Here is a 55,833-nt window from a genome sequence, read left to right as displayed (position 1 = left end):
ACCGCCGACCCGGCCGAGGAGCCGCCCGGGGTGCGGTCGGGCCGCCAGGGATTGACGGTACGGCCGTGCGCGCCGAGGCCCCAGGTCTGCCAGGACGTACCGGGCCCGGGCACCGCCGTCGCCCCGACGGGCACGCACCCCGCGGCGAGCAGCGGACCCGCAGCGCGCAGCCCGTACCGCCCCTTGACCCCGATCGGCACCCCGGCCAGCGGCAGCCGCTCACCCGCAGCGGTCCGCGCGTCCACCGCCCGCGCCCGCTCGACCGCCTCCGCCGCCCACACCTCGGCGAAGGCGCTCAGGGAGGGATCGAACCGCGCGATCCGCTCCAGCGCCTCCTCCACGACGTCCACGGCCCGCAGCCGCCCGCTCCGTACGGCCGAGGCGGTCTCCACCGCGGAGGGCACCCCGCGCGAGCCGCTCAGCGCCTCACCCCGGTGAGCCGGGCCAGTGCCTCCGTCTCCCGGGGCGGCCGCCCGCCCAGCTCACCGAGGCGCCACTCGGACACCCACGGGACGCGGTGGACGTCGGCGACCGACTCGATGACCCGCATCCGCTGCACCAGGGGCCGCGGCAGCCGCCCCGGCGCGTCCGCGACCAGGACCACGGCCTCCAGGGCCAGCCCCGGCGGCGCCTCCCCGCGCCGGAAGACCTCCAGGGCCCGCAGGGCGGACTCCAGCCCGGCCGCATGCGTATGCGCCACGATGAGGACGGACGGCGGATCACCGGGGGCGGGCCAGTCGCGTCCGCAGTCGTGGCCGCCGAAGACCGCCGCGAGGGTGGAGGCGCCGGCCCCGCCGTGGGTGGCCAGCCAGGAGAAGCGGCGGGGAGCGGCGGCGGACGCGTACGGTCCGGGGACCGCTTCCGGTTCCGGTACGGTGACCGGACCGCGGAGCCAGATCTCCGGGCCCCGCTGCCCCGGCGCCCGCTGTCCTTCCGGCGCCTGTGCCGTCCCCGTCGTCCGCATGGCCGTACTCCCTCCTCCTGATCGCCGTCCCTCCGGAGCGCCACCGGGAGGCCGGGCGTGGGTTCCTGGAACGATGCTGTGACGTCGTGGTGACGCGCCGGCCGGGGGCGAACGGAGAGACTCAACAGTACGTGTACGCGTACGCGCACCTGGACGACCGGAGCGTGACGACGCATCCGAGTGAGGAACCGATGTCTCGACTCAGCCGTGAGAAGAAGCGGGAACAGAACCACGCCGGACGGCCGGCCGCCGTGGTCGCTCCGCTCGACGTCCACGTCCGCGCGGGCGGACCGGCGACGATAGGCGGTGTCCCGGTCACGGCGGCCGACGGCGAGGAGATCCAGCACGCAGTCCTGGGCCACCTCCACCGCATCGCCCTCGCCACCGGACACCCCGTCCTCGCCTCGGTCCACGACGAACGCATCGGCTATGTCGTCCCCCTCCGTATCGACCCCGACGGCTCCAGCCACTTCACGGCCGAACCCCTGCGCACGCCGGCCTCACCGGCGGACCGCCACCCGGAGCGGCCGGCCCCGGCACCCGAGCCTCCGGCACCCGCCCCGGCTGCCTCGGCCCCCACGGTCCTCCTGACCCCGGCGGCTCCGGCCCCGACGGCGGCGCCCTCGATGCCTTCGGCTCCGGCGGCTGCCCCCCTGGAGTCTTCGGCTCCGGCGACCCCGGCGGCCCCCGCACCCGGCGCCTCCGCGCCCATGCCCCCCGACGTCTGCGAGCCCCGGCGGGACAAGGCCACCCATGTCCTGCGCCAGGTGCACGCACCGGAGGCGGAGTACGACCCACCGCAGGACGAGCCCTCCTTCCCGCCCCGGACCCCCGGCCAGGCCCCCGGCACCGTCGCGGCCCCCACCGGAGTCTTCGGCCCGCCCCCGGCGATGGACCATCTCCCGGAAGCCGGACCGACCGCCGCCCCGGACCCCGCGCCGCACCCGTCCCCGCGACCCACGCCCGCCTCCGAGCCGGGTCCCAAGCCGCTCATCACCCCCGACCTCGAGGCGCAGGCGGAGGCCGACCCCGATCCCAAGCCCACCCCCGCCCGCGGTTTCGACGCCGTGGCGGAAGCGGTGCTCGGGGAGGACCCGCGCACCCTTCCCGGCGACGGCGGTGCCCCCGCGCTCCTCGGGGAACCGATGGCGCAGATCAACGAGGCCGTGCGGGCCGGCCGGATCGAGGTGGCCGCGGGACTCGCCGAGCGGACCGTGCTGGAGGCCTCGGGAACGCTGGGGCCGGAACACCCTGAGGTGCTCCGGCTCCGTGAACTCGGTGCGTACATCGCCTACTTGGCGGGTGACCCGCTCCGTGCCTTCCACGTCTCCCTCGATCTGGCCCGGATCCGCCGCCGCGCCCGGGACGGCGAGGCCGCGTACGGCAACGTCCAGAGCGCGGCAGCGGCCTGGCGTGCCGTGCGCGACCCCTTGCAGGGACTGAACCTGGGGACGGAACTCCTCGGCCTGTGGACGGAGCTGACCACCGAGGACGGACCGGCCGCCGACGACGTCGAGCAGTTGGAGTCCGCTCGCGCCCGCATGGTCCGGCTGGCCGAACGGGCCCGCAGGTCGGGCGTGTAGAGGCGGCACCGCCCCGGAAGCGGCCCCGGCGGTGGGTCAGGAGGACAGCGTCCACACCGCGTACGCCGTGGCGTCCGCGTTGCGGTCGAGGGCCGTGTCGTTGATGTTGGCGGTGGTGTCGCAGGAGGAGTGGTAGCAGCGGTCGAAGGCCTGCCCGGCCGTGCCGCCCCACTTGGCCGCCTGCGCCGCCGTCTTGACGTAGTCGGCGCCGCTGAACAGACCGCCCACCGGAACCCCCGCGTTCTTGAAGGGCGCGTGGTCGGAGCGGCCGTCGCCCTCGGTCTCGATCTCGGTCGGGACGCCGAGGCCGGCGAAGTAGTCCTTGAAGGTCTTCTCGATGGCCGGGTCGTCGTCGTAGACGAAGTAGCCCGGGTTCGGCGAGCCGATCATGTCGAAGTTGAGGTAGCCGCTGATGCGGGAGCGGTTCGCCGAGGAGAGGTTGTTGACGTAGTACCGCGATCCCACCATGCCCAGCTCCTCCGCGCCCCACCAGGCGAACCGCAGGTGCTTGGTGGGCTGGTAGCCGGCGCGGGCCACGGCGAGCGCGGTCTCCAGGACGGCCGCCGAACCGCTGCCGTTGTCGTTGATGCCGGCCCCGGCCGTGACGCTGTCGAGGTGGGACCCGGCCATGACGACCCGGTTGGTGTCGCCGCCGGGCCAGTCGGCGACCAGGTTGTAGCCCGTGCGGCCGGAGGAGGTGAACTGCTGGATGACGGTGGTGTATCCGGCGGCGTCCAGCTTGGCCTTCACGTAGTCGAGCGAGGCCTTGTAACCGGTCCGGCCGTGGGCGCGGTTGCCGCCGTTGGCGGTGGCGATGGACTGCAGCTGGGCGAGGTGGGCCTTGACGTTCGCCACCGGGATGTCGGGAGCGGCGGCGAGCGCGGCGGACCCGGGCGCGGGCGCCGCGCCCGCTATGGATCCTCCAGTCAGGAGCATGACAATCGAGGTGGCGCCGGCGGCGGCCGTACGCCGGGAAGCGGAGAGCGAGAGCTTCATGTGGGGGGCTCCGAATTCCGCGGGGAACCACAGGGATTCCACAGTGAATGGGGTCTCAGGATGGTGAAGGCGCAACTGACTCTGCGTCAAGGGCGATATCTGGACACGCGGTTCACATAGCGGACGCCGGGATGCCTCCCCACCCTCCTGCACGGCCCGGACCGCCGCGTGTGATGCTGGCGTCATGACCGATCGACGCGAGCTTGCCGTCGTCCGCTGGCCGGGCCGGAGCCCTGCCGCCGAGAACGGGCCGGCCGCGCTGCTGGCGGCCTACCATCTGCGGACGGAGGCCGAGAAGGGTGAGGCCGTCGCCGGTGTGGACGGGCTGCCGGACCGCTACCGCGCGGAGATCGCGGACCCGCGGGCCGCGTTCGCCGGCGATGTCGTGCTGGTGGCCCTCAGCGGCGACACCGCCGTGGGCTGCCTGGTGGTGACCGCCCCCGCCGACGGGCGGGCGGAGATCAAGAGACTCTGGACGGACCCGGCCTTCCGGGGCCGGGGCATCGCGTCCGGCCTGCTCGACGCCGCACTCGCGCATGCCGCGGAAAGCGGCGTGCACACCGTGCGGCTGTCGGTGTGGGCCTGGCGGACCGGGGCCATCGCCCTGTACGAACGGTTCGGCTTCACCGTCACCGAGTCATGGGACGAGCGGGAGCGACTGGTCTGCATGGAGCGCGCCGTGTGAGCGACCGGGATCCTCCTCGCCGGTTGGCTCCCGATTCCCCCCGGCCCGCTCCCACTCCTCGCTGGCCGGCTCCCGATCCCGCGGGTTGGCTCCCGAGCCCCGCCGTCCTGCTCGCCGCCTGCCGGCTCCTGACCCCGACCTGCCGGCTGCTGATCCCGGCTTGTCGGCTCCCGATCCCGCCGGTTGGCTCCTGATTCCCGCCTGCCCGCTGCCGAGCCCCGCCGTCCCTCTCCCCGCCTGCCGGCTGCTGATCCCGGCTTGTCGGCTCCCGATCCCGCCGGTTGGCTCCTGATTCCCCCGCCCCGCTCCCGAGCCCCGCCGTCCTGCTCCCCGCCGGCCGGCTCCTGGCCCCCGCCCGCCGGCCCGCCCGCTCCCCGCGCCTAGTGCACGCAGAACTCGTTGCCCTCGGGGTCCGTCATCACCGCCCACTCCCCGGACGGCTCCTTCACCTCGCGCAGCAGGCTCGCCCCCAGCGCCCTCAGCCGCTCGACCTCGTCGGCCCGCCGCCCCGCACCGGGATGCAGATCGAGATGGAGCCGGTTCTTCACCGTCTTCGCCTCCGGCACCCGCTGGAACAGCAGCCGCCGCCCCAGCCCCGTCCCGCTGACCGGGTCGAACGGGTCGTCCGGATGCCGTACGGCGATCAGGTCCCGGAAGGCCGGACGGCCGTGGAACTCCACCGTCGCCGCCCCCGGCAGCGCCCCGGCTTCCAGCAGCCGCTCGATGAGCGCGCTGTTGTCCTCCACCTCGTAGTGCAGCGCCGCGGCCCAGAAGTCGGCCTGCGGATGCGGCTCGGCGGCGTCGATGACGAGCTTCCAGTGCAGGGGTGCGGGTGTCTCTGTCATACGGACCACTTAAGCAGCCGGCACTGACATTCCGGCCGAGCCAGGCATCGACCGGCCCGTCCGGCGTCCGGGGGCGAGGCTCCTCGAGACCGAACGGGGGACGGGGGACGGGGGCGGAGCCCCGGGTCAGACGTCCACCGCGGCGGACGGCGCCTCGGGAACCCGCGCCACCTCCACGGCCACCCTCGGCCGTCGCGCCGTACGCCACGCGTCGGCCGTCAGCAGCACCAGCGCCAGCCACACCAGCCCGAAGCCCGCCCAGCGCTCGGGCGGCATCTCCTCGCCGAAGTACACGACGCCGAGCAGGAACTGGAAGACCGGCGCCAGGTACTGCAGCAGGCCCAGCGTGGACAGCGGCACCCGGATCGCCGCCGCGCCGAAGCACACCAGGGGCAGCGCGGTGACGACGCCGGTCGAGGCGAGCAGGGCCGCGTGGCCGGTGCCCTCGGTGGTGAAGGTGGCACCGCCGTGCGCCGACAGCCACAGCAGATAGCCCAGCGCGGGCAGGAACTGGATCGCGGTCTCGGCGGCCAGCGACTCGACCCCGCCGAGGTTGACCTTCTTCTTCACCAGGCCGTAGGTGGCGAAGGAGAAGGCGAGACAGAGGGAGATCCACGGCGGACGGCCGTATCCGACGGTCAGCACGAGCACCGCGGCGAGACCGATGCCGACCGCCGTCCACTGCACCGGCCGCAGCCGCTCCTTCAGGAGCAGCACGCCCATCGCGATGGTCACCAGCGGGTTGATGAAGTACCCGAGCGAGGACTCCACGACGTGCCCGGAGTTCACGGCCCAGATGTAGACGCCCCAGTTCACCGTGATGACGGCCGCCGCGATCACCACCAGGCCGAGCCGGCGCGGCTGCCGCAGCAGCTCCCCGGCCCACGCCCAGCGCCGTACGACGGCCAGGGCGACGGCGACGAAGGCGAGGGACCACACCATGCGGTGGGCGAGGATCTCCACCGACCCGGCGGGCTTGAGCAGGGGCCAGAACAGGGGGACCAGCCCCCACATCCCGTACGCCGCGAAGCCGTTCAGCAGGCCTATCCGGCCCTCACCCCTCGACGCCCCGGCCACCGGCGTACCTCCTTCGCACGTCCTCGCGTGCCTACGCGCACGCGTGGACGAAGGTAACGCCGAGCTCCCCCGCCTGTCATGCCCGTATTGCCATACGGTCATGACGGGCGGGGGAGGGGAGGGTCAGCCCTTGAGCGCGGCCGTGATCGCCTCCGCCAGCGGGGTGGTCGGGCGGCCCGCCAGCCGGGACAGGTCGCCGCTGGAGACGACCAGCTCGCCCTTCTCGATCGACGCGTCCACGCCGGCCAGGATCGCGGCGAGCGGTGCGGGCAGCCCCGCGCCGGTCAGGATGCCGGTGAGCACCTCGGTGGGCACGGAGTTGTACACGATCTCCCTGCCGGTCTGCCGGCTCAGCTCGGCCGCGTACTCCGCGAAGCTCCACGCCTCGTCGCCGCCCAGCTCGTACGTCTTGTTCTCGTGGCCCTCGCCGGTCAGCACGGCGACGGCGGCGGCCGCGTAGTCCGCGCGGGCGGCGGAGGACACCCGGCCCTCACCGGCGGCCGCGACGACGGCATCGTGCTCCAGGACCGGGGCGAGGTTCTCGGTGTAGTTCTCGTGGTACCAGCCGTTGCGCAGCAGCGTGTAGGGCACTCCGGAAGAGGTCAGCGCCTGCTCGGTGGCGCGGTGGTCGTCGGCCAGCGCGGCGGTCAGGGAGCCCGGCGCGCTGGTGTACGCCAGCAGCGCGACCCCGGCGGCCTTGGCGGCGTCGATGACGACCTGGTGCTGGGCCGGGCGGCCCTTGTCGAACTCGTTGCCCGATATGAGCAGCACCTTGTCGCCGGCCGCGAACAGGCCGTCGAAGGTCTCGGGGGTGTTGTAGTCGGCGGTCGCGATCTTCACACCGCGGGCGGCGAAGCCGGAGGCCTTGGCCGCGTCGCGCACGACCGCGGTGATCCGGTCCGCCGGGACCTTCTCCAGCAGCTGCTCCACGACGTGGCGGCCGAGGTGTCCGGTGGCTCCGGTGACGACGATGCTCATGGCTCAGGAACTCCTAGGGGGTAGCGGGTGTGCACTAACCCTAGGAGTGGCGCTAACTCGGCGAAAGTACCCACTTTGAAGTAAGGTACTGGTGTTGAGGTAAGTAACGAGGTGAGGCCCGGAACCTCGCGGTCCCGAGCCTCATGGCTCACCCTCGGGCCGGGGCCGGCCGGCTCAGCCGACGACCGTCCAGGTGTCCCCGCCCGCCAGCAGCGCGGCCAGATCGCCCTTGCCCTGCTGCTCGACCGCCGTGTCGAGCTGTTCGGCCAGCTGGGTGTCGTAGACCGGCCGCCGCACCGAGCGGAACACGCCGATCGGGGTGTTGTGCAGGGTGTCCGCGTCCGCCAGCCGCGACAGCGCGAAGGCGGTGGTCGGGGACGCGGAGTGCGCGTCGTGGACCAGGATCTCTCCCTCGTTCTGCGGGGTCACGGCGACCACCCGCAGATCACCGGTCGCCGCGTCCCGTACGACGCCCTTGGCCAGCCCGGCCCCGAACCGGATCGGCTGCCCGTGCTCCAGCCGGATCACCGCGTCCTCGGCCTGCTGCTTGTCCTTGAGGGCGTCGAAGGCGCCGTCGTTGAAGATGTTGCAGTTCTGGTAGATCTCGACCAGCGCCGTGCCCGGGTGGGCCGCCGCCTGCCGCAGCACCTCCGTCAGATGCTTGCGGTCGGAGTCGATGGTCCGCGCCACGAAGGACGCCTCCGCGCCCAGCGCCAGCGACACCGGGTTGAACGGCGCGTCCAGCGAGCCCATCGGCGTCGACTTGGTGATCTTGCCGACCTCGGAGGTGGGTGAGTACTGGCCCTTGGTCAGTCCGTAGATCCGGTTGTTGAACAGCAGGATCTTCAGATTGACATTCCGCCGCAGGGCGTGGATGAGATGGTTGCCGCCGATCGACAACGCGTCCCCGTCGCCGGTCACCACCCACACGCTCAGGTCCCGCCTGCTGGACGCCAGCCCCGTCGCGATGGCCGGGGCACGCCCGTGGATGGAGTGCATGCCGTACGTGTTCATGTAGTACGGGAACCGCGAGGAGCAGCCGATGCCCGAGACGAAGACGACGTTCTCCCTGGCCAGCCCCAGCTCCGGCATGAAGCCCTGGACGGCCGCCAGGATCGCGTAGTCACCGCAGCCCGGGCACCAGCGCACTTCCTGGTCGGACTTGAAGTCCTTCATGGACTGGCGGGCCTCGGCCTTGGGCACGAGGGAGAGCGCCTCGACCGTGCCGCCCTGGCGTTCCGTTGACGTCTCAGTCATCGATGGCCTCCTTGAGCGCCGCGGCGAGCTGCTCCGCCTTGAACGGCATGCCGTTGACCTGGTTGTACGAATGGGCGTCGACCAGGTACTTCGCCCGGACCAGGGTGGCGAGCTGGCCCAGGTTCATCTCCGGGATGACGACCTTGTCGTACGCCTTCAGCACCGCGCCGAGATTGCGCGGGAACGGGTTCAGATGGCGCAGATGGGCCTGCGCGATCGCCTCGCCGGCCGTCCGCAGCCGCCGTACGGCCGCCGTGATCGGCCCGTAGGTGGACCCCCAGCCCAGGACCAGGGTGCGCGCCTCGTGCGGGTCGTCGACCACCAGGTCCGGGACGTCGATGCCGTCGATCTTGGCCTGGCGGGTGCGGACCATGAAGTCGTGGTTGGCCGGGGCGTAGGAGATGTTCCCGGTCCCGTCCTCCTTCTCGATCCCGCCGATGCGGTGTTCGAGCCCCGGGGTGCCCGGGATCGCCCACGGCCGGGCGAGGGTCCGCGGATCCCGCTTGTACGGCCAGAAGACCTCGGTGCCGTCCTCCAGGGTGTGGTTCGGCCCCTGCGCGAACTGCACCCGCAGATCCGGCAGCTCGTCCAGCTCGGGGATCCGCCACGGCTCCGAACCGTTGGCCAGATAGCCGTCCGAGAGCAGCATCACCGGGGTGCGGTAGGTGAGGGCGATCCGCGCCGCCTCCAGGGCCGCGTCGAAGCAGTCGGCGGGCGTGCACGGGGCGACGACCGGCACCGGCGCCTCGCCGTTGCGCCCGTACATGGCCTGCAGCAGATCCGCCTGCTCGGTCTTGGTCGGCAGCCCGGTCGACGGTCCGCCGCGCTGGATGTCCACCACCAGCAGCGGCAGCTCCAGCGAGACGGCGAGCCCGATCGTCTCCGACTTCAGCGCCACACCCGGGCCGCTCGTCGTGGTGACGGCGAGCGACCCCCCGAAGGCGGCCCCCAGCGCCGCCCCGATGCCGGCGATCTCGTCCTCGGCCTGGAAGGTGCGCACACCGAAGTTCTTGTGCCTGCTGAGCTCGTGCAGGATGTCGGAGGCCGGGGTGATCGGATACGAGCCGAGGAACAGCGGCAGATCGGCCTGCCGCGAGGCGGTGATCAGCCCGTACGCGAGCGCCAGGTTCCCGGAGATGTTCCGGTAGGTCCCCACGGGGAAGGCCTGGGCGGCCGGCGCGACCTCGTAGCTGACGGCGAAGTCCTCGGTCGTCTCCCCGAAGTTCCACCCGGCGCGGAAGGCGGCGATGTTGGCGGCCGCGATGTCGGGCTTCTTGGCGAACTTGGACCGCAGGAACTTCTCGGTGCCCTCGGTGGGCCGGTGGTACATCCACGACAGAAGGCCGAGCGCGAACATGTTCTTGCTGCGCTCGGCCTCCTTGCGGGTGAGGTCGAATTCCTTCAGAGCCTCGACGGTCAGGGTGGTCAGGGGGACCGGGTGGAGCTGGTAACCGTCGAGGGAACCGTCCTCCAGCGGCGAGGCCGCGTACCCCACCTTCTGCATGGCCCGCTTGGTGAACTCGTCCGTGTTGACGATGATCTCCGCACCGCGCGGCACGTCGCCGATGTTGGCCTTCAGGGCCGCCGGGTTCATCGCGACCAGCACATTGGGCGCATCACCCGGAGTGAGGATGTCGTGGTCGGCGAAGTGCAACTGGAACGAGGAGACCCCGGGCAGGGTGCCGGCGGGCGCACGGATCTCGGCGGGGAAGTTCGGCAGAGTCGACAGGTCGTTGCCGAACGACGCCGTCTCCGAGGTGAAGCGGTCACCGGTGAGCTGCATACCGTCACCCGAGTCCCCGGCGAACCTGATGATCACCCGGTCGAGGCGGCGTACGTCCTTCGCCGTCCCGCCCGGTCTGCGCTGCTCTCCCACGACGGTACCGTCGGCCTGTTCGGCCTGCCCCGCCTGTCCCGTTGCGCTGCTGACCCGACTGGTCACTGAACTGGACCTCCCTCGAGGTGGCTGTCCCGGAGGGGCTCCCGAAGGCCCCCCTGGATCAACCCTACGTCTGTAAGGGTGCCCTTCCCTCGGTTAATCGGCAGGACGATCCACAAGACGGCCGATCGCCACGGTCACCGTGACGCTCACCGCCCCGGGAACGCGCCCAAGACGCTCCGAGACCCGGACACCCCGACTTGCCATGATTTCCCGCCCCCCGGCGTCACCCCGGAAGACGCACCGGCCGACCGCACCGGTTCACGAGGGGAACGATCCCTGACGGCGCCCTGAGACCGCACGACGACCGGTCCACGACGGCACCCGGTCCGGTCGACGACTGGCACAGTGCCACTCCGTCACGAATTCAGATAGGTGAGCACCGCAAGAACCCGACGGTGATCCCCGTCACTCGGCGACAACCCGAGCTTCAGGAAGATGTTGCTCACATGCTTCTCGACGGCGCCGTCGCTCACCACCAGCTGCCTGGCGATGGCGGAGTTGGTCCGCCCCTCCGCCATCAGCCCCAGCACCTCCCGCTCACGCGGGGTGAGCCCGGCGAGCACATCCTGCTTCCGGCTGCGCCCGAGGAGCTGCGCGACGACCTCGGGATCGAGCGCGGTCCCCCCGGAGGCCACCCGCACCACGGCGTCCACGAACTCCCGTACCTCGGCGACCCGGTCCTTGAGCAGGTACCCCACCCCGTGACTGGACCCGGCCAGCAGTTCGGTGGCGTACCTCTCCTCCACGTACTGTGACAGCACCAGCACCCCGAGCCCGGGATGCGCCTTGCGGAGCAGTACGGCGGCCCGCACGCCCTCGTCGGTGTGCGTGGGCGGCATCCGCACATCGGCGACGACGACGTCGGGCAGGGCCCCCTCGTCACTCAGCTCGGTGACGGTCTTGACGAGGGCCTCGGCGTCCCCGACGCCCGCGACGACCTCATGCCCCCGGTCGGTGAGCAAGCGGGTCAGCCCCTCCCGCAACAACACCGAATCCTCCGCGATGACCACCCGCACCCTGACCTCCACGCTCCCGTCCCCCCACATCCACCCGCCCGACCGAACACCCCCAGCATCCCAGCAACACCCCCCTGCGCACCGCCCAACGCCCAAGCACCGAAGAAGGGGGCACGACTTCTAGGGGGATTTGGGGCGTGGGCCGGGGCCGGGGACCGGGGACCGGGGGCGGGGTGGGGGTGGGGGTGGGGCGCACTGGGTGACCCGGGAAGGGGGAGAGAGGGTTGCTGACCCGAGGGGGCAGGGGAGCGGCGCCGGGCCGCAGGGGTGCAGCCGGCCCGGGGGGAGGTATGCGGCCCTTCAGCCGCGCCAGGGCAGCTCCGCCGTGACCCTCGTGGGCCCGCCCGCCGGTGAATCCACCACCAGAATCCCGTCCACCGCCTCCAGCCGCTCGGCCAGCCCCGCGAGCCCCGACCCGCCGGAGGCATCCGCACCCCCCGCCCCGTCGTCCACCACCTGCACCATCAACCGGTCCTCCACCCGCCACACATCCACCGAGGCCGACCGGGCCCCACTGTGCTTGCTGACGTTCTGCAGCAGCTCGGACACCGTGAAGTAGGCGATCCCCTCGATCGCGGCCACCGGCCGCGACGACCCGAGATCCACCTCCACCCGCACCGGCACGGCACATCGCGACGCCACCGCCGACAGCGCCGCGTCCAGCCCCCGGTCCGTCAGCACCGCCGGATGGATCCCGCGCGCCAGATCCCGCAGTTCCTGCAGCGCCGTCTTCACCTCACCGTGCGCCTCGTCCACCATCCGCGCCGCCGCCCGCGGATCCTCCCGCAGCTTCTCCTTCGCCAGCCCCAGATCCATCGCCAGCGCCACCAGCCGCGCCTGCGCACCGTCGTGCAGGTCCCGCTCGATCCGCCGCAGATCCGCGGCCGCCGTGTCCACCACGACCCCCCGGTCAGACTCCAGCTCCACCACCCGCGACGCCAGCCGCGACGGCCCGAGCAACCCGTGCACCAGCAGCCGGTCCACCGTCGTCAGCGCCCGCACGATCCACGGCGTGGCCAGCGTGACGAGCAGCCCCACCGACGCCGTGACGGTGATCTCGAACGGGTTGTCCAGATACACCCGGTGCTGATCGTCCCCGTACAGCTGAAGCCCGCCCTGCCCGCCGTACATCGGGAAGATCCAGAACCACAGCGGATACGTCAGCATCGTCCAGCCCACCACCCACACGGTGAGCGTCACGCAGAACGAGAACACCGCCCACGGGAACTGCACCAGCACGAACAGCGCATGCCGCCACGACACCCCGCTCCGCAGCACCGCCCCCATCCACGCCATCACCCCGGCGCGGCCGTCCTTCCCCCGCACCCGCAACGGCTCGGGATCACGCACCTCCAGCCCCAGCAGCCCCCGCGCCCGCGCTCGCTCCACCGCCCCGAAACCCCGGCACGCGGCCAGCCCCGCCGCCAGCACCGGGATGCCGAGGAAGGTCACCAGCAGCCCCGCCCCGACCGACAGCATGGTCACCGTGAAGACGAACAGCGCGACACTCAGCGGGAAACCGAGCAGCACATAGGCGAGCTCACGCCAGTGCCGCCCGCTCAGCGGCTCGACCAGGGCGGCCGGCAGCCGACGCCGCCGCGCCCCGGAGCCGCCGTAGCGCTGCTCGTCGTACTCCCCGTCGTATCGCCCGTACTGCCCGTCGTGTCGCCCGTACTGCCCGGAGTGCCCGTACTGCGTGGCCATCGGCGCCGTCCCGTCCGTTCCGCTCGTCTCCACTCGCCCCGCTCGTCGCGCAGCTGCTGTGTCCTGCCTCCACCCTCCTGCGCGCCGCCCCGCCGGACCATGGAGGCCGTCGGCCTCTCGGAAGGGGGGTTTTCCCTACCCCCGGTCCCGCCAGGGCAGCTCGGCCGTCACCGTCGTGGGACCCCCCGCCGGCGACTCCACGACGAACACCCCGTCGACGGCGTCCAGCCGCTCCGCGAGCCCCCGCATCCCCGTGCCCGCGTCCGGACGGGCCCCGCCCCGGCCGTCGTCCCACACCTGGATGAGCAGCCGGTCGTCCGTCCGCCACACATCCACCGAGGCCGCCCGCGCCCCGCTGTGCTTGCTGATGTTCTGCAGCAGCTCGGAGACGGTGAAGTAGGCGATCCCCTCGATCGCCTGCGCCGGTCTGGACGTCAGATCGGCGGTCACCTTCACCGGCACCGTGCACCGCGACGCCACCGCCGACAGCGCCGCGTCCAGCCCCCGGTCGGTCAGCACCGCGGGATGAATGCCCCGCGCCAGATCCCGCAGCTCCTGCAGCGCGAGCTTCACCTCGCCGTGCGCCTCCTCCACCATCGCCGCGACGGCGTCGTCGGCCTGCCCCTCCTGGAGCTTCTCCTTCGCCAGCCCCAGCCCCATCGCCAGATTGACCAGCCGCGCCTGCGCCCCGTCGTGCAGATCCCGCTCGATCCGCCGCAGATCCGCCGCCGCCGTGTCCACGACCACCCCGCGGTCCGACTCCAGTTCCGCGATCCGCCGCTCCAGCTCGTCGGACGGCGACAGCAGCGCCCGCACCATCGCCCGGTCCGCGTTGGTCAGGCCCCGCGTGAGGTACGGGAGGAAGGGCCACAGCAGGAACAGGGAGGGGAGAACGACGGTGAAGGTGAGGATGCCCCAGGGCAGCCGGATGAAGTCGTAGAGCACCGTGCGCCAGGCCACCGGGTCCTTCAGCGCTAGCCACATCCGCGCGACGGGCCCGCCCGCCCGGCGCAGTGGCAGCGGGCTCGGCTCGTCGATCCGCACCCCGAGCAGCAGTCGCGCCCGCTCCCGCTCGAACCGGCCCACGAGCCGCGCCCCCGCCAGCCCGAGCGCGAGCAGCGGCAGCCCGATCACCGTGAGGGTCAGCGAGGCGCCGATGAACAGCACCGTCATCACATAGACGAAGCCGAACAGCGACATCGGCAGATTCGCCAGGAGATGCGCGATCTCCTTCCACGTCTGCGCGTCGAGAGCGGGCCGGACCGGCGGCAGCCCGCCGCCGGCCGAGCGGTCGTCGTCCGAGCGGTCGCCGGGCCGGACGCCGCCGGGCCGGACGCCGCCGGGCTGGTGGGTAGTGGTCATATGGGTTAGCGTGCCGCCCCGCGCGCCACCGCGCCATGAGGTTCGCCGCCCCCGCCTCCTGGGGAAAACCCCCGCCCCGCGGTCCAAGGTGCGACGGCCTGCTTACCGTCCCTTTATCAGGGCCTAGACTCCGTGCGTACAGATCGTCGAAGAGGCCCGAGTGGCCGAAGAAGCCGAAGAGGCTGAGGTCAGGGAGCGAGGGGACGGACCGTGCGGGAACCGACCGTCGAGATCGCGGCGGACTACTTCCGGTCGTATTCGGTCGTCGGACTGCTCGCCGTCATCGGCGTGCTCTTCGTCGCCGTCGCCTTCGGCGCCGGACGCCTGCTGCGCCCGGTGGTGCCGACCCCTGAGAAACTCCTGACGTACGAGTGCGGCGTCGACCCCGTCGGCGAGGGCTGGGCCCACACCCAGGTCCGCTACTACGTCTACGCCTTCCTCTACGTGATCTTCGCCGTCGACTCGATCTTTCTGTTCCCCTGGGCGACGGTCTTCGCCGCCCCCGGCTACGGCGCCACGACCCTCGTGGAGATGTTCATCTTCCTCGGCTTCCTCGCCGTCGGCCTGCTGTACGCATACAAGAAGGGCGTCCTGACATGGACGTGACCCCCGAAGCGACCGCCTCCGACGAAGTGACCGCTTCCCCACCCGTTCTCCTCCCGGAGCCGAAGCGCCTGGGCGCCCTCGCCCGCCTCGCCCCCGAGCCGATGAAGGTCGTCCTGAACTGGGGCCGCCGCTACTCGCTCTGGGTCTTCAACTTCGGCCTCGCCTGCTGCGCGATCGAGTTCATCGCCGCGTCGATGGCCCGCCACGACTTCATCCGCCTCGGCGTCATCCCCTTCGCCCCCGGGCCCCGCCAGGCCGACCTGATGGTCGTTTCCGGCACGGTCACGGACAAGATGGCCCCCGCCGTGAAGCGCCTCTACGAGCAGATGCCCGAGCCGAAGTACGTCATCTCCTTCGGCGCGTGCAGCAACTGCGGCGGCCCCTACTGGGACTCGTACTCCGTGACCAAGGGCGTCGACCAGATCATCCCCGTCGACGTCTACGTCCCCGGCTGCCCGCCCCGCCCCGAGGCCCTTCTCCAGGGCATCCTCAAGCTCCAGGAGAAGATCGCCCGTGAGTCCCTGCACGAGCGCTACGGCACGCCCCGCCCCTCGGCCGCCGCCCTGCAGAGCCCGCTGGTGAAGCCGCCCACCGCAGAGGGGGACGCGGGATGACCACGACCGGCTGGCTGCCGGCCCCCGTCGAGGACCTCTTCGGCGCGGACGCCACGGCCGAGGAGTCCTACGCCGTCCTGACCGTCGACGTCCCGCCGGCGTCCTGGACCACCGCCCTCCGTGTCGCCCGCGACGAGCTGTCCTGCACCTACTTCGACTGGCTGAGCGCGGTCGACGAACCGGGCACCGGCTTCCGCGTCTCGGCGCACGTCGTGGCCCTCGGCCCGGTCCGCCGTCTGCTCCTGCGTACGACGGTCCCGCACGAGTCCCCGACGCTCGCCTCCGCCGTCGACGTCTACGCGGGCGCGGCCTGGCACGAACGCGAGACCCACGAAATGTTCGGCGTCGGCTTCGAGGGCCATCCCTCCCTGGACCACCTCCTCCTGCCCGAGAACTTCGAGGGCCACCCCCTCCGCAAGGACTTCGTCCTCGCCGCCCGGGTCGCCAAGGCCTGGCCCGGCGCCAAGGAACCGGGGGAGTCCGAGCACGGCGGCCCCAAGCGCCGCCAGATGCTTCCCCCCGGCGTCCCCGACCCGAACGAATGGGGCCCCCTCAAGGGGCAGCTCCCGCCCGCCCCGGCCCGCCCGGCCCGTGGAGCGGCGGCGGGCCGCGCCGCGGGAGAGCGCCCGGCCCGAGCGGCGGCCGGCGAACGCCCGGTCCGTCGCGCCCGCACGGCAGCCGAGGGCTCGGCCGGCCAGACGCCCCCTGCGGCACCTCCGGCCCCGACCCCGAGCACGCCGGCCACGGAAACCGGCGGCCCCTCGGAAACGGCAGCGGCTCCCTCGGCCCCCCAGCCCCCGGCCGACCCGCGCCGCTCGCGCAGCGCCTCCCAGGGCTCGGCCTCCCAGCGCACCCAGCCCCCGGCCCCGACTCCCGAGACCGGCCCCTCCCCGGCTCCCCGCAGCTCCGACGCCCCCTGGCATCACGCCCGCCCGGCCTTCGAAGAGCCGGAACGCCGGCCGATGCCGGAAAGCGAGCCGGAACGCCGGCCGAAGCCGGAAAGCGAGCCGGAACGCCGGCCAACGCCGGAAGCCGAGCCGGACCCCCGGCCGAAGCCGATGCCGGAGGCGGAACCGAAGCCTGAGGCGGAACCGGAGACCGCCGACCAGCCGAAGCCGGAACCGACGACCGGCCAGCCGGAACCGACGACCGGCCAGCCGGAACCGACGACCGGCCGGGAGCCGGAGCCGGAGCGGACCCCCACGCCGCCGGAACCGCGCCCGCAGCCGGAACCGCGCCCGCAGCCGGACGCGAAGCGGGACGCGAACCCGGACCCGAAGCCGGGGCAGGCCCCCGCCCCCGCCCCCGACCGCGACGCCGAACCGCCCACTCCCGAAACCCCGTCAGGAGGCCCGCAGTGAACGACGCACTCGACGTCACCCTGCGCCTTCTGCTCGTGTTCGTCGTCTTCCTCACCTTCCCCCTGATCGTCGGGCAGACCGAGCACAAGGTCATGGCCCATATGCAGGGCCGCCTCGGCCCGATGTACGCCGGCGGCTTCCACGGCTGGGCCCAGCTCATCGCGGACGGCGTGAAGTTCGCGCAGAAGGAGGACGTGGTCCCCGCCGGCGCGGACCGCCGTATCTTCCAGCTCGCCCCCGCCGTCGCCCTCCTCCCGTACCTCCTCGTCCTCCTCGCCATCCCGATCGGCCCCGGCGAGGGCGCGGTCGGTCAGGTCCTGGACGCGGGCGTGTTCTTCGTCCTCGCCGTGATGGGCGTCGGCGTCCTCGGCTCCCTCATGGCCGGCTGGGCCAGCGCCAACAAGTTCTCCCTCCTCGGCGGCCTGCGCACCGCCGCCCAGCTCCTCGCCTACGAGCTCCCGATGCTGCTCACCGCCGCCTCGGTGGCGATGGCGGCCGGCACGGTCTCGCTGCCCGGCATCGTCGAGGCCTTCGAGTGGTGGTGGCTGCCCTGGCAGATCGTCGGCGCGATCGTCTTCTTCGTCGCCGGCCTCGCCGAACTCCAGCGCCCGCCCTTCGACATGCCCGTCGCCGACTCGGAGATCATCTTCGGCGCCTACACCGAGTACACCGGTCTGCGTTTCGCTCTCTTCCTCCTCGCCGAGTACGCCGGAATCGTCGTCCTGTGTGGCCTGACCACCGTCCTCTTCCTGGGCGGCTGGCACGGCCCCTGGGGCGCCGACGGCCTCGGCTGGGTCTGGACCCTGCTGAAGACGGCCGTCCTCGCCTTCGTCGTCATCTGGCTGCGCGTGACCTACCCCCGGCTGCGCGAGGACCAGCTCCAGAAGTTCTCCTGGACCCTCCTCGTCCCCCTCTCCCTCGCCCAGATCGCCCTCACCGGCGTCGTGAAGGTGGTGATCCAGTAACCATGCCCATCCCCGGCTCCGGTCTGGCCAAGGGCCTGGCCGTCACCCTCCGCACGATGACGAGGAAGTCCGTCACCGAGCAGTACCCGGACGCCCAGCCGGAACTCCCGCCCCGCACCCGAGGCGTGATCGGCCTGTTCGAGGAGAACTGCACGGTCTGCATGCTCTGCGCCCGCGAGTGCCCCGACTGGTGCATCTACATCGACTCCCACAAGGAGACGGTCCCGCCCGCAGCCCCGGGCGGCCGCGAGCGCAGCCGCAACGTCCTCGACCGCTTCGCCATCGACTTCTCCCTGTGCATGTACTGCGGTATCTGCATCGAGGTCTGTCCTTTCGACGCCCTGTTCTGGTCACCGGAGTTCGAGTACGCCGAGACCGACATCCGTGACCTCACCCACGAGCGGGACAAGCTCCGCGAGTGGATGTGGACCGTCCCGGCCCCGCCCGCCCTCGACCCCGCGGCCGAGGAACCCAAGGAGATCGCCGCCGCCCGCAAGACGGCGGACAAGCTCGCCGCGGCCCAGGCCGAGCCCGCCGAGCCCCAGGGAGGAGAGTCGTGACCCTCGCCGAAGCGCCGCACGGCTTCCTCTCCCCGACCGGCGTCGAGATCGCCTTCGTCCTCGTCGGCCTGGCCACCTTCGGCGCCGCCCTGGTCACCGTCACCACCCGGCAGCTCGTGCACGCCGCCCTGTGGCTGGTGGTCGCCCTCGGCGGCCTCGCCGTGGAATACCTCCTGCTCACCGCCGAGTTCATCGCCTGGGTGCAGGTCCTCATCTACGTCGGTTCCGTCGTCGTGCTCCTCCTCTTCGGTCTGATGCTCACCAAGGCCCCCATCGGCCGCTCACCGGACGCCGACTCCGGCAACCGCTGGGCCGCCCTCACGGTCGCCGTCGCCGCGGCCGCCGCGCTGGTCTGGGTGGTCGTCGACGCCTTCCGCACCACCTGGATCGACCTGGACGGCCCCGCCGCCGGCTCCACCGAGGTCACCGGAGCGAGCCTCTTCCAGAACTGGGTCCTTCCCTTCGAAGCCCTCTCCGTCCTCCTCCTCGCGGCCCTGGTCGGCGCGATCGTCCTGTCCCGCAAGGCGAAGGCGGAGTCGAGCTCTCCCCCCGTGAACGCCCGAGGTGTCACCAGGAGTTCCCGGAACGTCACAGAGAGTTCCGAGCAGGAAGGTGCCCGCTGATGCACCTCGCCTACCCCGCCGTCCTGGCCGCCCTCCTCTTCAGCACCGGCCTGTACGGCGTCCTCGCCCGCCGCAACGCGATCCTGGTCCTGATGTCGGTCGAGCTGATGCTCAACGCCGTCAACCTCAACCTGGTCGCCTTCGACGTCTGGCTCAGCCGCGCCGCCGAGGAAACCCTGCACTCCGGGCAGGCCCTGACCCTGTTCACCATCGCCATCGCCGCCGCCGAGATCGGCATCGGCCTGGCGATCGTCCTCGCCGTGCACCGCAGCCGCGGCACCTCGGACATCGACAGGCTCCGCGAGACCGCCGAGGGCCACGAGACCGACACCCCCGAGACCGAGCCCGGCGCCGAGAAGGCTGAGGCCACCGCGTGACCACGACCACCCTCGCCGCACTCGTCCCCCTCCTCCCGTTCCTCGGCGCGGCCGCCGGACTTCTCCTCGGCCGCACCGCCCCCGGCTTCGTCCGCCCCCTCGCGGTCCTGCCGACCCTCACCGCCCTCGTCCTGGCCGCCGTCGTCGCCGTGCGCCAGGGCGGCGGCGCGGCCGTCGACGCGGCCACCGAACTCACCCCCACCGGCTCGATCCCGATCGAGCTCTCCCTGCACATCGACGGCTTCGCCGCCCTGGTCGCCGTCCTCGTCGGCACCGTCGCCACCTGCGTGCAGATCTACTCGACCGGCTACCTCCGCGAGGACCCGCGCTACCCCTCGTACGCCGCGCTCGTCTCCCTGTTCACCTCCGCGATGTTCCTGGTCGTCTACTCGGGCGACCTGATCGTGCTGCTGGTCGGCTGGGAAGTCATGGGCATCTGCTCCTACTTCCTCGTCGGCCACTACTGGGAGACCCCGGAAGCCCGCGCCGCCTCCATCAAGGCCTTCCTGGTCACCAAGCTCGGCGACGTCCCCTTCCTGATCGGCCTGTTCGCCCTCGCCACGGACGCCGGATCCTTCGAGATCCCGAAGGTCCTCGACGCCGTCGCCCACGGCGGACTGGACCACCCGACCGTCGTCGCCCTGCTGCTCCTGGCGGGCGTGGCCGGCAAGTCGGCACAGTTCCCGCTGCACACCTGGCTCCCCGACGCGATGGCGGGCCCCACCCCCGTCTCCGCGCTGATCCACGCCGCGACCATGGTCGCCGCCGGTGTCTACTTCATCGCCCGGCTCCTCCCCGTCTTCGAGGCCTCCGCGGCCGCGATGGTGGTCCTCGCCGTGATGGCCGCCGTCACGATGGTCGGCTCCGGCCTCGCGGCGCTCGCGCAGGACGACATCAAACGCGTCCTCGCCTACTCGACGATCGGCCAGCTCGGCTACATGACCGGCGCCCTCGCCGTCGGCGACCCTTCGGCAGCCGTCTTCCACCTCCTCTCGCACGGCGCCTTCAAGGCCCTGCTGTTCCTCGCGGCCGGCGTGATCATCCACGCCGCCGGCACCAACTCGCTCGCCGCCATGTCCCGCATGGGCAACCTGCGCGACCGCATCCCCGACGCCTACTGGACGATGACCGTGGCGCTCCTCGCGCTCGCCGCGATCCCGCCGTTCAGCGGCTTCTTCTCCAAGGAGTCCGTCCTCGGCGCGGCCGAGCACGTCACCACCGGGCACACCGAGCACGCGCCCGGAGCCGCCGGCTGGCTCGTCCTCGTGGCCGGACTCGTCACCGCCCTCCTCACCGCCGCCTACGCGACCCGTCTGTGGCTGCTGGCCTTCCACGGCCGGGGCGCCGAGGCCCCCGACCACGGCCGCCAGCCCCTCACCATGACCGTCGTACTGTGGGTGCTGGCCGTCCCGTCCCTCGCCCTCGGCGCGCTCGCCTACCGCACGCTCCCCGACTGGTTCGACGGCAACGACCTCACCCCCGCCCTCACCACCTCCGTGATCGGCACCGGCGTGGCCCTGACCGGCGCACTCGTGGCCTACGCCGCCTGGCGCCACCTCGCCGCGCTGGCCGCGGTCGCCCCGATGGGCGCGGTCGCCGCCCATCCCGAGGGCGACGCGGCCCAGGTCGAGGCCGAGGCCATCGCCACGCACGCGCCCGCCTACGGAGACCTGTCGTCCGCCCCCGACCCGGCGGACCCCGGGCGGCTGCTGCTCGGCCCGCTGCACCGCCACGCGGCCGTCGGCTTCCACCTCGACGCCGTCTACCGGGCGCTGTTCGTCCGCCCCGTCCAGGGCGCCGCGAGCCTCGTCCGGTTCCTCGACCGCGAGGTCGTCGACACCTACGTACGCGGCGCGGGCGCCCTGCCCCGCTGGCTCGGCGCCGCCGTACGGCGCGCCCAGACCGGCAACGTCCAGACCTATGTGAGCGCGCTGCTCGCCGGCACCGTCGTCCTGGCGGTCGCCGCCCTCCTCGTCGCCTCGGGAGCGTGAGCAGGCGTGATCGATATCAACGAGTCCGTGATGCAGTTCCTTCTCGCGTTCGTCGTCGTCGGCCCGCTCATCGGTGCCGCCGCCGCTCTCCTGCCCGCCCCGCCCGGACTGAAGGGGAAGTCACCCGAACAGGCCGTCCTCCGGCACGGCGTCACGGTCACCGGCGTCATCCTCGTCGCCGCGATCGTCCTCGCGCTCGGCTTCGACCACGACCACCCGTCGAAGATGCAGGCGAGCACGGACATCAGCTGGATCCCCGCACTCGACGTGCGCATCCACCTCGGCATCGACGGCATCTCCCTCCCCCTGCTGGTCCTGACCGCGCTGCTGACCTTCCTCTGCGCGCTCTACTCCTACTTCAAGCTGCCCGCGGGCCCGACCCCGAAGGCCTTCGTCGCGCTGCTGCTCGTCCTCGAGTCCGGCACCCTCGCCACCTTCGCCGTCCTCGACCTGCTGCTGTTCTTCCTCGCCTTCGAGACGGTCCTGATCCCGATGTACTTCCTCATCGCCCGCTGGGGCGGCGCGGGACGGACCCAGGCGGCCTGGAAGTTCATCCTCTTCACCCTGCTCGGATCCGTGGTCATGCTGCTCGGCCTGCTCCTGATCGGAATCAAGGCGGGCACCTTCGACATGGTGGCACTCGCCACTGACAACGGCCGGTCCCTGACCACGTCCGTGCAGGTCGTCGCCGTTCTGGCGATCGGGATCGGGCTCGCGGTCAAGACCCCGATGTGGCCCCTGCACAGCTGGCTGCCCGACGCCCACACCGCCGCCCCGACCGTCGGCTCGGTCCTGCTGGCCGGCGTCCTGCTGAAGATGGGCACGTACGGGTTCGTCCGGATCCTCCTCCCGGTCGCACCTGACGGCTTCCACACCTTCGCGCCCTACCTCGCCGCCTTCGCCGTCGTCGGGATCATCTACGGATCCCTGGCCTGCCTGGCCCTCGCCAAGCAGGGCGCGAAGGGCGACCTCAAGCGCCTCATCGCCTACTCCTCCGTCGGCCACATGGGCTTCGTCCTGCTTGGCATCGCGTCGACGACCCCGACCGGCGTGAACGGCGCCCTGTTCGCCAACATCGCCCACGGCCTCATCACCGGCCTCCTCTTCTTCCTGGTCGGCGCGCTGAAGGACCGCACCGGCACCACCGACCTGGACGCCCTCGCCGAACAGACCGGCGCCGCGCTCTACGGCAAGGCACCCCGCCTCGGCGGACTGCTCGCCTTCGCCGCCGTCGCCTCGCTCGGCCTGCCCGGCCTGGCCGGGTTCTGGGGCGAGATGCTCGCGCTGTTCGGCGCGTTCGACCCGGCCGACGACCTCAGCCGCCCGGCCTTCCTCACCTTCACGGCGATCGCCGCCTTCGGCACCCTGCTCACGGCCGCGTACCTGCTCGTCGTGGTCCGGCGCGTCTGCATGGGCGCCCCGCCCCAGGACGCGCCGAAGCTCGCCGACGTCCAGACCTACGAGTTCGCGGCCTGGACCCCGCTCGTCGCCCTCACCGTCGTCGCCGGCCTGTGGCCGAGAACCCTCCTCGGCCTGACCGACCCGGCCGTGCAGCAGCTCCTCGCAGGAGGCACCCGATGAGCTCCCCGGCCCAGCCCCTCGCCGAGTCACTGGTCCAGTCCGTCGACTGGCTCGCGATCGCCCCGCCCACCCTGGCCGCCGTGGTCGCCCTCGTCGTCCTGGTCGCCGACCTGTTCCTCCCGGACGGCAGGAAGCCCCTCCTCGGGTGGCTGTCCGTCGCCGGACTCGCCGCCTCCACGGCCCTGCTGCTCCCCCTCATCGACGGCGACCGCTCCACCTTCTGCCTGACCGGCGATCCGAGCGCGTGCAGCTACACGGCCGACGCCTTCACCCTCGTCATCCAGTTCCTGGTCCTCGGCGGAGCCCTGCTGGCCGCCCTCCTGTCGGTCACCGCGCTGAAGGACGCGCGCGGAAGACTCCCCGAAGGGGAGTTCTGGTTCCTGCTGCTGTCCTCCGCCGCCGGCGCCGCCCTGCTGCCCGCCTCCCGCGACCTCGCCACCCTCGTCGTCGCCCTGGAGGTCGCCTCCCTGCCCGCCTTCGCCCTCGTCGGCATCCGGCACGGCGACCGCAGGTCCGCCGAGGCGGCCCTGAAGTTCTTCCTGTCGTCCGTCACCGCGACCGCCGTCAGCCTGATGGGCATCAGCTTCGTCTACGCCACGACCGGCACCCTCTACCTCACCCAGGTCGCCGACCGCATCCAGCACGTCGACGGCCGGCTGGACACCCTCGCGCAGACAGGCGTGGTCCTCACCCTGGTCGGCTTCGCCTTCAAGACGGCCGCCGTCCCCTTCCACTTCTGGGTCCCCGACACCTACGTCGGCGCCCCCCTGCCGATCGCCGCCTACCTGTCGGTCGTCGGCAAGGCGGTCGGCTTCTCCGGACTCATCCTCGTCACCGTCATCGCCTTCCCCTCCTACGCCGACGTCTGGGGCCCCGCGCTGGCCGCGCTGGCCGCCCTCACCATGACCGTCGGCAACGTCGGAGCCCTCCGTCAGCAGGCCACGCGCGCGTACAGCGCCGTACGCCTGCTCGCCTGGTCCTCCGTCGGCCAGGCCGGCTACCTCCTCGTCCCGATCGCCGCCGCCGCGTACACCGACGACGCCGAACACGCCATCGGCTCCACCGTCGCCTACGCCCTCATGTACGCGGCCGTGAACCTTGGCGCCTTCGCGGTGGCCGCCCTGGTGGGCCGTACCAGCGCACAGAACCGCCTCACCGACTACCGGGGCCTCTACGCCAGGAACCCCCTCTCGGCGCTCCTCCTGGCCTTCTTCCTGCTCTGCCTCGCCGGACTGCCGCCGGGCATCATCGGCCTCTTCGCGAAAGTCACCGTCTTCTCGGCGGCCGTCGACGCCGGCCTCGGCTGGCTCGCGGTCGTCATGGCCCTCAACGTCGTGATCGCGCTGTACTACTACCTCCAGTGGACGGCGCTGCTGTTCCGGGCCCCCGAGGGCGAACCGGTCAAGCACCGCGTCCCCGCCCCCCTCACGGCCGCGATCGTCCTCACCGCCGCCCTCGGCATCGTCCTCTCCGGAGCACCCCAACTGGTCCTGCGCTTCACCGACACCGGCCTCTTCTAGCGCCCCACGCGCGCGCGTACGCGCCCACCGTCGGGCGTACGCCCCGCCGCCACCCGGACGGCCCACACCCCTGCCCGTACGCACAAGGGAACTAGTGCCTCCCGCCTGGCGTTGACCAGTACGGAAGGTTCCACTGGAAGTGACACCACGGCGCCAGTGGACACCGGAGAGAAGGAACGACCACAGGCAAAGGGTTCCCCCGCTGCACGATTTGGAGGGCGTACCGTGCACCGCCGGCACAACGGGCTCAGGACCGCAGTACTCCTCGGGGGACTGTCCGCACTCATCATCGTCATCGGCAGCTTCTTCGGCCGTGCGGGGCTCGTCGTCGCCGTCGTGATCGCCCTCGGGACGAACGCGTACGCGTACTGGAACAGCGACAAGCTCGCACTGCGCGCGATGCGTGCCCGCCCGGTCAGCGAGTTCGAGGCCCCCGCTCTCTACCGCATGGTGCGCGACCTCTCCACCCAGGCCCGCCAGCCCATGCCCCGCCTCTACATCTCCCCGACCGAGGCCCCCAACGCCTTCGCCACCGGACGCAACCCGCGCAACGCCGCCGTGTGCTGCACGGAGGGCATCCTGCGCCTCCTCGACGAGCGCGAACTGCGCGGAGTCATCGGCCACGAGCTCAGCCACGTCTACAACCGCGACATCCTCATCTCCTCGGTCGCCGGCGCCCTCGCCTCCGTGATCATGTTCCTGGTCAACTTCGCCTGGCTGATCCCGATCGGGCGCTCCGACGACGACGACGGTCCCGGCCTGCTGGGCATGCTCCTGATCATGATTCTGGGCCCGCTCGCCGCCGCCCTCATCCAACTCGCCATCAGCCGCTCCCGGGAGTACGAGGCGGACGCCTCCGGAGCCCAGCTCACCGGCGACCCGCTCGCGCTCGCCGGCGCCCTGCGCAAACTGGAGAGGGGCACCCAACAGCTCCCGCTGCCCCCGGAGCCCCGGATCGAGACCGCGAGCCACATGATGATCGCGAACCCCTTCCGTCCGGGCCAGGGGCTTTCCAAGATGTTCTCGACCCACCCGCCGATGGCGGAGCGGATCGCCCGGCTCGAGAAAATGGCAGGTCGCCCCCAGTGAAGACCATCCTGAACGTCATCTGGCTCGTCCTGAGCGGCTTCTGGCTGTTCCTCGCCTACCTCCTGGCGGGCCTGCTGCTCTGCATCACGGTCATCGGCATTCCATTCGGCGTCGCCGCGTTCCGTATCGGCGTCTACGCCCTCTGGCCCTTCGGCTACACGACGGTCGAGCGGCGGGACGCGGGCGCCCCCTCCTGTGTGGGCAACGTGCTCTGGCTGGTCCTCGCCGGCTGGTGGCTGGCCCTCGGCCACATCGTGACCGGCATCGCCCTGTGCGTGACCATCATCGGTATTCCGTTCGGCATCGCGAACTTCAAGCTGATCCCGGTCTCGCTGTTCCCGCTGGGCCGCGAGATCGTGCCCACGGACCAGCCGTTCGCCGCGCGCTGACGAGGCGTCCGCCCGGACCGCGTGCGCGGGCCCGCGGCTGCTCGCCGGGGTGGGCTTGTTGTCCACAAGCGGCCGGTTGTCCACAGGCCGGCCCGCTTGTCAGTGGCGGCCCGCACCATGGACGCATGACCGAGAACGAGCAGGTGCAGGAAGCCGGGGACCCCGGCCGGACAGGCTCGCGCCCCGGTCAGCGTGAACGCGCCCACCGCCGTACCCCGTACGCGACCGCGCCCACCGCCAGGACGCCCGCACCCGCCACCACGGACGTCACCGGCAGGGCGAACGCCAGGATCACACAGCCCAGAAGACCCACCGCGGGCAGCGCCCTCGCCTCCGGCGAGGCGTCGAGAGTCCAGGCCGATGCGTTGGCCACCGCGTAGTACGCGAGCACACCGAAGGAGGAGAAGCCGATCGCGCCCCGTACGTCCACCGTGGCGGCCAGGACCGCCACCACCGCGCCCACGGCCAGTTCGGCCCGGTGGGGTACCTGGAAGCGCGGATGGACGGCCGCCAGCGCGCCGGGCAGATGGCGGTCGCGAGCCATGGCGAGTGTGGTGCGCGAGACGCCCAGGATCAGCGCGAGCAGCGAACCCAGCGCGGCCACGGCCGCCCCGACCCGTACCACCGGCACCAGCCCCGGCGCGCCGGCCGCCCGCACCGCGTCGGCCAGCGGCGCGCTCGCCCGACCGAGTTCCCCCGCCCCCAGCACGGAAAGGACGGCCACCGCCACGCACACGTAGACGGCCAGCGTGATGCCCAACGCCGTGGGGATCGCGCGGGGGATGGTGCGCGCCGGATCCCGCACCTCCTCGCCGAGGGTCGCGATGCGCGCGTACCCGGCGAACGCGAAGAACAGCAGACCGGCGGCCTGCAGCACGCCGCCCACGCCCCCCGAGGCCCCGACGTCCAGCCGCCCCGCGTCGGACGCCCCGGAGCCCAGACACACCACGACCACGGAAGCGAGGACCGCCAGGACCACCGCCACGATCGCGCGCGTCAGCCAGGCCGACTTCTGGATGCCGCCGTAGTTCACCGCGGTCAGCGCCACCACGGCCGCGACCGCCACCGCGTGCGCCTGCCCCGGCCAGACGTACGCACCGACCGTCAGCGCCATCGCCGCACAGGAGGCCGTCTTGCCGACCACGAACGACCAGCCGGCCAGGTATCCCCAGAACTCCCCGAGACGCTCGCGTCCGTACACGTAGGTGCCGCCCGAGGCCGGATACAGGGCGGCGAGGCGGGCCGACGCCATGGCGTTGCAGTAGGCGACCAGCGCGGCGAGGGCGAGTCCGAGCAGCAGCCCGGAGCCCGCGGCGTGCGCGGCGGGGGCGAGGGCGGCGAAGACACCGGCCCCGATCATCGAGCCGAGCCCGACGATCACGGCGTCGCCGACGCCCAGGGTCCGCCGCAGTTCGGCGGGCGGTCCGGACTGAGTCATGGGCCGCACCCTACTGATCCACGGAACCGGGCGGTGTCGCCGTGACGTCGTCATCATCAACACGACACGAACCCGCGTGCGACGCAGGACGCGGGTGAGGGCGCTTGGGAGACGAGCACAGCCCGTCCGGAGCGAGCGAGATCACAGTGCCCGGACAGCGCGGGCACAGCACGGAAGGGCAGATTCAGGACATGGGCATCATCAGCTGGATCATCCTGGGACTGTTGGCCGGAGTCATCGCCAAGGTCCTGCTGCCGGGCCGTGACCCGGGCGGCTTCATCGGAACGACCGTCATCGGCATCGCGGGTGCGTTCGTCGGCGGCTGGATATCGGCCCGTTGGCTGGACCACCCCATCACCAAGGACTTCTACGACGGGGCCACCTGGGCGGCGGCGATCGGCGGATCGCTCGTGCTCCTGATCGTCTACCGCCTGCTGTTCGGCAACTCACGCGACTGAGCGCGGCCCTGACCGGACGGGAGCGGCGGACACCGTGAGGTGGCCGCCCCTCTCGTCGCCCTGGTCACCGGAAGTGCGCGGGCGGCGGTCGACTACCGGTAGTTCACGAACTGCAGCGCGAAGTCGAAGTCCTGACCCTTCAGCAGGGCGATGACAGCCTGCAGGTCGTCACGGCTCTTGGAGCTGACGCGCAGTTCGTCGCCCTGCACCTGGGCCTTCACGCCCTTGGGGCCCTCGTCGCGGATGAGCTTCGCGACCTTCTTCGCGTTCTCCTGGGAGATGCCCTCCTTGATCTCCGCGAAGAGCTTGTACTCCTTGCCGGAGAGCTGGGGCTCGCCCGCGTCCAGTGCCTTCAGCGAGATCCCGCGCTTGATCAGCTTCGACTGGAAGACGTCGAGGACAGCGTTCACCCGGTCCTCGGAGTTCGCCTCCATGAGGATCTTCTCACCGGACCACGAGATCGAGGCGCCCACGCCCTTGAAGTCGTAGCGCTGCGAGATCTCCTTGGCGGCCTGGTTGAGGGCGTTGTCGACCTCCTGCCGCTCGACCTTCGAGACGATGTCGAAACTGGAGTCGGCCATGTCCTGTGGCTCCTTGTATCGGGGTGCGTGTGAGGTGCGTATCGGCGTACGTGGGGGCGGCCGCCGAGCCCGGTCCGATCCCGGGCCGCATCCGGACAAGCCTAGCCACCCGCGGTCCTCGCGGCGCAGATCAATCGGGTGGCGGAGCACCCCTCCCCATCGGGTATTGTTTACGTCGTTGCCAGGGAGCACCGCCGAAAAGCGGTTCGAACGGCAGCAACCCCGGCGGTGTGCCCGAGCGGCCAAAGGGAGCAGACTGTAAATCTGCCGGCTCAGCCTTCCCAGGTTCGAATCCTGGCGCCGCCACACGGGAACGCAAGGGCCCGTGACCTGCTACTACAGCAGGTCACGGGCCCTTCGTCATGCCCGGTGGAGATGCGGCCTGTGGGGCGGGAGCGCACGGTGGTACGAGAGGTGTCTCTTGTGGAGGTGATGGACATGCGACGCATGCTCACCAGTGGGACCCTGGTCGCCGCTCTTCTCCTCGCGGGAGGGCCGGCCCTTGCGGGGCCTCAGGAGAGTGCCGCCGCGGCGCGGCCCGGGAGGGCCGTGACCCATGGGTCCGTGGACGTCTGCGACTTCACCATCGGGCGGCCGACGCTGAAGGCCGGTTCGTCGGGGCGGGCCGTGCAGCAGGCCCAGTGCTATCTGAACCACTCCCTGTCGGGCCGCGACCTCGCTCTCGACGGCAGGTTCGGGCCCGTCACCCAGCAGGCGACGCTGCGGTTCCAGCGGTGCGCAGGCATCGTCGCGGACGGTGTCGTCGGGGCGCAGACCTGGTCGTTCCTCGTCTTCTGGGCCAACTCGACCGACGTCGTCTGCTGACCACCGGTCAGGCGCCGGGCGACTTCGCCGCCCGTTTCACCTCCGTCTCCACGTCGCTGCGCGGTCTGCCCTCGTCCTTGGCGTACGCCGTCACCGCGGCCTGTACGTCGCGGGCGAGGTCGCGCCAGGCCCGCCAGGCGGTCTCGTAGGTGCCGGTCTGGGTTTCCGACCACGGAGTGGCCGTCGGAGGGCCGTACGCGTCCCGTAGCTGCTCGACCCTTGCGTGGGTCTCGTCGGCCAGGCGCTGCATCGCCACGAGTTCCTCGAAGGTATGTGCCATATGTACGGATGCTAGGGAGATGTCGGCGGTTCCGCGCGGCGAGCGGGGCCGGTGCGCGGCCGGCTGTGCGCGGGACGCACTGGGGCAGACTGGCCCCATGCCCAGCGTCTCCAGCCGTCGCAGAACCTGCCCCGAGTGCCGTCGCGAGATCGCCGTCGTCGCCGGCCGGTACGCCCGGCACGACCCGCCGGGGGCCCGGGAGAGCGGGGAGCTCGTCTCCTGCCCCGGGTCGCGCAGGACCGCCCAACTGGGAGCGGCCCAGCCGTCGTTGGACGGTTACGTCGTCCCCGAGTTCCCGGGGCAGCTCCCGCTGTTCTGAAACCCGTACCCTGCGCGCTCCTGAGGGGTTCTCAGCTGAGCGCCCCTCAGTTCCCCGCCACCGACTTCACCGCCACCGACACCGGCGCCTTGCCGGCGATCAGCTCCAGGGTGAGGCCGGCGGTCGCCGGAGTGTCCAGGAGTTCGGCCAGGACGGCCGCCACGTCGTCGCGCGGGATCGGGCCGCGGCCCGTGTGGGCCTCCAGACGGACCAGCCCGGTGCCGGGGTCGTCCGTGAGCATCCCGGGGCGCAGGATCGTCCAGTCGAGGGAGGACAGGCGCTGCACATGCGCGTCCGCCTCGCCCTTGGCGCGCAGGTAGACGTCGAAGACCTCCCTGCCCTCGTGGCGGGGGTCGGCGCCCATCGAGGACACGACCAGGAAGCGCCGTACGCCCGCCCGGACCGCCGCGTCCGCGAACAGCACCGCCGCACCCTTGTCCACGGTGTCCTTGCGGCCCGCGCCGCTGCCCGGGCCCGCGCCCGCCGCGAACACCGCCGCGTCCGCGCCCCGCAGCCGCTCCGCGACCGCCTCGACCGACGCCGACTCCAGGTCCAGGACGAGCGGTTCGGCGCCGGCCGCCCGCAGATCGTCGGCCTGTCCGGCTGTGCGGATGATCCCCGCGACCTCGTCCCCGCGCGCGGCGAGCAGCCGCTCCAGCCGCAGCGCGATCCGACCATGACCACCAGCGATGACAATGCGCATGCTTCCGACCGTACGCCCGGCCGGCCCCGTCCGCCGCACCGCACGGGGCGGGCCGCGCACCGTGCCGTGCGGGGTACGGGGTTCCGTGAAGGGGTACGGGGCGTTGCCCGGCGTGCTGCCCGGCGTCCCGTGCGTCGTACGTCGTACGTCTCGGGCCGGGCTGCCGCAGCAGGCGGTTGCCCGTACGGCGCCCCCCTCGCGCGCCGAGCGGCTCCGGCCGTCGTGCAGGGCTGCCGCCCGGCATCCGTGCGTGGTGCGGCTCAGCCCAGGCGACCGGTTTCCGTCCGATGCCTTGCGCAGGTGCGGTTCCGGCCGTCTCGCACGGCTGTTGGCGGTGTGTCCCGCACGCCGTACGACCCGGCCGTGCCACCGCCCGCGCCCTATGCCGCGCTGCCGGCCACAGTCCCGCGTCCCGGGCCACCGCCGTGCGTGCCGAGCGCCCCCCGCGTCCCGGGCCACCGCCGTGCGTGCCGAGCGCCCCCCGCGTCCGCGCCACCGCCCCACGTCCCGGGCCACTGCCGTGCGTGCCGCTCGCCCCGTCCCGCGTCCCGGGCCACCGCCGTGCGTGCCGCTCGCCCCGTCCCGCGTCCCGGGCCACCGCCGTGCGTGCCGCTCGCCCCGTCCCGTGTCCCGGGCCACCGCCGTGCGTGCCGAGCGCCCCCCGCGTCCGCGCCACCGCCCCGTGTCCCGTCACGCCCCCGGCACCACCCCGTCCGTCGCCTGCCGGGGTTACGACAGTTGCCCTCGGCCCTGTCGGGGCAGGCCCAGTTCTGTCGTCGCCGTCGAGGTGCAGTACTCCCGTACCGCGCTCGTCCGGGCCACCACGCGGCCGCGGTGGATGACGATGCGGCTGTACGCCAGGGAGAGCGCGCCGGCCAGGTGGTCGGCGCGGACGGCCAGCAGGTCGGCCGGGAAGCCCGCCTCGACCCGCACCTCGGGCAGGCCCAGGGCCGCCCGCGCGGAGGCGCTCACGGTGTCGTAGGCCTCCTCGGGGCGCAGGCCGTGGCGGGAGGCGAGGAGGTAGGCCGCCTCCAGGGGGTCGCCGCGGCCGACCGGGTTGGACACGTCGCGCAACGCCCCGCTGCCCGCCGCCACCCGCACCCCGGCCGCGCGCAACAGCCGTACGGGCGCCGTGTCGTGGCTCTCCGCGGCGCCGCAGCCACCCTGGGGGAGGCACACCACCGTCACGCCCGCGGCCGCCAGCCGGTCGGCGGTGCGGCCGGCCGTCTCGGCGGAGAGCCGGCCCAGGCCGCCGCAGGGGCCGAGGGTGACGCCGGGGCGCAGACCGCCCGCCATCGCGGCGAGGCGGGCCAGCCGGGCCGGGTCGGAGGCGTCGGTGTGCAGGTCGACCGGGCAGCCGTGCTCGGCGGCGACGTCGAGCACGGCCTCCACGTACCCGGTGGGATCGGGGTCCAGGTCAGGGCAGCCGCCCACGACGGAGGCGCCCGCCTTCAGCGCGTCCCGCAGCATCGCGAGCCCGTCCGCTCCGGCCACCCCGGTCAGGACCCGGGGCATCGCGACCGCCGTCAGTTCGGCGAGGCCCCGCAGTGAGCGCCGGGCCCGCAGTACGGCGGTCAGGGAGGCGAGGCCCTGGACGTCGCCCACGCGTACGTGTGCCCGTAGCGCGGTGGTGCCGTGTCCGAGCTGGAGCAGCGCGGCCTCGGTGGCGCGGCGCTGGACCTCTCGGCCGCCGTACGGGACGGGCCCGTCGAGGTCGGCCGTGAGGGCGGTGTCGGCGTGGGCATGGGGCTCGGCGGGGGCCGGGAGCAGGAGGTAGCCGCCGAGGTCGACGCGCGCGGCGCCACGGGCCGGGCCGGGCGCCAGGCTGCCGGCCGTGCCGACCGCCTCGATGCGTCCGTGGCCCAGCCGTACGTCCACGGTCCGGCCGTCCGTCAGCCGTGCCCCGCACAGCAGGAGCGCGGCCGGGTCCGGCGTACCGCCCGAGGAGCCGGACGGCGTCGGCGACGAGGGCGACGAGGACGAGGGCGACGAGGGGGGTGGCTGGGGCCGGCTGTCGGGCATCGCGCTCCAGGGGGCTCGGGGCTGCGCGGCGAGGGCCGGGACCGCGCAGGGGGACACCAGGTCACGCAGAGTGAGTCGAGCCTAGGGCGGAGCGCCGGCGCCGACGGGGAGGAGCGCAATAGTCGTACTTGCGTGGTGGCGGGTGTGCCGGGGGTGCCTCCGGGGGCTCGCGGGACGGCCGGGACCGGGCCGGACGGGCCTTCCGGCGGCTGGGCGGGACCGGTGCCGGCCTTCGCCGGGGGAGCGGTCTCCGTGCGCCGGCAGGCCCGTCCTCGCAGCCCCCACCGGGCCCGCGAAACGGATTTGGGTGAACGGCTGCGGACCGTGTAATGTCTTCATCGCTCGCCCCAATAGCTCAGTCGGCAGAGCGTCTCCATGGTAAGGAGAAGGTCTACGGTTCGATTCCGTATTGGGGCTCTGGTGTGAGAGGTTCCCGCCGCGAGGCGGGGCCCGATCGCATCAAAGCGGTGTAGCTCAGTCGGTAGAGCAAGCGGCTCATAATCGCTGTGTCACCGGTTCAAGTCCGGTCACCGCTACTGACAGTAGCCGATTGCGGGGTCGGTCCTTCGATCGGCTACTCTTTCTTGCGTTGAATCAGTCCCATCCGTTCGTCAAGGAGCACTCACGTGGCTGCCACCGACGTCCGCCCGAAGATCACGCTGGCCTGCGTGGAGTGCAAGGAGCGGAACTACATCACCAAGAAGAACCGGCGTAACAACCCGGACCGTCTTGAGATGAAGAAGCACTGCCCGCGTTGCAACGCGCACACCGCGCACCGCGAAACGCGATAAATCAGGCTCGTATGCGAGGCCGTCCCCGAGTGATCGGGGGCGGCCTCGCGTCGTTGAGCGGCCTGTACCGGTCAGTAGAGCGACGCAGACCAAGAGCAGGAGGTGCCGAGCCGATGGCGCTCGACCAGTCCTTCGTGGGGCGGACCTACCCGCCCACCGATCCCTACGAGGTCGGCAGGGAGAAGATCCGCGAGTTCGCGGAGGCGGTGGGGGACACCAACCCGGTGTACACCGACCCGGAGGCCGCCAAGGCGCTCGGGTACGCCGATGTGATCGCCCCGCCGACCTTCGTGTTCTCGATCACCTTCAAGGCGGCGGGACAGGTCGTCCAGGACCCCCAGCTGGGCCTCGACTACAGCCGTGTGGTGCACGGCGACCAGAAGTTCGCCTACAAGCGGCCGGTGCGCGCCGGTGACCGGCTCACGGTGACCTCGACCATCGAGGCGATCAAGTCCATGGCCGGGAACGACATCCTGGACATCCGTGGGGAAGTTCACGACGAGGCCGGCGAGCACGTGGTGACCGCCTGGACGAAGCTCGTGGCCCGTGCCGCGGACGCGGGGGAGTGAGGAACCGATGACCGCGAAGATCGCTTACGACGACGTCGAGGTCGGCACCGAGCTGCCCGCCCGGTCCTTCCCGGTGAACCGGGCCACCCTCGTGCAGTACGCGGGGGCCTCCGGGGACTTCAACCCCATCCACTGGAACGAGAGGTTCGCCAAGGAGGTGGGCCTGCCGGACGTCATCGCGCACGGGATGTTCACCATGGCCGAGGCGATCCGCGTCGTCACCGACTGGACCGGTGACCCGGGGGCGGTCGTCGAGTACGGGGTCCGTTTCACAAAACCCGTTGTCGTCCCCAACGACGATCAGGGTGTGGTGATCGAGGTCAGTGGCAAGGTGGCGGCCAAGCTCGAGGACAACACCGTGCGGGTTGATCTGACGGTGGTCAGTGGGGGGCAGAAGGTGCTGGGGATGTCGCGGGCGGTTGTGCGGCTGGACTGATCGGTTTCCGGCGGGGTGTGTGTACGGCTCTGTCCTGGACGGGGCCGTGCACGGGCCGGTGCCGGGGCCGTGGCTGGGCGGGGGCGGGGCTGCGCGCGGGTGGGTTCGCCTGCCCGTGCGTGCGGGGTGCCGCTGCGCCCACCCGTGCCGCAGCGGCACGAATGCCCGCAGCTGCGCAGGGGCGCTGACCGCGGATCCGTAGGGGGCCGGGTGCGTCTCGTAGGCTTGGGGCTGTGTTGGAGATCTACGATGCGCCGCTGGCCCCGCTGACCACCTTTCGGCTCGGGGGGTCCGCCGCTCGGCTGGTGACCGCGGCCACCGATGCCGAGGTGATCGACGCCGTGCGTGCCGCCGACGCCGAGGGCACGCCGCTGCTGGTGATCGGGGGCGGATCCAACCTCGTCATCGGCGACAAGGGCTTCGGGGGCACCGCCCTGCGCATCGCCACGCGCGGCTTCGAGCTCACCGGGACACGGCTGGAGCTGGCCGCCGGCGAGGTGTGGACCGACGCCGTCGCCCGCACCGTGGAGGCCGGGCTGGCCGGGGTCGAGTGCCTCGCCGGCATCCCCGGCTCGGCCGGTGCCACCCCGATCCAGAACGTGGGGGCGTACGGGCAGGAGGTCTCCTCCACCGTCACCGAGGTCATCGCCTACGACCGCCGGGCCGGCGAGACGGTCACCCTGACCAACGAGGAGTGCGCCTTCGCCTACCGGCACAGCCGCTTCAAGGCCGACCCGGAGCGGTACGTCGTCCTGCGGGTCCGCTTCGAACTGGAGGACGCGGGCGGACTGTCGGCGCCGCTCAAGTACGCCGAGACCGCGCGGGCGCTCGGAGTGGAGGCCGGGGACCGGGTACCGCTCGCCGAGGCCCGCGAGACCGTGCTGAAGCTGCGCGCCGGCAAGGGCATGGTGCTCGACCCCGAGGACCACGACACCTGGTCGGCCGGGTCGTTCTTCACCAACCCCATCCTCACCGACGCCGACTTCGCGGTGTTCCGCGCGCGCGTGCGGGAGCGGATGGGGGAGGGCGTGGAGCCGCCCGCCTACCCGGCGGGTCCGGGACACACCAAGACCTCAGCGGCCTGGCTGATCGACAAGGCCGGCTTCACCAAGGGCTACGGCAGCGGGCCCGCCCGTATCTCCACCAAGCACACGCTCGCCCTCACCAACCGAGGCGCCGCCACCACGGAGGATCTGCTGACGCTGGCCCGCGAGGTCGTGGCCGGGGTGCGGGAGGCGTTCGGGATCACCCTCGTCAACGAACCGGTGATGGTCGGCGTCGAGTTGTAGCGCGGCGAGTTGTTACCCGACGTGCGGCGCGGCGCGGTGTGCTGCGTCGAGCGGTGGGTCCCGTCGTCTTGTTCCCGTTCGGGAGGGGGCGTCCGCGGGTCCTGGGCCTCCCCCGATCCGTAGCCCGGGCTGCCGCGGGCGGCCCCCTCCTCGATGGTGGCCGCTTCCCGTGCCGCAGCGGGCCCTCGCGTGCGGTTGATTCCCGGTCGGGTCGGCTGAAATACGGCCGAAAGCGCCTCGCGGGCGCCCCGGCGCCGCCAGTATGTGGGGCGACGGGGATCCGGGGAGGCGCGCGTGGCGGTCGGCGGGACGCAGGGAAGTGCCGGAGCGGGAGAGAGGCGGGGGCCGGTCGGTGCGGGTGCCGCCGGGGGCAGCGGGGGCGCCGCCCCGGGACGCGGGGAGCTGTTCGACCGGGCCTCCGCGCTCAGCCGGGAGTGGGCCTTCGCGGACCAGGCCGCCAGGGAACAGGCCGCCGCGGAGCGAGCGGCCGAGGAGCGGAACGGTCCCCGGACGGCGGGGGACGGTTCCGCTCCACCGCAGCCCCCTTCCCACCCGTTACCCGACGAGGCCGTCACCGAGCGGATGCTGCGGGAGCTGGTGGAGACCGAGCGGACCGTGGGGGAGGTGGAGCGGCGGGCTCTGCGGATGGCTCGGGGGGCCCTGCTCGCGGTGCGCCATCTGGCCGGAGGCGGGACGGATCCCGAGCGGGAGCGGGCCGAGGCGATCACGCTGCTCAGGGAGGCGCGGACGGCGGTTCCCGTCACGGAGCGCGAAGTGCGCTCCCATGAGGCCGTGCTGCGGCTGCTGATCCGGCTGCTGGTGCCGAAGCTTCCGGAGCTTGAGGGGCAGGGGGAGCAGGACTTCACCGAGATGATGAAGCTCGGCGCCGCCTACATGACGCCCGGCGGGCCGGGCTCGCTGGAGGACTTCGCCGAAGTGGCCTCGCTGCTGGAGGAACTGGCGGAGACGGCCGATCCGGCCGACCGCCCGGACCTGGACCGCTGGATCAGGGCCATGCGGATGATCGCCGGCATGAGGAACGACCGCGACTCCCTCCTCGACGTGATCGCCCAGGCCGACACCCTGGGGACCATGCCGCCCCACATCGCCCTCTTCATGAACGCGGCCGCGGAACTGCTCAAGGTGATGCCCGACACGCCGGCCGAGTCCGGCCCGGGGGCGCGGGACCCGGACGCGGACGGCCCGCCGACCCCCGAAGAGATGGTGCGCATCGCGCAGGAGTGGCTGCCCGCGATGGAGATGATGTCGCCCGGTCTGCTGAAGCCCGAGGAGTTCGAGCGGGCGGCCGAGGCGTTGCCGCTGGGCACCTGGCAGGAGCAGACGACCGCCGGTCTGGTCCGTATGACCCTGGCCATGCGCGACGGCCGGGCGGAGCGGCTGGTCGAGGCGGGCGAGCCGCTGCTGGAGGCCTTCCGCAGCCAGGACGCCCCCGCCGGGCTGTCGCCCATCCTGCTGGCCGGGCTGCTGTCGAGCGCCGCCATGCAGGGTGGCAACCTCCTCGACGAGGCGACCGCGCACCGGCTGCTCACCGAGCGGTTCGGACGCGGGGACACCGAAGGGGACAGCCTGCCGGGGCCCGCCGGAAAGGAGCTGTCGACCAGCGGCCGGGCCCTGCTGCTGCACCAGCGCATCAGCGCCGCGGCCGACGACGACCTCGACGAGCTGGACGACATCGCCGAGATCCTGCTGGACATGCGCCAGGACCTGGCCGACGACGACAGCGCGGCGTCCCTCGTCCTGTTCAACCTCGGCACGCTGCAACTGCGCCGGGCCATGGCCATCGGGAACGCGGGCGGCACGGTGGGACCGCCGCTGCGGCGGGCGCTGATGTATCTGCGCGAGGCACAGGAACACCCCGCGATGCCGGTGGCCCTGCGCGGGGTCATGGCCTCGATGGGTGCCCTCACCGGAGCGCTGGAACAGTACGTCGACCCGTCCTCCCGCAGTGTTCTCGAGGAGGTCGAGCGGGCCCGCGCCGCGCTCGGCGGCACCCCGGTCGTCGCCGACCAGGACATCCGGGCCCGGCTCGGCATCGCCCTCGCCCTCGACGTCCAGCACGAGCGCCACGGCGACCCGGCCTCCCTCGACGGCGCGCTGCGGGAACTGGAGACGGCACGCGCCGGGATCGACGACCACACCGGGTGCGGGACCGCCCAGGAGGTGTACCGGGAACTCGCCGTGCTGTACCGCCGCCGCGGCGCTCCCGGCGACACCGCGCGGGCGCTGGAGGCGACGGAGCGGCAGCTGGAGAAGGTCGCCGAGGACGTGCTGCTGCAGATCGGCGCCGAGCACGGGCTCGCCGCCGCCCGCGCCGCAGCCGACCGGGGCGTCACCGCGGCCGTCTGGGCGGCGGAGGCGGGCGACGCGGCCACCGCGCTGCGCGTCCTGGAGGCGGGCCGCGCGCTCGTGCTGAGGGCGGTCGCGGCCTCCGCCGGTGTGCCGGAGCAGCTGGAGGCGTACGGCGAGCACGAACTGGCCGCCCAGTGGCGGGACGCCGCCCGCGCGGGCGACGGCGCCGACGGCCCCCGTACACCTGCTGGCCTTCCCGACACCTCCGACACCCTCATCCCCAGCACGCTGCGCCGCCGCGCCCTGGCCGCGCTGCGGGCCCGCGCCACCGGGGTGCCGGGCGGGCACGACGCAGCCACCGGGCCGGGCCGTGACGCCCAGGTCCTTCGGGGCGGCCCCGCCTGGCAGGAGGTGGCCGACGCGGCCCAGCGGGCCGGGGTGGACGCCGTGGTGCACCTGCTGGTGGGGCAGGGGGACGGGCCCGGGTGGGCGCTGGTCGTGCGGCCGGGGGCGGCGCCGTTGCCGTGGGAGCTGCGGGGGCTGGGCCGGGCGGAGCGCGGGCCGCTGGAGCGGTATCTGGACGCGGCCCGCGACCGGTCGGCGTTCACCGAGCCCGGGATGCCGCTCGACGCACCCGGGCGCGCGCAGGCCGACGCGAAGTGGCAGGCGGCGCTGGAGGAGTTGTGCGACTGGGCGGGGCCGGCCGTGATGGGACCGGTGCTGGACGTCGTACGGCCCGGGCGGCCCGCGCGGCCCGAGGACCCGGTGCGGCTGGTGCTGCTGCCCGCCGGGAACCTCGGCTCCGTGCCCTGGCACGCGGCCCGGATCGCCCCGGGCGCGGGGGAGCGGCCGGTGTACGCCGTCGATCTCGCCGTCGTCAGCCATGCCGCGTCCCAGGCCGAGTTCCTGCGGTCCGTCGCCCGGGCCCGGCTGCCCGTGGCCGCCGAGCCCGTACTCGTCGCGGACCCGCGCTTCTCGCTGCCGAACGCGGAGCACGAGGTCGAGGGAGTGCGGGAGTCCTTCTACCCCCACGCCCGCTGCTACGGCTACCTCGCGCGCAACATGTGGAACGTCGACGGCACCCCCGAGGAGCTGCTGCCGCTGTTCCCGGGCGGGACGGCCGAGCGGCCCGCCACGCTGGTGCAGCTCAGTGTGCACGGCCGCGTCGGGGACCGGCCCACCGTGTCGAGGCTGCTGCTGCACCCGTCCCGCCCCGGCACGGGCGACGGGGACGACCCGGGGGCGCTGACGGTACGGCAACTCCTCGGTGCGCCCGCGGCGGCCGGACGGGACGCGGCCGGGCCGCTGGTGGTGCTCAGCGCCTGCGAGACCGACCTCAGCTCCCGTGACCACGACGAGGCGCTCACCCTCACCACCGCGTTCACCGCCCGCGGGGCCGCCGATGTGATCGGCTCCAAGTGGGGTGTGGACGACGCCAGTTCGGCCGTCCTCATGTACGTCGTCCACCACCACCTCGCCCAGGGCGCGGACCCGGCGCAGGCGCTGCGGCTCACCCAGCTGTGGGCGCTCGACCCGGCCCGCACCCTGTTCCCCGGCTTCCACGGGCCGCTGGCCGCCCGGATCCGGGGCAAGGGGGCGCTGCCGGTGGCGGCCTGGGCCCCCTTCATCCACCAAGGCAATCCCGCACCGGCCACCGGTCCGACCCGGAGGGAACACGTTGGACACCAATGAGCTGCTGGCCCTGCTCGTCCGTCACCGGGAGGAGCTCAGACAGTGGCTGGACGACGAGCAGTACCGGCACTTCCTGGCCATGCTGGAACGGCTCCGCGAAGCCGGCGCCGACGCCGATCGGGCCGCCATGGCGGTGATGGCGATCGTCCGCTCGCTGTGGCCCGTCCCGGACGAGGCCGGCGAACTCGCCCGGCTGCTGCACGTCTACGGCCGTGGAGCCGCCGCGACGGCGACCGTGCCCGCCGAGGACACGCTCCTCGCGGCCCTGGAGGCGCTGTACGCGGCGCCGTCGGCTCAGACGGCGGACCGCCCGGCGCCACCACCGCGACCGCGGGCGCCCTCGGTCGCCGACCTCGTCGCCGCCGCCCGGCGCAGGCTGCTGGCCGCGCCCTCACGGGAGGCCGCCGCGGGCGGGAGCCCGGCCGCCGGGGCCGGGCCCGCCGACGTCATCGTGCTGGCCGATCCGCAGGCGGGGCGACGCAGTCCCGACTTCCAGTTCGATCCGGACACCGGCCGTCCGCTGGACATCGTCGTACGGATCAACCGCATCCTGCTCGCCGACCGCGACCCCTGGGGTGCCGCCGACTGGTGGCTGGGCGGCAACTCCTGGCTGGGCGGGGCGCCCGCCGCGCTGCTCGGGCGGGTGCCGGACGACCGGCTGGCCGACGCCGCGCTGGCCCTGGTGGAGGAGGACGGCGGTCGATGACACGGCAGATCCCTCCCTCGGTCACCATGGCGCCCCGGACCACCGTGCTCCCGGCCGGCACCCGGCTGTGGCGCTGCCACCGCAGCAACTACCCCGCGACCGGCTTCAAGGAGGCCGCGGCGCACACCCTGTTCGGCGGCAGCCGCTTCGACTGCACGGCCGAGGACCCGTACCCCTACCTCTACGCCACCCGTGAGCCCGCCACCGCGCTGGCCGAGGTGCTGCTGCGGTCCATGGACTTCGACCCGGTCCTCGGCAGCCGGCTGGTGCCGTGGGCGCAGGCCGCCCGGTACACGCTCGCCGAGCTCGTCACCACGGCCGAGCTGACCCTGGTGTCGCTGCGGGTGGAGGAGGACCTGGCGGCGGTCTGCCAGGACAGCTGGCTGCTGGACTCCGAGCCCGACGACTACCCGCGCACCCGCTTCTGGGCGCAGGAGCTGCGGCGGCAGGCCGGCCAGGCGCAGGGGCTGGTGTGGCAGTCCCGGCGGCACCGGCCGCGGGAGGCCCTGGTGCTGTTCGGGGACCGCTGCGGCGCCACGCCGTTCGCACCCGAACCGCTGGTCAGCCACGACCTGGGCACCCTCGACGGCGCCCACGCGGCGAACCGGCTGCTGGCACCGCTGCGCGCCGCGATCGTGCCGCCGGCGGGGTGAGGTCCGCGGGGGGTCACGCGTCGGGCTCGACCAGCAGCACCTTGAAGGCGCAGTTCCGGCCGAGCCCGATGACGTCCCCGTCGCTCAGTGCGACACGGGCGCCCCGGTCGATCCGCACGTCGTTGACGTAGGTGCCGTTCAGGGTGCCGTCGGCGTACTCGGTCAGCCACATCGCGCCGTCGGGCGCCAGCTGGAGCTCGGCGTGACGGCGCGACACCCCCTTGCCCTTGTCCCCGGCGAGGGCGGCCGCCACGGCGGTCGCCCACACCGGATGCCGGCCCAGCCGCAGCGGCGGGCCCTCGCCGTGCCGCAGGTCGATCGACGACCCGGGGCCGATCAGCCGCAGATGCCGGGTCGACTCCTGGCACTCCGGGCAGGCCGGGGAGCCGGGAGCGACGGCCGCACCGCAGGACCAGCAGGGGTGGGACGGGGGCGGCCCGGGGTACGGCGGAGGGTCCGGCCGGCTGTCGTCGTCGTCGCCCTCGTTGTCGCTGTCGTCGAGGTCGTCGTCGAGGTCGTCCGGGTCGTCGTGGCCCCGGCCGACACAGGGCGGGCCGACGTACGCCGGCCCGCCGTCCCCCGGCCCGCCGTCCCCCGGCCCGCCGTCCCCCGGCCCGTCGTCCCCCGGCCCGTCGTCCCCCGGCCCGTCGTCCCCCGGCCCGTCGTACGCCAGGCCGTCGTAGTACGAGCCGTCGTAGGGCGGGGGAACGGGGTCCTCGTCCATGTCGTCGATGACCGGCAGGTCGTCGAGGTCCGCGAGGCTCTTGTCCACATGGCGGCGCGGCCCCTCCGTCACCAGGGTGCCGCCTTCTGCATCGGCACCGTCCCGCCGCCCGACGCCTCCACCGTCAGGTCGACCCCGCCGTCCGGGAGGGGCGTGACCCGCGAGACGGTGACCACCGAGCCCGGCTCCAGCGTGCCGAGGTCGAACACCTCGCGGGCCAGCGGGTTGATGAGATGGGTCTCCAGTTTCATGCCGATGCCCCGGCCGCCGTTGCGCAGGTCCGCCGTGCACAGCGCGGCCAGCACCTCCTCGGCCTCCGGCAGCACCCGCAGGCGCAGGCCGCTCTGGCGTTCCATGTGGTCGACGATGTTGCCGAGCTGCCCGGTGAAGATGTTCCGTGCGGTCGGCGCGTCGATGTACTGGAAGACGACGATGTTCCCGCCGAGCCGGTTCAGCAGCTCCGGCCGCTTCAGGGTGTGCTCGAAGTGGTGGCGCACGTTGCCCAGGATCCGCTGCTCGAAATCCGCGCGCTCCACGGGTGTCTCGGGGATCTTCTCCTCGCCGGAGAAGGAGGCCAGGGGGCGGCCGTCCTCGCCCGACGGGCCGTGCACGCCCAGGTTGGACGTGAAGATGAGGACGCACTCGCTGAAGTACGTCGTCACGCCCTGGCCGTCCGTCAGCCGGCCGTCCTCCAGCACCTGCAGGAACTTGTCCAGAACCCCCTTGTCCGCCTTGTCGATCTCGTCGAACAGCACCACCCGGAACGGGTCCTCGCGCACCGCGCGGGTCAGCTCGCCGCCCGCCTCGTAGCCGACGTACCCGGGCGGCGCGCCCACCAGGCGGTCGGCCGAGTGGGGCGCCGAGAACTCGCTCATGTCGAAGCGCAGACAGGCGTCCTCCGAACCGAACAGGGTGGTGGCCACCGCCTTCGCCAGCTCCGTCTTCCCGGTGCCGGTCGGACCGGCGAAGAACAGCACACCCCGGGGCCGGTGCACGGCCGGCGAGGACGCCTGCGCGCCGGACAGCCCGAGCGCGGCCCGCTTCAGCACGTCCAGGGTCTGCGTCACCGCCTTCTCCTGGCCCTGCACCCGGCCGCTGATGTAGGCCTGGCCGTCCCGGATGCTGTCGGCCACCGCGCCGCCGGTCCACGGGTTGCGGCTGACGCCGAGCTCGTAGATCCGTACGGCCTGTTCCATCCGGTCGAAGGTGATCTTCGAGGCGCGGGCCAGCCGCATGCTCTCCCGCATGGCGCGCAGGGTGAGCCCGCTGGCCGCGCGGGCGAACCGCTCGACGTCCTCGTCCGTGGGCTCCTCCCGGACGTCACGGTTCACCAGCGGGCCCACGTCCAGCCTGGCGGTGCCGGGGACGCCGGACTGCTGGGCACCGGGGACGCCGGCCTGCTGGGCGAGCAGCGCGGCCATCCGGCGGCGCTGGCCGAGGTCCGGCGTCGGAACGCCGATGCTGCGCACCCGTACACCGCTCGTCAACAGCCAGGCCGGCAGGTCCCGTTCGCCGTCCGCCAGCCAGATGACCGGGTTGAACAGGGCGCGGCCCGACTTGGCGCGGACGAAGGGCTGCGCCTCCTCGGCGATCTTCAGACAGCGCAGGAAGAATGTGCGCTCCTCGTCGCTGAGCTGGTTGACCTGGGTGGGGATCCGGGAGGCGTAGTCGACGATCAGGGCGGCGTGCAGGGGCTGCTGGTAGTCCTCGTAGCGGGGGTCCTTCTGCGGCGGGCCGGGCCGCTCGCCGACCCAGCCCCGCGAGAAGGACTCCAGGACCCGGGCCACCTCGTCGGTGTCGGAGTCGTCCGAACGGCCCGGCAGGCGGCGGGTGTTGCGCGCCAGCAGCGTGTTCATGTCCACCGAGCCGGCGCTGTGTACGACCCGGAAGCCCGCCACCGGGTCGTAGCGCAGCAGGCTCTTGTAGCCGGCCCGCTGCAACGGCTCCCACAGCATGTCCTCCAGGGAGACCGCCCGGTAGACCCGCCGGCCGTCGCTCAGGTCGTCGGCCACCACGTAGTCGTCGCGGATGTTGCCGTGCAGCACGTACTGGGAGTGGACGCTGAGGGTGTGGACGAGTTCGGCGGCGAACGGCGGATGAACCGTCCGGCTCACACGCAACGACTCGACGGGGGTGCTGGTCAAGGGGACTCCACGGGGCGGGTAGGGGGCGGGCGGTGAGCCGACGGCCGCGGTGGTGGGCGGTGGGCGGTGGGCGGTGAGGGTGAGGGGCGGGAGGTGGAGGCGGGCGGTTGTCGGCGGCCCGTGGCCGGGGGTGTCGCGCCGGTGACCCGGCCGCGGCTCGTGCGCGCCGTCGGGCCGGTGGGACCCGGCCGTGCATCAGCCGGGCCGTCGGGCCGGTGGGACCGGTGGCGGGTCAGCGGCGGTCGTCGCGGCGGCGCTCCTGTGGCTGTTGCCGTGGGCGGCGGGTGCGTGCGGGCCGGGCGGCGGATTCGCCGCGGAACGAGTCCGTGAGGCCCGGCGCCGGTTCCCCGGTGAGCACCTGGCTCTCCGTCCAGGTGAACTCGGCGCGCACCCCCTCCTCCTCGCTCAGCAGGCCCAGTTCGTCGACGTACGCGGCGTTCTCGGTACAGCGTTCGGCGTCCAGCGCCTGCCAGCGGGCGACGGTCACCGGGTCGGCGGCCTCCCGCGCGGTGAGCGGTCTGCGCATGGTGAGGACGCGGGCCTGGCCGGTGGCGGTGAGGCGGACCCGCAGCCAGTAGTGGCCGCCCCAGGCCGCCGGGGCGAAGTCCCAGTGCTCGGCGTCGGCCCGGGCGTGCACCGTACCGTCCCCCCACTGCTCGCTCGCCCGGCGCAGCGCCGCCACCAGGTACGCCCGGTGCAGGGCTGCCGAGCGGGCGGCGAGCGCCTGCTGGACGGTCCGCTCGTCCTCCTTCGACGCCGGGACGCCGTCGCGCAGCACACGCTCGAGGATGCCGACCGCGGCGGGTGCCTCCGGCAGCGGATCGACGCCCTCGGGCGCGTCGGCCCGGAGCACCTGCAGCCGCAGCGCGGCGTCACGGCGGGCCGTCTCGGCGCGCTCGGCCCGCTCGGACTCCTTGTGCGCGATGAGCGCGGCCTCGTCGAGATAGCGCCGCACCGCCGTGGGCCGCCGCCCGACCGCCCGCCGGGCCTCCAGCAGACAGTCGTCGACCAGCTCCCGGCTCTCGGAGGTGAACGCCAGCGGCAGCCGGGCGAGCAGCTCGGCGCCCTCGCGCAGGACGTCCTCCTCGGTGAGCGCGGTCTCCTGTTCGCTGCGGGGCGGCCGTGCCGCCGCCGGCGCGGGCAGCTCCCCGCCGGCCGCGTACGTCTTGAGGGCGCGGCGGCGCTGCTCACGCAGCCGGTCGTACCAGTCGGCGCGCTCCGGGTTCTCACGGTGCTGGAAGGGCAGGCGCGCGGTGGCGCGGGCCGCGCGCTGGGCCTCCACCCGGCGCAGGGCCCGCTCGGTCTCGGCCAGTCGCTTCCACAGCAGGTCGAGGGGGACGCCGACGGGCTGCACCGGTGCGGGCAGCGGCGGGTCGCCCGGTCCGGCGGGGTCGAGACCCAGGACGGTGATCCGGGCGTTGAGGCCGGCCGCGGTCTCCGCCGCACGCCGCCAGCACGCGCTGCCGTCCTCCAGGGACATCTGCCGCCGGGCCATGGCCTCCTGCTCGGCGGCGACCTTGTTGTTGAACGCCGCGAGCGCCATGGTGCCGCGCAGCGCCAGCCGGGTGACCAGCAGCGCGCCGCTGAGGTCGGCGAGTCCGATGAGCGCGGGCACGATCATGTCGTGCAGCTGCTGGGCGGCCTCGTCCACCATGTGGTCGACGGCGTGCCCCACGGCGTCGACGTGGCCGGTCGCCGTGTGGGCCAGGTCGGAGACGCCGGTGTCCGGCATCTGCAGGCCGACCACGTCGGGCTGGGCCAGCGTGGGGTCCACCCCGGACGCCGAGACGTCCGGCATCACGGCGAACAGATCGGTGCCGGCGTACGCACTGCTCACGCCACTCCTCCAGTACGGGAACCGGGTAGGGGACCGGACGGTGAAGAACCGGACGGGGAAGAACCGGACGGTGGCCCCGACGGGTGACCGGACGGGGAAAACGAGGGGGAGGCAGGGGTGGGGGCGGGGGACCCGGTGGGCCGGCGCGCTCCCGGCACCCCGCCGCGCGGATCGGCGTGCGGACCGGCGTGCGGACCGCCCGGGGTTCCGCCGCGCGGACCGGCCGGCGGATCGCCCCGCCTGCCGCCCCGGGCGTCGCCCCGTGGCTCGCTCCGCGGATCGGCGGGCGGTGCCGACAGGCTGCCGCTGCGGGCGTCCGCCTGGTAGCGGTGCCAGGCCCGCACCCGCAGCACCGCCGAGACCAGCAGCGCCAGCACGGTCCCCGCCGGCCAGATCCACACCGCGAGGAAGAACGTGCCCGCGACCGTGCCCGCCAGGGCCGCGGCGCCCACGGCCGCCCACAGGTACCGCTTCCACCCGCGCCGCCCGATCCGGCTGGTCAGCGGCAGCGCCCGCCGCGTCATGAGGCCCATCACGGAGAACCGGGGGTGGTACCAGGGGCCGATGTACCAGGCGGTCCAGCACTCGATCACGAGCAGCGCCGCCAGCGAGGGCACGCTCAGCATCCAGGCGATCAGCACGGTGCTCTGCGGCGCCCACCCGTACACGTCGGCCAGGCCGACCAGGAAGGCGTGCGGGAAGAACAGCAGCAATGCGCCGCCCGCGGCCCGGCCGAGCACCACCGGCAGCTCCAGCCGGCGCCGCACCAGCCGGGTGTGCTCGGCCCGCCGGCCGATGGCCGCCAGCTGCCGGCGTTCCTCCTGGGCCCGTCGGGTCTCCCGGGCCTGCGCCTCGGCCAGCGGCCGCAGCCGCAGGGTCAGCAGCAGCGGTACGGGGTCGTCGGCCGCCTCGGCCAGCCGGGTGAACCAGGGCACCCGCGCGGGCAGGGCGCGCAGCACGTCCCGCAGTTCGGCGCGCAGCCGCCGGGTGACCGGGGCGGGATCGGCGGCCAGGCGCAGCAGCTCGGCGGTGAGGGCCGGGCCGGTGGCGGTCGCGGCGCGCAGGTCGTCCCGGTGGTCGCGCAGCTCGGGTATCTGCGACAGCCGGGCGGTGGCCTCCGCCCACTGGCGGTGGTGGGTGTGCCAGCGCCGGGAGACGTACGTCAGTTCCTCGCCGCCGCGGCGCCGGGCCAGCCGGGTCAGCAGGCGCTGCCCGTAGAGCTCGTTCATGACGGACACGCACTGCCGGTCGCCGTCGGCGGCCCGCCCGGCGAAGGCCGGCAGGTCGCCCATGCCCAGCGGGATGCCGCGGTAGCCGGGCTCCTGCTGGGGCGCCATCCAGCCGATCAGGTCGATGAGGGTCGCCGCGTCCGGTCCGCGCCGCGCGCGCCGGAGCCGGTCCAGCAGCTCGTCGAGTTCCCCGGCCCGGTCGGTGTCCGCCGTGGGCCGGAACTCGGCGAGCCAGTCGGCGAGTTGCTCGCGGCCGCGGCCCCGGGACAGCCGGCGGGCCATGGCCGGCCAGTCCGCGTCGAACACCTCGCCCAGTTCCGCCGGGTCGGTGAACCGCCGGCCCGCGTGTTCGAAGTGGGGTGCCTCGGGGTCGGCGGCCGGACGCCCGCCCGGCCGGGGCCGGGGCCCCTCGCGGACCACGTCGGGGGACTCGTGGTCGAGCCACCGCCGGACCTGCCCGGCGCCCCAGCGGTGCTCGTGGTCCCACGTCAGCAGCCCCTCGCAGAGGAGCCGGACCCGCGGATCACGGATGCCGTCCAGGTCGATGTCGCCGCGCTGGACGGCGTCCATGACCGACGCCGTCTCGCGGTGCCGGACGGGATGCCGGCCGAGCGCGGCCTCCGCGACGACGATCCCGAGCGACCACCAGTCGTCCGCCGGCCGCACGATCGACGCCATGAGCTGCGCCTGCGGAGACGCGTACCCGGGGGTGCCGGCCCAACCGCGGCCCACCTGGCGCGGAAAGGGCCCGGTGGCGGAGATGCCGAAGTCGATCAGCACCATGGTCGCGGGGTCGTCGTAGTCGCCGAGGACCAGGTTGGACGGCTTGAGGTCCCGGTGCACCACACCCGCCGCGTGCAGGGCGGTCAGCGCCCCGTGCAGCCGTTCCACGATCCGCTCGACGTCCGGCGTGGGCAACGGGCCGGAGTGGTCGCGCAGATGGGTGGCGAGGTCCGTGTTGCCGTGCGAGGGCAGCACATGGAAGGGCGCCCCCCGGTCGACGCCCGCCTCCAGGACGTACGACAGGCCCGCGTGCAGCTGCCCCCGCGACAGCAGCGCGGTCACCGCCGGGTCGGGCGCGGCGTCCGGGTGGAACCACTTGACGATCCGTTCGGTGCCGTCGGCCGGGCAGCGCACCCGGAACACGGCCGCCCGCAGCTCGGCGGAGCGCCCCTCCTCGGCGGCCCGGTGCACGGTCTGCTCGCCGCGCCGGGGCAGCCGCTCACGCGGCTGGAAGCGGCCGGTCAGCGAGGGCGGCAGCTCGACCGGTTCGCCCCGCGGGTCGGGCGCGGCCATGCCACCGGTGCCGCCCGGCGGTTCGTACAGCGTCGGCGGGACCAGGCCGTCGTCGTCGCCATGGGGATCGGGACCGACTGGAAACGTCATGGAATTCACCTGCGCGCGGAAAGGGCCCGGCGGGCGCCGGAGAGGGCGTACGGAAGGGAGTGGGAGGGACCGGTGTGAAGAGGTGGGGAACCGCGTGCGGAAAGGTGTGCGGAATGGTGTGCCGGAAAAGAGACCGGGAGGGACGCGGGATACGCATCCGCCGTGCCGCGCACCGAATTGCGGGACCCGACGGCGGGCACCCCGGCGCGGAAGGACGCCCGGGCCGGAAGAGTAGCGGGATCCCGGCGCCGCGCACCGGGAAACGGGGTAATTCGCGGAGGGTACCGGGCAGGTGCACCGATCCGGGGCGTACTGCGGGAAGGCGGGGCGGCCGCGGTACCGGCGTGGATATGTTGACCGCCATGAACCCTGATGGTCTGCCCGACCGCGCCGACCTGATACGGGAGCTGCGGCAGCTGCGCCGCGGGGGCCTGCCCGCGCTGCAGGCTCTGGTGCCCGAGGCGCTGCGCGCGGCCACCCTGTACGCCGGGTACGCCGTGGGCGAGGAGGACCTCGCCGACGGCGCGGAACGCCTGATCCGCGCGGCCGCCGAGCGGCTCGGCACCGACGACCTGATAGGCCGCGCCGCCCAGTGCACCTACGGCCTGCTGCCCGGCCGCCGCGGCGACCCGGCCGCGGACCGGCGCCGGGCCGCCGCCCTGGTGTACGGGGTGACCAGCGAGCGGTTCCGGCACAGCCAGGAGAAACAGGTGGTCGAGCAGCTGGCCGGGGCCGTGCTCGCCGAGGCCCGCGAGCCCGCCGGGCGTCCGTCGCGGCCGGCGCCGCGGGGCCCCGGGCCCGCCCGCACCCAGGCGGCCCGTCCGATCGTCGTACCGCGCACCGGGCTGGCCGGCCGGGCCGGGAGCAGGCCGGTCACCGTCCATCTCTCGCCCATCGAACTGCTGCGGGACATCGACATCCTGGTCTCCTCCGAGAACGTCCACCTGGAGATGTCGAAGTCGTTCCGGCCCACCGTCTCCGGGGCGCTGCGCCGCTCGGCGGCCGTGGGCTGCGCGGCGGACGGGCCGGTGGCCGACGTCCTCGCGGACGAGCTCGCCGCCTGGGTGCGGGCCCGGCCCGGGGTGCTGCCGCTGCGGCCGGGCACGGTCGTGCCGACCGGCGCCGGCGCTCTCGCCGAGCGCGGGGTGCGGCGCGTCTATCACGCGGCCGTGGCGGTGCCGGACGGGCACGCCTACCGCGTCGACCCGCAGCACATAGCCACCGCCGTCGCCGCCTGCTTCGCCCGCGCGCGCCGGGAGCGGGCGGACGGCCTGCCCGGCCTGCGCTCGATCTGCTTCCCGCTGCTGGGCGCCGGCCGCGGCGGCCTGGAGCGCGGAACCAGCGCGGAATGGCTGAGCTGGGCCATCGAGGACGCCCTCACCGCCGACCCCGGCTGGTCCGTGCACGTCGTGACGCGCCATCCGGACGCGGCCCGGGTGTTCGGGGTGGAGGCGGCGGAGAAGCCGGAGCCATGAGCGGGACCGTAAGAGGTCGGACGCCCTGATTCGCGGGGCGCCGACGGGGGCGCACACGGTGCTTCCGGAGGTGCGCGAGGCTCGTGCAGGGGCGCGCGAGGCGCACGTCGGGGCAGGTGCCCCCGTGGGGCGCGCCATCACGGGCGCCAGCTGGGTCCGGTGAGGCGGATGCCGCCCGCCGCCAGCTCGCGCTCCAGCCGGCGCAGCTCGCCCCGGGCCGGGACGCCGTACACGCGGGCGCCCCCGCCGTCGGCGTCCGCCCGCAGGCTCACGCGCGGTCCCGGCGGATGGAGGCGCGCGAGATGCGGGCCGTAGCGGAGGGCACCGAGGGCGGTGCGCGGGACGAGCCGCTGGTTGGCGGATCCGCGCCAGACCAGGTCCGTCGGCTCGGCGACCCGGAACCGGCCCGTCACGACCGCGTCCGCGCCCGCCAGCGCCGACCACACCTCCTCCGGCACCTCACCCGGCTCGTGACCGGTGTAGACGAGCAGGTCGGCGGCCCGCCCCGCACGCTCGCGCAGCCGGCCGGCGCCGCGCAGCAGCGCCGCCAGCGCGGCGGGCTGGGCGAGGGGTTCCCCGCCGCTGACGGTCAGGCCCTCCGCGCCCCGGGCCAGCGCCGCCTCCCACAGGCGCAGCAGCTCACCGACGGTGGCGGCCCGGCCGCCCGCGGGATCCCAGGTGTGCCGGGACATACACCCCGGACAGGCCAGCGCACAGCCCTGGAACCACAGGGCCAGCCGGCGCCCCGGGCCGAGCGTCTCGACCGGGAAGTACCCGTCGGCGACCCGCACCGGCAGCGCCGCGTCGGCGGCTGCCGCCGCAGCGGTCTCTCCCGTCACTCCCGTCATGCTTCCCCCCGCTTCGGCATATGCCGCAGCCGTATGCCGAGAATCCCGTACCCGTATTCGAAGATCTTTTCTCCGTCTCCGGGCACACTCCCGCCCGAGCGGGAGGGAGCCTATTCCGAGTCCCGCCGGAACGGCCCGGTTTTTCGGAAGTTTTCCAGGAACTCTCCGGTAACAAAGCCGCTGTGCCGGTCGTTCGCCGGTCGATCTCCGGCTGATTTCCGGATGCGGTAAATCCGCTGTCGTAAATCTCTCCCGCGCGCCTTCGTTTATCCCCTAGGCTGCGCGCGAATCCCCGTGGGTGGTCCGGGGAATCCGAACGAGGGGGATGGAATGAGCGAGGTGAAGTCCGTCCCGGCGGACTACGGCCGCGCCCGCCTCACCGCACGCACCCGCTGGCGGGCCACCCGCCGGGCGCGGCGGGACGGCAGGGCCGGCATAGGCACCGAGCACTACGCCCGGCAGCTGGAACGCGGGGCGCGCATGGCACTGGACGATTTGATGGCCCGGTTCCTGAAGGAACGCGCCGCCGCCGTCGGCCGGGTGCACGAGGAGTCCGAGCGGATCGTGACGGAGTACGACGCTCCGCGCGAGGACGACCGCGGGCGCGAGGACGTGCCGGCGGCGCTGGCCCGCTTCGGCGGCTGGGTGTCGCAGTGGCGTACGGAGGTGACGGCCTGCCAGCAGCGCGGCCTGGCCCTCGCCGCCTGCGCCGACCAGGAACTCGCCCACTACGAGGCCGCGTACGCGCGCGCCGCCCGGCTGGAGGAGCTGCCGCCCGCCGGGGCACCGGGCACCGCGGCCCTCGACGACACCTGGACGGGCCCGCCGGACTGGCTGCTCGACGGCGTCGTGGTCCGCAGGGCGCTGCAGATTCTGGAGCAGAGGATCGGGCCGGCGGCCGCGGCGGCCGGCCGAAGAGAGCGGGGGAACCGATGACGACAACCACCACCGGCGCGATCCGCCCGGCGGGGGTGGCCGCCGCCCTGGGCGCGGCGGCCCTGCTGCTGACGGCGTGCGGCCCTTGGGACGGGCCCGAACGGCTCAAGGCCGACTGCGCGGTCGTCGTGGACGGCTCCGGCTCCGGCGCCGACAGCGACGACGGCTTCCGGGCGAAGGAGAAGCTGAAGTCGACCCTGCCCCGCTTCCTCGCCGACAAGAAGTGCAAGTACCTCTCCTACGCACCCATCACCTCCGCGTCCGAGGCCTCCTCCTGCCAGGTGCCGCGCATCGACATCGACCCGGACTCCGACAAACGCTCCGAACGCGAGCCCCTGTGGACGCAGACCCGCGTCCTGGCCGAGGCCGGCGCCGAGAAGATGCTGGAGTGCGCCCGCGACCGCCAGCCCGGCTCCGACGTGCTGGGCGGCCTCACCCGCGTGGCCAAGGTGCCCCGCGACGGCGACGGCACCTTCCAGATCCTCGTGGTCAGCGACTTCGAGCAGGCCGACCCCGGCTTCAAACTGTCCAAGTACAAGATCGAGACGCAGGCGCAGCGGGACACCGCCGTCGACGCGATGGTCGCCGGCCGCAACCTGCCCGACCTGCCCCACACCACCGTCTACCGGGTCGGCTTCGCCATGCGCGGCGGCCGGACCAGCCCCGAACACGTCGAGCAGCTCGGCGCGTTCTGGACGCAGCTGCTGGAGAAGGAGGTGAAGGTCGATGTCGACGACGGATACGGCGCCTGACGAGCCCCGCCGGCTCCGCAACCCCTTCCGCTTCCGCCGCTCCGAGGGCCGGGCCCCCGGCCTCGGCCGCACCGCCCCCGCCGCACCCCGCGGCCGGGTCCCGCTGTCCGAGACCCGCGAGGGCCGGAGCCTGCTGGAGCAGGCCGAGAACGCCGGCCGCCGCGCCGCGGCCGGCGGCACGCTCAACCCGTACGTCCTCGGCTCCAGCCGCCGGCTGCCCTACTTCGGCCGGCTCCAGGGCATGCGCGACCACACCCGCAACCGGGTCGTCGCCGAGCACCACGAGCGCGAGGAACGCGAACTGCGGGCCTCCGCCCGGCTGTACGCCGACACGGCGGCCCGGACGGCCGAGGCCCGCCGGGCGCGGGACGCCCAGGAGGAGGAGACCCGCCGCCGGCACGCGGCGTCCGCCCGCCTGGACCGCGCGGCGACCCGGATGGCCGCCCGCGAGGACCGGCGCGACCGCCTGCTGCCCTGGATCGTCGCCCGCTCCGGGGCGGGCCGCCCGGACGGCACGGACCCCTCCACCGAACCCCCGGAGAAGGACCCGGAGTACGCCGAGGGCGAGGACGGCGGCCTGTACGCCCCCGACGAACGGGAAGGCGACTTCGCACGGCACCGGACCGCCCGGCCCGCGACCGCGACGGAGGTGCCCTGGGAAGGCCTGACCGAGACCGCGGCCATGGCCCGCTGGCCCCGCCGGGTCCTCACCCTGCTGCTGATCCTGGTCGAACTCCCCGTGTACCTGGGGGTGTTCCTGGCCATCCACGACGGCACCCCCGAAGGCCGGGTGAGCGCGTTCCTGCTGACCGCCGCCGTCGGCGTCGCCATGACCCTCGGCCCCTTCCAGGCCGGCCGCCAGTGGCGCCGCCGGGGCGCCACCGCCGCCCTGTGGCTGGTCCTGCCGGTCGCGGCCGCGCTCGTCACCCTGTGGGGCTGGGCCGCCTGGTACCTGGGAGACCTGCGCGCCCGCATCGTCTTCCGGGACAACGACACCTCCGGCCTCGCGGAGACCGCTCGGCAGCTGGGCGTCGACCTGCCGCCCGCGCCGACCCTGCTCGACCAGCTCCACCTGGACGAGCACACCGTCAGCGTCACCTTCATCGCCCTGCTCCTGCTCTCCGGCGGCATCGCCTTCCTGCTCGCCGTGTCCGAGGAGCACCCCTTCGTCGCCGCCTACCGGCTCCACGGCAAGCGGCTGGCGAAGGCCGAGGACGTGCTGGCGCGGGCGGAGGCGGAGGTCGCGGCGGCGCAGCGGGAGCAGGCCACCCAGGAGAGCCGGCGCGCCGAGCGCGCCCAGGCCCTCGCCGCCGAACTCACGGCGGTGGACAACGTCTTCGAGGCAGCGGCGCACGCCTACCTCGACGGCGTCCAGGCGGCCTCGCGCGACCCCGCGGTCACCGAGGGCGCGATGCGCCTGTCGACCCGCTACCCGCTCCTGCCGGAACTCCCGGCACAGCGATGACGAGAGCCGGGACGGCAACCAGGCCCAGGGCCCGCCCTGCCGCCCGTCCTGCCGCCCCGGCTCCGTCAGCCCGTCCTGCCGCCCCGCCCTGCCGCCCCGGCTGTGCCGTGCCGGCTGTGCTGCCCCGGCCGTGCCGCCCCGGCCGTGCCGGCCGTGCCGCCCGGCCGTGCCGTCCCGGCTCCGTCAGCCCGCCTCGTCGTGCCGTCCCGGCTCTGCCGTCCTGACCGTGCCGTCCTAGTTGTGGCATACCGGCCGCGGCGTCGACGGTCATGCCGTCTCCGCCCTGCCGTCCCAGTGCGGCGGGTTCAGGACGCCAGCCAGTCGTCCCGGTCCTGTCGTTCCGGCCGCGTAGGCCCGGCTCTGCCGTTCCGGCCGCGTCGCCGTGCCGGTTCTGCCGGTCCTGTCGTCCCGGCTCCGTCAGCCCGCCCTGCCGCGTCGGCCGCGCCGTCCTGGTTCTGCCGTGCCGGTCCTGCCGTGCCGGACGTGCCGTCCCGGTCGCGGCGGCGCCGGCCGCGCCATCCCGGTGTTGCCGTGCCGGCCGCGTCGTCCGGACCGTGCCGTCCCCGTTCCGCCGAGCCGGCGATGCCGTCAGGGGCGTGCCGGGCCCCGCCGTCCCTGTCCTGCCGTCCCGGCCCCGCCGTTCCCGTCCTGCCGACCCGGCCGCGTCGTTCCCGCGCGGCGGGATCAGGACGTCAGCCAGTCGTCCACGCCTGCCAGCAGCTTCGCCCGTACGCCCTCCGGCGCCGCCGAACCCCGTACCGACTGCCGGGCCAGCTCCGCCAGTTCCTCGTCCGTGAAGCCGTGGTGCCGGCGCGCGATCTCGTACTGCGCGGCCAGCCGCGAGCCGAAGAGAAGGGGGTCGTCGGCGCCGAGCGCAAGCGGCACGCCCGCCTCGAACAGCGTCCGCAGCGGCACGTCCTCGGGCTTCTCGTACACCCCCAGGGCCACGTTCGACGCCGGGCACACCTCGCAGGTCACGCCCCGCTCCGCCAGCTGCTTCAGCAGCCGCGGGTCCTCCGCCGCCCGTACCCCGTGCCCGAGCCGGGTCGCGTGCAGATCGTCCAGACAGTCCCGCACCGAGGACGGGCCCGTCAGTTCGCCGCCGTGCGGTGCCGAGAGCAGGCCGCCCTCGCGCGCGATGTGGAACGCCCGGTCGAAGTCCCGCGCCATGCCCCGCCGCTCGTCGTTCGACAGCCCGAAGCCGACCACGCCCCGGTCCGCGTACCGCACCGCGAGCCGGGCCAGCGTCCGGGCGTCCAGCGGATGCTTCATCCGGTTCGCCGCGACCAGCACCCGCATCCCGAGCCCGGTCTCCCGCGAGGCCGTCTCCACCGCGTCCAGGATGATCTCCAGCGCCGGGATCAGCCCGCCCAGCCGGGGCGCGTACGACGTCGGGTCGACCTGGATCTCCAGCCAGCCGGAGCCGTCCCGGAGGTCCTCCTCCGCCGCCTCCCGCACCAGCCGCTGTATGTCCTCCGGCTCCCTGAGGCAGGACCGCGCCGCGTCGTACAGCCGCTGGAAGCGGAACCAGCCCCGCTCGTCCGTCGCCCGCAGTCTCGGCGGCTCCCCGCTGGTCAGCGCGTCGGTCAGCGCCTCGGGCAGACGCACCCCGTACTTGTCGGCCAGTTCCAGCACGGTCCCGGGCCGCATCGACCCGGTGAAGTGCAGGTGCAGATGGGCTTTCGGCAGCTCAGAGACATCACGTACACGCTCCATTCAGCGATCCTGCCGTACGTCGATGTCCTCCCGGTAGCCGTTTCCCCGAACGTGGTCTTGCTCGCACAAAGCAACGGGGGACGCCGATCCCGCATTCGGGATCGGCGTCCCCCGTACGAGGGAGCCGGACGTCAGTCCCTGGCCTCCGCCAGCAGCTTCTGGAT

General features: G+C 73.5%; 51 protein-coding genes and 3 tRNA genes (2 of these 54 only partly in view). 31 read left to right on the top strand and 23 right to left on the bottom strand.

What is annotated here, in order from left to right; translation table 11 throughout:
* On the bottom strand, nucleotides 1–392 hold the beginning of the coding sequence (locus tag ACFY30_RS03925; RefSeq protein ID WP_390843543.1) for an amidase family protein. Its footprint begins 790 nt before the window's first position; 392 of the gene's 1,182 nt are visible here — the first part of the coding sequence; it begins with the start codon at nucleotides 390–392; the stop codon falls past the left edge of the window.
* Nucleotides 393–418: 26 nt separating this feature from the next.
* A complete protein-coding gene (locus tag ACFY30_RS03920) occupies nucleotides 419–964 on the bottom strand; it encodes a DUF6668 family protein (RefSeq protein WP_390843542.1) in 546 nt (181 codons plus the stop codon).
* Nucleotides 965–1,155: 191 nt separating this feature from the next.
* On the opposite strand from ACFY30_RS03920, the gene ACFY30_RS03915 reads away from it, so the two are divergent.
* Nucleotides 1,156–2,547, top strand: coding sequence for a tetratricopeptide repeat protein (locus tag ACFY30_RS03915; protein WP_390843541.1), 1,392 nt, complete (start codon nucleotides 1,156–1,158; stop codon nucleotides 2,545–2,547).
* Nucleotides 2,548–2,583: 36 nt separating this feature from the next.
* Here ACFY30_RS03915 and ACFY30_RS03910 read toward each other — a convergent pair whose 3' ends face one another.
* Nucleotides 2,584–3,543: a M28 family metallopeptidase gene (locus tag ACFY30_RS03910; protein ID WP_390843540.1), complete on the bottom strand. Its 960-nt coding sequence runs from the start codon at nucleotides 3,541–3,543 to the stop codon at nucleotides 2,584–2,586.
* 184 nt (nucleotides 3,544–3,727) lie between these two features.
* Here ACFY30_RS03910 and ACFY30_RS03905 point away from each other — a divergent pair, with 184 nt between their 5' ends.
* Complete coding sequence (locus tag ACFY30_RS03905; RefSeq protein ID WP_390843539.1) at nucleotides 3,728–4,228, top strand: GNAT family N-acetyltransferase; 501 nt, start codon at nucleotides 3,728–3,730, stop codon at nucleotides 4,226–4,228.
* A 380-nt stretch (nucleotides 4,229–4,608) separates the two neighbouring features.
* Here ACFY30_RS03905 and ACFY30_RS03900 read toward each other — a convergent pair whose 3' ends face one another.
* The 8 genes from ACFY30_RS03900 to ACFY30_RS03865 all read right to left on the bottom strand — a co-directional run bounded on the left by ACFY30_RS03900 (nucleotide 4,609) and on the right by ACFY30_RS03865 (nucleotide 14,409).
* Nucleotides 4,609–5,073, bottom strand: a complete 465-nt coding sequence (locus ACFY30_RS03900) for a VOC family protein (RefSeq protein ID WP_390843538.1) — start codon at nucleotides 5,071–5,073, stop codon at nucleotides 4,609–4,611.
* Between the two features lie 126 nt (nucleotides 5,074–5,199).
* Nucleotides 5,200–6,150, bottom strand: coding sequence for an EamA family transporter RarD (rarD, locus tag ACFY30_RS03895; RefSeq protein ID WP_390843537.1), 951 nt, complete (start codon nucleotides 6,148–6,150; stop codon nucleotides 5,200–5,202).
* A 123-nt stretch (nucleotides 6,151–6,273) separates the two neighbouring features.
* Nucleotides 6,274–7,128 carry an SDR family oxidoreductase gene (locus ACFY30_RS03890; protein WP_390843536.1) on the bottom strand — a complete coding sequence of 285 codons (855 nt, stop codon included), beginning with the start codon at nucleotides 7,126–7,128 and terminating at the stop codon, nucleotides 6,274–6,276.
* A gap of 174 nt (nucleotides 7,129–7,302) precedes the next feature.
* Nucleotides 7,303–8,385, bottom strand: a complete 1,083-nt coding sequence (locus ACFY30_RS03885) for a 2-oxoacid:ferredoxin oxidoreductase subunit beta (protein ID WP_390843535.1) — start codon at nucleotides 8,383–8,385, stop codon at nucleotides 7,303–7,305.
* Nucleotides 8,378–10,327 carry a 2-oxoacid:acceptor oxidoreductase subunit alpha gene (locus ACFY30_RS03880; protein WP_390843534.1) on the bottom strand — a complete coding sequence of 650 codons (1,950 nt, stop codon included), beginning with the start codon at nucleotides 10,325–10,327 and terminating at the stop codon, nucleotides 8,378–8,380. Before ACFY30_RS03880 ends, ACFY30_RS03885 begins: the two co-directional genes overlap by 8 nt.
* A 356-nt stretch (nucleotides 10,328–10,683) precedes the next feature.
* Nucleotides 10,684–11,343 (bottom strand): LuxR C-terminal-related transcriptional regulator, encoded by a 660-nt coding sequence (locus tag ACFY30_RS03875; RefSeq protein ID WP_390658489.1) that lies wholly within the window; start codon nucleotides 11,341–11,343, stop codon nucleotides 10,684–10,686.
* 300 nt (nucleotides 11,344–11,643) lie between these two features.
* On the bottom strand, nucleotides 11,644–13,047 hold the full coding sequence (locus tag ACFY30_RS03870) for a sensor histidine kinase (RefSeq protein ID WP_390843533.1): 1,404 nt from the start codon (nucleotides 13,045–13,047) through the stop codon (nucleotides 11,644–11,646).
* 135 nt (nucleotides 13,048–13,182) lie between these two features.
* Nucleotides 13,183–14,409: a sensor histidine kinase gene (locus ACFY30_RS03865; protein ID WP_390843532.1), complete on the bottom strand. Its 1,227-nt coding sequence runs from the start codon at nucleotides 14,407–14,409 to the stop codon at nucleotides 13,183–13,185.
* 210 nt (nucleotides 14,410–14,619) lie between these two features.
* Between ACFY30_RS03865 and ACFY30_RS03860 the strand changes: the two genes are divergently transcribed.
* From ACFY30_RS03860 to ACFY30_RS03805, 12 genes are all read left to right on the top strand, one after another.
* A complete protein-coding gene (locus ACFY30_RS03860) occupies nucleotides 14,620–15,015 on the top strand; it encodes an NADH-quinone oxidoreductase subunit A (RefSeq protein ID WP_133914811.1) in 396 nt (131 codons plus the stop codon).
* On the top strand, nucleotides 15,006–15,629 hold the full coding sequence (locus tag ACFY30_RS03855) for an NADH-quinone oxidoreductase subunit B (RefSeq protein ID WP_390843531.1): 624 nt from the start codon (nucleotides 15,006–15,008) through the stop codon (nucleotides 15,627–15,629). Before ACFY30_RS03860 ends, ACFY30_RS03855 begins: the two co-directional genes overlap by 10 nt.
* Nucleotides 15,626–16,990, top strand: coding sequence for an NADH-quinone oxidoreductase subunit C (locus ACFY30_RS03850; protein ID WP_390843530.1), 1,365 nt, complete (start codon nucleotides 15,626–15,628; stop codon nucleotides 16,988–16,990). Before ACFY30_RS03855 ends, ACFY30_RS03850 begins: the two co-directional genes overlap by 4 nt.
* Nucleotides 16,987–17,955: an NADH-quinone oxidoreductase subunit H gene (locus ACFY30_RS03845; protein ID WP_390843529.1), complete on the top strand. Its 969-nt coding sequence runs from the start codon at nucleotides 16,987–16,989 to the stop codon at nucleotides 17,953–17,955. The genes ACFY30_RS03850 and ACFY30_RS03845 overlap by 4 nt, the downstream gene beginning before the upstream one ends.
* Before the next feature lie 2 nt (nucleotides 17,956–17,957).
* Complete coding sequence (locus ACFY30_RS03840; protein ID WP_390843528.1) at nucleotides 17,958–18,515, top strand: NuoI/complex I 23 kDa subunit family protein; 558 nt, start codon at nucleotides 17,958–17,960, stop codon at nucleotides 18,513–18,515.
* The gene (locus ACFY30_RS03835; RefSeq protein WP_390843527.1) at nucleotides 18,512–19,138 is read left to right on the top strand and encodes an NADH-quinone oxidoreductase subunit J; all 627 of its coding nucleotides are present in this window, start codon (nucleotides 18,512–18,514) and stop codon (nucleotides 19,136–19,138) included. The genes ACFY30_RS03840 and ACFY30_RS03835 overlap by 4 nt, the downstream gene beginning before the upstream one ends.
* Nucleotides 19,138–19,515: an NADH-quinone oxidoreductase subunit NuoK gene (gene nuoK, locus ACFY30_RS03830; RefSeq protein WP_390658078.1), complete on the top strand. Its 378-nt coding sequence runs from the start codon at nucleotides 19,138–19,140 to the stop codon at nucleotides 19,513–19,515. Before ACFY30_RS03835 ends, nuoK begins: the two co-directional genes overlap by 1 nt.
* On the top strand, nucleotides 19,512–21,506 hold the full coding sequence (locus ACFY30_RS03825; RefSeq protein WP_390843526.1) for an NADH-quinone oxidoreductase subunit L: 1,995 nt from the start codon (nucleotides 19,512–19,514) through the stop codon (nucleotides 21,504–21,506). The genes nuoK and ACFY30_RS03825 overlap by 4 nt, the downstream gene beginning before the upstream one ends.
* A gap of 6 nt (nucleotides 21,507–21,512) precedes the next feature.
* On the top strand, nucleotides 21,513–23,087 hold the full coding sequence (locus ACFY30_RS03820; RefSeq protein ID WP_390843525.1) for a NuoM family protein: 1,575 nt from the start codon (nucleotides 21,513–21,515) through the stop codon (nucleotides 23,085–23,087).
* Nucleotides 23,084–24,607, top strand: coding sequence for an NADH-quinone oxidoreductase subunit N (locus ACFY30_RS03815; protein WP_390843524.1), 1,524 nt, complete (start codon nucleotides 23,084–23,086; stop codon nucleotides 24,605–24,607). Before ACFY30_RS03820 ends, ACFY30_RS03815 begins: the two co-directional genes overlap by 4 nt.
* Before the next feature lie 225 nt (nucleotides 24,608–24,832).
* The gene (gene htpX / locus ACFY30_RS03810; protein WP_390843523.1) at nucleotides 24,833–25,696 is read left to right on the top strand and encodes a zinc metalloprotease HtpX; all 864 of its coding nucleotides are present in this window, start codon (nucleotides 24,833–24,835) and stop codon (nucleotides 25,694–25,696) included.
* The gene (locus ACFY30_RS03805) at nucleotides 25,693–26,085 is read left to right on the top strand and encodes a YccF domain-containing protein (protein ID WP_390843522.1); all 393 of its coding nucleotides are present in this window, start codon (nucleotides 25,693–25,695) and stop codon (nucleotides 26,083–26,085) included. Before htpX ends, ACFY30_RS03805 begins: the two co-directional genes overlap by 4 nt.
* 187 nt (nucleotides 26,086–26,272) lie before the next feature.
* On the opposite strand, the gene ACFY30_RS03800 is transcribed toward ACFY30_RS03805, so the two are convergent.
* A complete protein-coding gene (locus ACFY30_RS03800) occupies nucleotides 26,273–27,523 on the bottom strand; it encodes an APC family permease (RefSeq protein ID WP_390843521.1) in 1,251 nt (416 codons plus the stop codon).
* A gap of 191 nt (nucleotides 27,524–27,714) precedes the next feature.
* Between ACFY30_RS03800 and ACFY30_RS03795 the strand changes: the two genes are divergently transcribed.
* Nucleotides 27,715–27,981, top strand: a complete 267-nt coding sequence (locus tag ACFY30_RS03795; RefSeq protein ID WP_390843520.1) for a GlsB/YeaQ/YmgE family stress response membrane protein — start codon at nucleotides 27,715–27,717, stop codon at nucleotides 27,979–27,981.
* Nucleotides 27,982–28,073: 92 nt separating this feature from the next.
* Here ACFY30_RS03795 and ACFY30_RS03790 read toward each other — a convergent pair whose 3' ends face one another.
* Nucleotides 28,074–28,562: a YajQ family cyclic di-GMP-binding protein gene (locus tag ACFY30_RS03790; RefSeq protein ID WP_390658087.1), complete on the bottom strand. Its 489-nt coding sequence runs from the start codon at nucleotides 28,560–28,562 to the stop codon at nucleotides 28,074–28,076.
* Between the two features lie 224 nt (nucleotides 28,563–28,786).
* Between ACFY30_RS03790 and ACFY30_RS03785 the strand changes: the two genes are divergently transcribed.
* Both ACFY30_RS03785 and ACFY30_RS03780 read left to right on the top strand, forming a co-directional pair.
* Nucleotides 28,787–28,868 (top strand) — tRNA-Tyr (locus tag ACFY30_RS03785).
* A gap of 243 nt (nucleotides 28,869–29,111) precedes the next feature.
* Nucleotides 29,112–29,387: a peptidoglycan-binding protein gene (locus tag ACFY30_RS03780; RefSeq protein ID WP_390843519.1), complete on the top strand. Its 276-nt coding sequence runs from the start codon at nucleotides 29,112–29,114 to the stop codon at nucleotides 29,385–29,387.
* 7 nt (nucleotides 29,388–29,394) lie between these two features.
* Here the strand turns inward: ACFY30_RS03780 and ACFY30_RS03775 are convergent, their stop codons facing one another.
* Nucleotides 29,395–29,667 (bottom strand): hypothetical protein, encoded by a 273-nt coding sequence (locus tag ACFY30_RS03775; RefSeq protein ID WP_390658089.1) that lies wholly within the window; start codon nucleotides 29,665–29,667, stop codon nucleotides 29,395–29,397.
* Between the two features lie 97 nt (nucleotides 29,668–29,764).
* Between ACFY30_RS03775 and ACFY30_RS03770 the strand changes: the two genes are divergently transcribed.
* Nucleotides 29,765–29,986 carry a hypothetical protein gene (locus ACFY30_RS03770; protein ID WP_390843518.1) on the top strand — a complete coding sequence of 74 codons (222 nt, stop codon included), beginning with the start codon at nucleotides 29,765–29,767 and terminating at the stop codon, nucleotides 29,984–29,986.
* Between the two features lie 46 nt (nucleotides 29,987–30,032).
* Here ACFY30_RS03770 and ACFY30_RS03765 read toward each other — a convergent pair whose 3' ends face one another.
* Both ACFY30_RS03765 and ACFY30_RS03760 read right to left on the bottom strand, forming a co-directional pair.
* A complete protein-coding gene (locus ACFY30_RS03765) occupies nucleotides 30,033–30,689 on the bottom strand; it encodes an SDR family oxidoreductase (protein ID WP_390843517.1) in 657 nt (218 codons plus the stop codon).
* A 729-nt stretch (nucleotides 30,690–31,418) separates the two neighbouring features.
* Nucleotides 31,419–32,711, bottom strand: a complete 1,293-nt coding sequence (locus tag ACFY30_RS03760; RefSeq protein WP_390843516.1) for a hydrolase — start codon at nucleotides 32,709–32,711, stop codon at nucleotides 31,419–31,421.
* A 344-nt stretch (nucleotides 32,712–33,055) separates the two neighbouring features.
* Here ACFY30_RS03760 and ACFY30_RS03755 point away from each other — a divergent pair.
* The 9 genes from ACFY30_RS03755 (at nucleotide 33,056) to ACFY30_RS03715 (ending at nucleotide 41,157) form a co-directional block, all read left to right on the top strand.
* Nucleotides 33,056–33,128 (top strand) — tRNA-Thr (locus ACFY30_RS03755).
* A gap of 46 nt (nucleotides 33,129–33,174) precedes the next feature.
* Nucleotides 33,175–33,247 (top strand) — tRNA-Met (locus ACFY30_RS03750).
* A gap of 90 nt (nucleotides 33,248–33,337) precedes the next feature.
* Nucleotides 33,338–33,502: a 50S ribosomal protein L33 gene (gene rpmG / locus ACFY30_RS03745; RefSeq protein WP_003948671.1), complete on the top strand. Its 165-nt coding sequence runs from the start codon at nucleotides 33,338–33,340 to the stop codon at nucleotides 33,500–33,502.
* Between the two features lie 113 nt (nucleotides 33,503–33,615).
* Nucleotides 33,616–34,071, top strand: a complete 456-nt coding sequence (locus ACFY30_RS03740; RefSeq protein WP_390658093.1) for a MaoC family dehydratase N-terminal domain-containing protein — start codon at nucleotides 33,616–33,618, stop codon at nucleotides 34,069–34,071.
* A 7-nt stretch (nucleotides 34,072–34,078) separates the two neighbouring features.
* On the top strand, nucleotides 34,079–34,507 hold the full coding sequence (locus ACFY30_RS03735) for a MaoC family dehydratase (RefSeq protein ID WP_390843515.1): 429 nt from the start codon (nucleotides 34,079–34,081) through the stop codon (nucleotides 34,505–34,507).
* A gap of 233 nt (nucleotides 34,508–34,740) precedes the next feature.
* Nucleotides 34,741–35,796: a UDP-N-acetylmuramate dehydrogenase gene (locus ACFY30_RS03730; protein ID WP_390843514.1), complete on the top strand. Its 1,056-nt coding sequence runs from the start codon at nucleotides 34,741–34,743 to the stop codon at nucleotides 35,794–35,796.
* Nucleotides 35,797–36,090: 294 nt separating this feature from the next.
* A complete protein-coding gene (locus ACFY30_RS03725) occupies nucleotides 36,091–39,798 on the top strand; it encodes a CHAT domain-containing protein (RefSeq protein ID WP_390843513.1) in 3,708 nt (1,235 codons plus the stop codon).
* Nucleotides 39,785–40,504, top strand: a complete 720-nt coding sequence (locus tag ACFY30_RS03720; protein ID WP_390843512.1) for a hypothetical protein — start codon at nucleotides 39,785–39,787, stop codon at nucleotides 40,502–40,504. Before ACFY30_RS03725 ends, ACFY30_RS03720 begins: the two co-directional genes overlap by 14 nt.
* The gene (locus ACFY30_RS03715; protein WP_390843511.1) at nucleotides 40,501–41,157 is read left to right on the top strand and encodes an RES family NAD+ phosphorylase; all 657 of its coding nucleotides are present in this window, start codon (nucleotides 40,501–40,503) and stop codon (nucleotides 41,155–41,157) included. Before ACFY30_RS03720 ends, ACFY30_RS03715 begins: the two co-directional genes overlap by 4 nt.
* A 13-nt stretch (nucleotides 41,158–41,170) precedes the next feature.
* Here ACFY30_RS03715 and ACFY30_RS03710 read toward each other — a convergent pair whose 3' ends face one another.
* The 4 genes from ACFY30_RS03710 to ACFY30_RS03695 all read right to left on the bottom strand — a co-directional run bounded on the left by ACFY30_RS03710 (nucleotide 41,171) and on the right by ACFY30_RS03695 (nucleotide 48,477).
* Nucleotides 41,171–41,953: an FHA domain-containing protein gene (locus ACFY30_RS03710; RefSeq protein ID WP_390843510.1), complete on the bottom strand. Its 783-nt coding sequence runs from the start codon at nucleotides 41,951–41,953 to the stop codon at nucleotides 41,171–41,173.
* Nucleotides 41,950–44,025 (bottom strand): AAA family ATPase, encoded by a 2,076-nt coding sequence (locus tag ACFY30_RS03705; RefSeq protein ID WP_390843509.1) that lies wholly within the window; start codon nucleotides 44,023–44,025, stop codon nucleotides 41,950–41,952. Before ACFY30_RS03705 ends, ACFY30_RS03710 begins: the two co-directional genes overlap by 4 nt.
* Nucleotides 44,026–44,257: 232 nt before the next feature.
* Nucleotides 44,258–45,862: a hypothetical protein gene (locus tag ACFY30_RS03700; RefSeq protein ID WP_390843508.1), complete on the bottom strand. Its 1,605-nt coding sequence runs from the start codon at nucleotides 45,860–45,862 to the stop codon at nucleotides 44,258–44,260.
* Nucleotides 45,859–48,477: a protein kinase gene (locus tag ACFY30_RS03695; protein WP_390843507.1), complete on the bottom strand. Its 2,619-nt coding sequence runs from the start codon at nucleotides 48,475–48,477 to the stop codon at nucleotides 45,859–45,861. Before ACFY30_RS03695 ends, ACFY30_RS03700 begins: the two co-directional genes overlap by 4 nt.
* A 362-nt stretch (nucleotides 48,478–48,839) precedes the next feature.
* On the opposite strand from ACFY30_RS03695, the gene ACFY30_RS03690 reads away from it, so the two are divergent.
* Nucleotides 48,840–49,952, top strand: a complete 1,113-nt coding sequence (locus ACFY30_RS03690) for a macro domain-containing protein (RefSeq protein WP_390843506.1) — start codon at nucleotides 48,840–48,842, stop codon at nucleotides 49,950–49,952.
* Nucleotides 49,953–50,089: 137 nt separating this feature from the next.
* Here ACFY30_RS03690 and ACFY30_RS03685 read toward each other — a convergent pair whose 3' ends face one another.
* Nucleotides 50,090–50,800, bottom strand: a complete 711-nt coding sequence (locus tag ACFY30_RS03685; RefSeq protein WP_390843505.1) for a 4Fe-4S cluster-binding domain-containing protein — start codon at nucleotides 50,798–50,800, stop codon at nucleotides 50,090–50,092.
* A gap of 330 nt (nucleotides 50,801–51,130) precedes the next feature.
* On the opposite strand from ACFY30_RS03685, the gene ACFY30_RS03680 reads away from it, so the two are divergent.
* Genes ACFY30_RS03680 through ACFY30_RS03670 form a run of 3 tightly spaced genes read left to right on the top strand, consistent with a single transcriptional unit; the run spans nucleotide 51,131 to nucleotide 53,953 of the window.
* The gene (locus tag ACFY30_RS03680) at nucleotides 51,131–51,736 is read left to right on the top strand and encodes a hypothetical protein (protein ID WP_390843504.1); all 606 of its coding nucleotides are present in this window, start codon (nucleotides 51,131–51,133) and stop codon (nucleotides 51,734–51,736) included.
* Nucleotides 51,733–52,488, top strand: coding sequence for a hypothetical protein (locus ACFY30_RS03675; protein WP_390843503.1), 756 nt, complete (start codon nucleotides 51,733–51,735; stop codon nucleotides 52,486–52,488). Before ACFY30_RS03680 ends, ACFY30_RS03675 begins: the two co-directional genes overlap by 4 nt.
* Nucleotides 52,463–53,953, top strand: a complete 1,491-nt coding sequence (locus ACFY30_RS03670; RefSeq protein ID WP_390843502.1) for a hypothetical protein — start codon at nucleotides 52,463–52,465, stop codon at nucleotides 53,951–53,953. Before ACFY30_RS03675 ends, ACFY30_RS03670 begins: the two co-directional genes overlap by 26 nt.
* Before the next feature lie 684 nt (nucleotides 53,954–54,637).
* On the opposite strand, the gene ACFY30_RS03665 is transcribed toward ACFY30_RS03670, so the two are convergent.
* Nucleotides 54,638–55,669 (bottom strand): adenosine deaminase, encoded by a 1,032-nt coding sequence (locus ACFY30_RS03665; protein ID WP_390843501.1) that lies wholly within the window; start codon nucleotides 55,667–55,669, stop codon nucleotides 54,638–54,640.
* Nucleotides 55,670–55,800: 131 nt separating this feature from the next.
* On the bottom strand, nucleotides 55,801–55,833 hold the final stretch of the coding sequence (locus tag ACFY30_RS03660; protein ID WP_390658109.1) for a pyridoxal phosphate-dependent aminotransferase. Its footprint extends 1,194 nt past the window's final position; the window shows 33 of its 1,227 coding nt (coding positions 1,195–1,227); its start codon lies off the right edge, out of view; it ends in the stop codon at nucleotides 55,801–55,803.

Source organism: Streptomyces sp. NPDC000345 (assembly GCF_042898825.1).
GTDB lineage: Bacteria > Actinomycetota > Actinomycetes > Streptomycetales > Streptomycetaceae > Streptomyces.
This window is presented reverse-complemented; position numbering and strand designations above follow the sequence as displayed.

Excerpts from the sequence above, each read along its gene's own strand:
- ACFY30_RS03920 (WP_390843542.1), bottom strand. The coding sequence starts at position 964 with ATGCGGACGACGGGGACGGCACAGGCGCCGGAAGGACAGCGGGCGCCG.
- ACFY30_RS03915 (WP_390843541.1), top strand. The coding sequence starts at position 1,156 with ATGTCTCGACTCAGCCGTGAGAAGAAGCGGGAACAGAACCACGCCGGA.
- ACFY30_RS03910 (WP_390843540.1), bottom strand. The coding sequence starts at position 3,543 with ATGAAGCTCTCGCTCTCCGCTTCCCGGCGTACGGCCGCCGCCGGCGCC.
- ACFY30_RS03905 (WP_390843539.1), top strand. The coding sequence starts at position 3,728 with ATGACCGATCGACGCGAGCTTGCCGTCGTCCGCTGGCCGGGCCGGAGC.
- ACFY30_RS03900 (WP_390843538.1), bottom strand. The coding sequence starts at position 5,073 with ATGACAGAGACACCCGCACCCCTGCACTGGAAGCTCGTCATCGACGCC.
- ACFY30_RS03890 (WP_390843536.1), bottom strand. The coding sequence starts at position 7,128 with ATGAGCATCGTCGTCACCGGAGCCACCGGACACCTCGGCCGCCACGTC.
- ACFY30_RS03885 (WP_390843535.1), bottom strand. The coding sequence starts at position 8,385 with ATGACTGAGACGTCAACGGAACGCCAGGGCGGCACGGTCGAGGCGCTC.
- ACFY30_RS03870 (WP_390843533.1), bottom strand. The coding sequence starts at position 13,047 with ATGGCCACGCAGTACGGGCACTCCGGGCAGTACGGGCGACACGACGGG.
- ACFY30_RS03865 (WP_390843532.1), bottom strand. The coding sequence starts at position 14,409 with ATGACCACTACCCACCAGCCCGGCGGCGTCCGGCCCGGCGGCGTCCGG.
- ACFY30_RS03855 (WP_390843531.1), top strand. The coding sequence starts at position 15,006 with ATGGACGTGACCCCCGAAGCGACCGCCTCCGACGAAGTGACCGCTTCC.
- ACFY30_RS03850 (WP_390843530.1), top strand. The coding sequence starts at position 15,626 with ATGACCACGACCGGCTGGCTGCCGGCCCCCGTCGAGGACCTCTTCGGC.
- ACFY30_RS03840 (WP_390843528.1), top strand. The coding sequence starts at position 17,958 with ATGCCCATCCCCGGCTCCGGTCTGGCCAAGGGCCTGGCCGTCACCCTC.
- nuoK (WP_390658078.1), top strand. The coding sequence starts at position 19,138 with ATGCACCTCGCCTACCCCGCCGTCCTGGCCGCCCTCCTCTTCAGCACC.
- ACFY30_RS03815 (WP_390843524.1), top strand. The coding sequence starts at position 23,084 with ATGAGCTCCCCGGCCCAGCCCCTCGCCGAGTCACTGGTCCAGTCCGTC.
- ACFY30_RS03800 (WP_390843521.1), bottom strand. The coding sequence starts at position 27,523 with ATGACTCAGTCCGGACCGCCCGCCGAACTGCGGCGGACCCTGGGCGTC.
- ACFY30_RS03795 (WP_390843520.1), top strand. The coding sequence starts at position 27,715 with ATGGGCATCATCAGCTGGATCATCCTGGGACTGTTGGCCGGAGTCATC.
- ACFY30_RS03790 (WP_390658087.1), bottom strand. The coding sequence starts at position 28,562 with ATGGCCGACTCCAGTTTCGACATCGTCTCGAAGGTCGAGCGGCAGGAG.
- ACFY30_RS03775 (WP_390658089.1), bottom strand. The coding sequence starts at position 29,667 with ATGGCACATACCTTCGAGGAACTCGTGGCGATGCAGCGCCTGGCCGAC.
- ACFY30_RS03770 (WP_390843518.1), top strand. The coding sequence starts at position 29,765 with ATGCCCAGCGTCTCCAGCCGTCGCAGAACCTGCCCCGAGTGCCGTCGC.
- ACFY30_RS03765 (WP_390843517.1), bottom strand. The coding sequence starts at position 30,689 with ATGCGCATTGTCATCGCTGGTGGTCATGGTCGGATCGCGCTGCGGCTG.
- ACFY30_RS03760 (WP_390843516.1), bottom strand. The coding sequence starts at position 32,711 with ATGCCCGACAGCCGGCCCCAGCCACCCCCCTCGTCGCCCTCGTCCTCG.
- ACFY30_RS03740 (WP_390658093.1), top strand. The coding sequence starts at position 33,616 with ATGGCGCTCGACCAGTCCTTCGTGGGGCGGACCTACCCGCCCACCGAT.
- ACFY30_RS03735 (WP_390843515.1), top strand. The coding sequence starts at position 34,079 with ATGACCGCGAAGATCGCTTACGACGACGTCGAGGTCGGCACCGAGCTG.
- ACFY30_RS03715 (WP_390843511.1), top strand. The coding sequence starts at position 40,501 with ATGACACGGCAGATCCCTCCCTCGGTCACCATGGCGCCCCGGACCACC.
- ACFY30_RS03695 (WP_390843507.1), bottom strand. The coding sequence starts at position 48,477 with ATGACGTTTCCAGTCGGTCCCGATCCCCATGGCGACGACGACGGCCTG.
- ACFY30_RS03690 (WP_390843506.1), top strand. The coding sequence starts at position 48,840 with ATGAACCCTGATGGTCTGCCCGACCGCGCCGACCTGATACGGGAGCTG.
- ACFY30_RS03685 (WP_390843505.1), bottom strand. The coding sequence starts at position 50,800 with ATGACGGGAGTGACGGGAGAGACCGCTGCGGCGGCAGCCGCCGACGCG.
- ACFY30_RS03680 (WP_390843504.1), top strand. The coding sequence starts at position 51,131 with ATGAGCGAGGTGAAGTCCGTCCCGGCGGACTACGGCCGCGCCCGCCTC.
- ACFY30_RS03675 (WP_390843503.1), top strand. The coding sequence starts at position 51,733 with ATGACGACAACCACCACCGGCGCGATCCGCCCGGCGGGGGTGGCCGCC.
- ACFY30_RS03670 (WP_390843502.1), top strand. The coding sequence starts at position 52,463 with ATGTCGACGACGGATACGGCGCCTGACGAGCCCCGCCGGCTCCGCAAC.
- ACFY30_RS03665 (WP_390843501.1), bottom strand. The coding sequence starts at position 55,669 with ATGGAGCGTGTACGTGATGTCTCTGAGCTGCCGAAAGCCCATCTGCAC.